The sequence below is a fragment of the Bradyrhizobium sp. Kon37 genome (assembly GCF_055807535.1).
Window position 1 is genome coordinate 57,672 of sequence record NZ_JBVVOY010000021.1, and the last position, 57,671, is coordinate 115,342.

The window sequence follows — 57,671 nt, forward strand, 5'->3', positions numbered from 1 at the left end:
CGCAGTAGACCGGAATAGCCCCAGCGCTGTGCCATGCCAACCAAGGCCAATGTTAAACCAGATCTCGGCGGTTTTGATATTAACCGACTCAGCTGAGGCCTACTCAGCCGAGTGACTCGAGTGGGGTCCCCTACATCTCCAACTGCATGGAAATTGTGCAAGGCCGCAACGTTTGTGTGCACCGCAACATTTATGATTGACAGGGAGTTATCGGCCAGTGATACCAAGCTTGGTAAATTGCAAGGGGCGAATCAAATGTCATCTTTAAAGCTTCTTCTCGCGGCCATCGTGGGATTTGTCGTGTCTGTGGGGGCGGCACAAGCGTCAGTGATCATCAATATCTCGCCCGAGCCGGTTCATGCCGGAACGCCGGAAACTATTACAGCTACAATCAGCGGGACGTTTTTCGGAGGTGGTTGGTCGTTTACGGATGGTGTGCATTCCACCGGCGGAGCGTACTCTCTCAACGTACCGGTCACGAATCCCGTGATTCAAATCGGGACCTTCACATACGCGAATGGTGTCTATAACTATTCCTTCACATACAATGGCCTCACTACCGCGGGGCAATTTGACGGCGGCACGATCACCGGCGTCATCACCGCCGTTCCGGAGCCGGCCACCTGGGCCATGATGACACTTGGCTTCTTTGGTCTCGGTTTCATCGCTTACCGTCGTCGGACTGGCGCATCGCTTCGGCTTGCCTAATAACCGGTTGAGCTGCGCAAAATCGAGAAAGCCGCCGGATGGCGGCTTTTTTTTCTGACTCATCTCGTCGGATGTCTTGGGGGAGGTGCTCGCAGAGCTGGCCAGTCGCCGCTCTTGTCGGCCCAGGTTGCACGTTCACTTTGGTGGAGAACACCGCGAGGCACTTATCGAACCAGCGTCTGCTTCGAATCCCGACGAGAGTCGGCCGTGCCTCTGGAAACTGTCAACCCGGGCAGCCTGACGCGGCAGTCAATTATCGCTCGCAAGATGCGGGATTGAATCCTGCCAGCCAGCTTCTGCAGAGTTCTTCCTTCCGGCTGTCGACTGAGTACTTGCCGCTGCTGCAGAAATGTCACGGTGTGGCAAGATATTCCTTAAGCAAGCGCTTGCTGCTTCAAGACTCAGAGCACTCGATGTAAGTGGGCATGCCGGCTCTGTAGAGGTTCCGAAAGAGATGTCGAACCAGATGCCCGATTCGATCACGCGAGTCTTGCTTGCGGCGCTTAATGCGGCCGACGATATGGTCGAGCGTAGCTCGAATTTGTCTGGGCCAACCGAAGTTGTTTGCGTAGCCCAAGCTTTGGCAGAGCTAACTAAACTCGAGTTCCTGGATAGCGCCGACAGGCGTCAAAATCGTTTTGCGGCAACGATATCCCTAAGCATGGATAAGTTCAGGTCGGCATCCTGACGACACGGGGGGATAGTGAGAAGCCGAATTGTGGCTCCAAAAAGAAATTTGGCGAGCGCGCAAGGAAGTGCGTTCCGCTATAATAAACGTTCCGAATCAGTAGCGTTCGCGTCAGTAGCCCAACAGTTCAGACCCGACGTGCACGAGAGATATCTCGTGTCGATTACGCATGCATTGCGTGCTCGCGATCAAGCGAAGCTCTAAAATTCGGATGGGGAAAACAACAATGAGGATTACCAGGCTCTTTGGGGCTGCGATTGTAGGCGCTTCGCTGATCGTCATGCCGGCTAGGGCGAGCACCTATTTGACGGAAAGCTTCACCTTTAGCACTTCGGGCCACAGCGTTGCGGGCAAATTTACTTACGATCAGTCGAATGGTCAGCTGCAGTCGATAACGGGGAACGTTGTAACAGGTGCTGTAACGGAAGGGATTAACGGTCTCGTGCCGGCCGACTACACTTTAGGTACGAACTACTTTTATCCCGCGCCCGGGGATCCATACAGATACTTCTCCTACGACAATCTGTTCCTCGCGGGGGCGTTCACGTTCGATGGCGTTCTGTTTTCATTCGGCACAGGTGGTAATTATGGCGGCCTGTATTTCAATCCTGGAGCGTTCTTCGTAACGTGGCTGCCCGACGGCCCGAATACACCGGCTTCTGACGCTGGGCTGGAGTGTCCTCAAAACCTATATTGTCCAGGCGTCGCGGGGACCTTGAATTTCTCAGCTGTAAGTCCTGTACCCGAGCTTTCAAGCTGGGCCATGATGCTGATTGGCTTCCTCGGGGTTGGCATCTTGGGGCAGGCCGTTCGTCGGTCGTCCCGAGCCTAGTCAGAAGCGTCTCGCTAGGCTCCGCTGAGCCGAGACATTGGATGAGCGCGAGTTGGATTGTTTAAATTCAGCTCGCCGCAATTAAATTACCTTTTGACAGCCTTTTGTCTGCTTCTCTATTGATGGTCAATAATTTGATAATAGGAGACGTCGCGTGAAGCGCCTTTTGCCCGGTTTGGTTGTTATTTCCGCGCTCGCCTGTTCGCAGGCTTCTCAAGCAGCGATTCTGGTCTTTCAAGACGACTTTAATGCCGCAACCACGCAATCGCTCAACCAAACGTTGTTTACGAACTGGACGGTCACGTCAGGGTCAGTCGACGTGATTGGCGACGGCGGACCTTACGCTTTCCTGCCTACCGGCAATGGCAATTATGTTCGACCGGCCAGCCAGGTCAGCTGACGACTAAGATGAATTTTGGTTCCGGGACTTATCTGGTCAGTTTCCAGCTCGCGGGCAGCCAAGGTGGTGCGGGCAACGTCGATCCCGACCAGCACACGACGCAGATCCTGTTCTCGCTCGGTGGGACGTCGGAGTCGATCACGCTCGATCTTACCGACGCTCTCGCAACTTATTCGTTCTATTTTACCACGGCGGGCGGAAAGCTGAGTTTTACCGATCTCGCTGGCGGCAATCCGAACGTCGGCAACCTTCTTGACAATGTTTCGGTGTCGGCCGTTCCCGAGCCGTCCACTTGGGCAATGATGATTTTCGGCTTCCTCGGAGTAGGCGCTCTGGCTTATCGGCGCCGGTCGCAGACTCTCGCGGTCTGAATTCCCAGCGAGTCGACAATGAAGGGGGCGCTCCGTGGGGCGCCTCTTCTAGTGTCAAACTCGCGCCATTACCAAATACCGAGATTTCGGCCTGATTGCGAAGGGCCCAGCCAGCACTAGGATGCTGCTTATTATTAAATCAATTAATTTTATTTTTAAAGTTCCCTTTAATTTTGCTTGACGCGGAGCTGCATCGCTCTTAGTGAATATTTGGTTACGTAAAACTACCTGAATTGTGTTTCTCCATGGAGGCTTTGAGATGACTAAATTGCTCCCCGCGCTCGCATTTGCTGTCGGCATGGCCGTGGCAGGCAGCGCAAACGCCGCTGTCGTGACGTTGGGTGGTGTCGCTGCTGGAGACGGCTCTGGCACGACTTCGGCCTTCGGAACGACCTACGATTTCAATTCAAGCTCCCCGTTTGCTGCTGGCGGCAATGTCGTGAATGGCTCATCTAGCGGGCAGTATGCTGCCCCGTCCGGTGATACTACCAACTATTTCACGGTCGGCTCGTTTATCTCTCCGCAGACTGCTTCGCTTACGCTGTCCGGTGGTTCAAGCTACGTTGGACTGCTTTGGGGGTCCATTGATAAATATAATTCGATCACGCTAAACTATGTCGGCGGCACTTCTGAAGTAATCGATGCCGCTCACTTCGCCATACTCGACCCGGCCAACGGCAATCAGGGGCCGGGTGGAACTTCGTACGTTAACATCTTTGGTTCGAAGAACATCGCGAGCCTCGATTTTACGTCGGGTCAGGCCGCATTCGAATTTGACAACCTGACTGTTGCCGCGGTTCCCGAGCCGGCTACCTGGGCCATGATGCTCCTCGGATTCTTGGGCCTTGGCTTCCTCGGCTATCGCAAGAGCAGCAAGACGGGCGGCGCTTCGTTCCGTCTCGCGTAAATGCAAAGATACGTTGACTAACGAAGGGCCGCCATTTTTGGCGGCCTTTCTCGTTTCGGGGTGGTGTTTCGGCTTTAAAGCGGTGGGCGGGCGCCTGTGCCTAACAAGGATAAGCGCGATGGACGTTATTGGTACTTGCATCAATTGCTTTCCGGCATCCGGCAGCTTTCTCCTCACGTGTGGAGTCGCGACGGCCGCCCTCGGATTGGCGATCTATCGGTCGATGGCGGGGCAAGCGACCGGCACAAGCTGGGGAGCTTGATTGAACGGAAAAAGACAACGCCGCGCCGTAGCTTTCGCGAAGCGGCTCTCGTCCGGCTTGGCTGGGGCGGAGTCGATGTCCGACCTTCTTCGGAGGCGCGGCCTTGTCGTCTATTTGTCGCGTACATCCTGAGCAGGTTTCATCCGTGGCCAATTCAAATGCGCGGCCGTCCTATTTAATCGTCGGCCTCGCGATGCTTCTCCTGGATTGGGTCGGGTGTGCCGCGGCGGAAGCGACGCGCATCAAGCGGCCCGCGCCGAGCGCGGAAGAAGCCCAGAACATCGCTGTCGACATCGCCAAGAACGACGGGCTTCTTCGTGAGGGCGATATCATCGTGACCCCGCGGGGATTTCTGGTGTTCAAGGGTGTTGCCTCGGATGGCTACACCTATGAATTCGAGCCCGTGCCAAATCCTTTGAACCAGAATCGTGGTCGGAAGAACTAAGGCCGCAGAGCCGGTGGGCATCAGAGCCTTAACGTTACAGTTGGTATTTAAAAAAAAGCTGTCCGGTTGCCGCCAAATTAACGACATGGGGTCGGGAACAGGCTAAACAACGGGTTAAAGGGTCCGCGTTCGGGCACTGCTGGAGATTTGGAATGCTGTCTCGCTCGTTTTCGTTCGCTGCGTTTCTGGCCGCTGGTCTGGCGTCGTCGTCCGCGCTTGCGGGCGTTGTGACGGTGACCAGCTATGACATGGTCAATGGAAATGGCGCCAACCAATACACGACGCCAACCGGCGGTCAGAATTATTTCGACTTCTCCTACACCAAGACCGGCAAGCCGACCCCCGATCCCATGGCGGGAGTGAATGGATCGTCCAGCTCCATTCCAAACAATTCGAATGCGACCAACGTTCTAACCGGCGGCAAGGGGATGCTGGCGGATGGGGTTATCGCAACCGACAACTATTCGCTCGTTAGCGGCTCTAACGGCACGATCTCAAATGGTTGGACGACGGCGGCGTCACCCTACTACGGCTCACTCAACGGCCAGCCGAGCCAGTATGTCGGTTGGAAATATCAAGACCCGACGATTGCTTTCCATCTGGCGAGCGGATCTTTGGTCAGCCAGATCAACCTTTATGTCGCTGCCAATAATTCTCTGGGATTGGTTGGAGCTCCCGGCAACGTGGCCGTGACGATCGGTTCGACCGTCCTCGACCCGTCCCAGTACACCGAAACCCTTTCGCCCTATAAGGGCAGCAATCCTTTCGGCTCGTACACGGACGTCATTACGATCAGCTTGAACCAGGCGATCTCTTCGAGCGACCTTTTTACGCTTCAACTCTTCCGAGGCATGCTTGAAAAGGATGGATACGATTATGAGAACACATATTGGAATGCGAGCACCAAGACATTCAACGATCCGCTAAGTGGCTTCCAGGAGAATGCATGGGATCCGAAGCTTGAGCCATGGATCATGTTGAGCGAGGTTCAGTTTCTCGCCGCCGTCCCTGAGCCCTCCACCTGGATCATGATGATCGCGGGCTTCTTCGGAGTGGGGTTCATCTCTTATCGGCGCCGTAGCAACAACATCCAATTGGTTCTCCAGTGACGTTCATCGGCGCCTGCCTCGACTGATTTCACCTTCCGACAGCTTTCTCTTCAACAGCGCTTTCGGTCTTGCAGCATTTGAGTTTGCCTAGCCTGCCCACTTAACGGGCCTCACGTCACCGCTGTGTGCGGCAACGCCACCCGTCAGCGATTACTCTGTCCTGCCTTCTGGAGGAGCGGGGACCGTCCTCATCAGCTCGGACTGGCCAACAGGTGGACATCTGCCGAAGTTTTGCAAGACTCGAAAGGCATGACTCTCACGATACACACGGTCAGCGCACAACGTCGGCGCAAGCCGTAGCGCGTGGGTGAGGAACGGATTGTCTCGGCGATGGTCGGTTCCTGCGTGCACTATTGCACAAGCGCGAAATTTTTGACTCTTTCACCCGTGAGTGTAGTCTTCAGAGATAGCCGGTATCACTGATTACTTTTTTTGGTTGGATAGGTCAGGAGATTTCGATGCGCTTTGGATCTGCCTTTTCAATTGCGTCACTTACCGCATGCTTGGCTGCTTCTAGTTTCGCCACGGTTGCCCAGGCAAACACCCTAGTGTTTTCGGACGGTTTCGAGACACAGGTGGTGAACCACTCCGGGCCGAGCGGAAGCTCGGGAGGATACGACAACTACGGTACCGGCGCCGCGATCGGGCCGTGGACTGTCGTTGCTCCCCCAAACAGGCCTGATGCCGTTTCTGTCGTAACAACAAACTTTACGCAGAACGGAATTCACTTTCCTGCTCAGTCGGGCAACCAATGGGCAGACTTGGCAGGCCAAGATGCCAACGGCAACGAAGGCGTCAAGGTAACGGTTTCTGGCCTCTTAGGGAAAACGTATCTCGTTTCCTTTTGGGTTGGAAACGTTATTGATCCTGAAGGGGTGTTCGGATCGACGACCACTGTCAATCTGCTCGTCGATAACGTGCAGAAGTTCTCCGCTGTCAACTCTGACAGCTCAGTCACGAACGGCAGCATCACGCAAGTCTGGAATAATTACGTCTACCAGGGTTTTGGTGTCTCTGATTCCGCTACTTTCACCTTCCTGAGTGGCGATCCACGTGAGGATTTCAGTTCTGCATTCGACAACGTCACTGTTACCACGGTGAGCGCGGTGCCAGAACCTTCCACCTGGGCAATGATGATCCTTGGCTTCTGCGGTGTTGGTTTCATGACTTATCGTCGCCGCGACCAGACCGCACTCACCAGGGTCTGATAACCGGGCTTTCAGAACATCAGGAAGACCGCCTGGGGGCGGTCTTTTTGTTTCTCATCCTTCGGCTTGCCATGCGATGCTGATGGGAAGTCCGTGCATTTGAACTCCGGTGATCCAGCCCGGCGCATGGTAAGCCGAGGGCCACGAATTACTTGGCTCGAGAGCTAGGGGTGCTCGACTTGCCAAAGAAAAGAGCCGCCCAAAAGGGCGGCTCTTCCGATTAATAGTTGTGCGCCTCGGCTGTTAGGCGCGTGCCGCGACTGTCGAAGCCTGCTTGCGCCGGTAGGCCATAAAGCCGAGGCCAGCGAAGCCAAGGACCATCATGGCCCACGTGGAGGGCTCGGGGACAGCAGAGATGGTCGCCGAGAAGAAAGCTTCGCCCGTGTTGCTTGCCGAAGTATTCGCCCAGACCCACTCAGCGCTTGTGCTAATGCCCGGGATCGGTCCGCCGTAAGCGCCGGTCCAAATGTTGGACCCTCCGTTGTTATTACCCGATGCATATTGATTCGCGGGTGCTCCGGAGGGAGCAGTCCATGATGCGCCCGCAGCTACTTCCTGCGCCCGCCAGACCGGATCCGTCGAAGTGAGCAGGGTTGTTGAACCATTTCCAAACAAGCCTCCTGTCAGCCCAAACTGCCCAAGGATCGCGTTCGGGTTTCCGCCCGGGTTGGCCGGGGTGGTGGTATGATCGGCGTCGGAAGCGAAATTCTCCGCAACGATGTGGAGATACCAGGTGCCAGCCCCAAGATTCACATTAAACGACTGCGGGCTACGCCAGTCCGAACCGGTCCCACCAGGCGTAATCAAGTTCCCCAGTGTTGAGTCGCTGTTGCTGATATAAGCCTGAAATGCATTGTCTGACGTCAGTGTCCCTGTAAGGGTCGCAGCGCCCGCGGGTGACACGGCCCAGATCGCGCCAGCCAAGGCTCCCAACATCAATCGACGAAACATAGCGTCCTCGCTTTAAAATTAGATTAGATTTTACTTGTTATCTGAAACCGCACTGCCGTCAAACAAAAATAACGGATTCTTAGCATTCGGGCGGTGTTGGTTAAGCCAAGAGGACCGACGGGGAGCCTGCTTGTCATAGCGGCGCAGAGGACAAGCCTTTTGCTCCAATCATGTTTGCGAGGGAACGCTGGTGATCAGTACCCAGTAACCCCTTCTTCAAACAAAAACCCCAGCACCGGGTTGAGACGGGGCTGGGGTCTAAGCTTACCAAAAGGCCTGTCCGGGATTGGGCCGGGCAGATTGAGATCCTAGTCGCTGAAGGGTTAACTTTAGGTTGCCTAACCCGACTTCTATTTCTTTTCCGCCAAAGCGGCATCGGCGCACGATCGTCAGCTAATGGCGCTTGCCGCTGCAGGCCGGATGTGTTCATATTAACTAATTTTTAAATAAAATTTTTGGAGGTTCCATGACGCGTTCGAGTGCCTTGGTTCTTGCGCTGGCTCTTTCAGCCGCTCTGTTATTTCCGAAGGTGGCAACTGCCGCAATTCTTTTCCAGGATGGGTTCGAGCTTCCAACAGTTGTTCATACGGGACCGGCCCGACTGAGCGGCGATTCCGGTGGATACGACAATTATGCGACCAATGCGAAGATTGGTCCTTGGACAGTAGTTGGATCTTCTCCCCGATCGGACGCAATTTCAGTTGTCACTACGGACTTCAGTCAGCGGGGCTTTAATTTCATTGCTCAGGGCGGCTCCGCACAGTGGGCGGATCTTGCCGGTCAAGATACAAACGGTGCCAATGGTGTTGAAGTGACAGTGACGGGTCTCCTCAACAAGGGCTACGCCGTCTCGTTCTGGGTAGGAACAGTGTTTGATCCCCCCATTTTCGGGACTTCGACGACTGTCAATCTGCTCGTCAATGGCGACCAAGCCTTCCAAGCGACGACGATCGGGGTGCCCGATGAGGCAACCCAGAAGTGGGAGCAGTTTACATACAACGGCTTCTCATTGAAGGATTCCTTGACCTTCAGGTTCATTAGTGGAGATCCGGGGAGTGACTTCAATTCCGCCTTTGACAGCGTTGTTATCAGCACGGTGGATGCCGTTCCCGAGCCCTCGACCTGGGCGATGATGATCCTGGGCTTCGCTGGTCTGGGCTTCATGGGCTATCGACAGAAGAACAAGCCTTCGTTCCGCCGAGTCTGAACTCAGCCTCAAAGCGACAACCAAAGCCGCCTCAGTTGGGCGGCTTTTTCTTGAGCTCGACATGGACGGGGTGGCGGCCGGTGGTTCAAGGAAGGTTAGCAATATCCTCGAAGACAACCGGTTATTTTCGATCCGCACGATCGCGAGCGATCAGCAACCCGACCTCACAGCGCTCCCGATCGTCTCTCAGAAGGCGCGCGGTATCGAATGCCAGACGGCGCCTAGATGAGAGGCGAGGTGCTGATCTACAAACAGGCCGAATGACGGCCACTGAATGAGAGCTGCCCCAAACAGGAGGATGGCGGTAGAGCCGGCCAACATCTCTTTAACTTCGCGGTGCATGCCCGAAAACGTAGCAGCATAGCGATCCATTGTCGACTTGCAGCTTGCAGAGGGACACCCGGCCGCTCCTCCCCAGTCAGGAGCGCGCCTCGACGCGCTTTGGTCCTGCTCTCCGCTGGAGCACTTCGTCAACGAATAGGCAGCGCAACAAAAAGACCGCCAGAAGGCGGTCTTCGTGCAAGTCCGAACAGGATTGCTTATGCCGCAAGGCGAGCAGAGCTTTGATTGCGACGACGGTGCGCCATGAAGCCGAGGCCGGCAAAGCCCAGGACCATCATGGCCCAGGTTGATGGCTCGGGAACGGCCGAATTGATCGCGAACGTTCCGTTCAGGTGATCGATGTCGGTCCGATAGCGGATGGTCGTGCCGAGCAGAACGTCATCAAGGGTCAGCGTGTACTGGTTACCACCGAAATTCAGGCTCTGAGGCTGAAAGTCGATATAGACCAGGCCGCCGAGAACTGTGATGAGGCCGGTGACGCTTGCGGGGAAGTTCAGCCCCGTCGTCACAGGAGAGGTGAGCGAGACAGTCAGATTGAATGCATCCCCGAGAAACGCGTAAGGGTTAAAAAGCCCGGTGTTCTTCAGCGTGAAAGAGCCAAGATCGACCGTGGCGCCAGCGGCCACGTTCGTGAAGGTCGTCCCCTGGAACGAAAGGGTATGATCCGTGGCGGTGCAGGACGAGCCGAAGCACCCCGTGGTCGAACCTGTGAATGTGGATGCGCTTGCGCTCGTCGCGCTCAATCCAAGCGCAAGAACCGCAGCAAATCCCAAATCCCGAAACAGTCTCATAGAGGCCTCCGGCCCGCAAACGATGGAAATTCTGGCGTAGTCACCAGACTATGCGAATAAATCAGGAATCGGGCTCGAGTCAATATATATCAATTAAATCTGCGAAATTTAAATGTTAATAACTAACCGGGTTGGCGCTGACCTGCGAAAGACCGCCCTCACGGGCGGTCTTTCGGCTCGCGAGAGCTGGACGATACTCAAGCCGCAGTCACCGGAGCCCCACCCTGCTTCCGACGACAGGCAATGAAGCCGATGCCCGCGAAGCCCAAGATGAACATCGCCCAGGTCGAGGGCTCGGGGACTGCGCTCGTGAATGTCGCCGAGAATGTGAGGTCTGAAAAATTGTTGATCGCCGAATTCCATGCCGTCTGGGTCAGATTGGGTGTGGGAAGGGGCACGGTGTCGGAATAGATCGTGCTCCATACCAACGTGCCGAGATTGGAAACGGAGTTGGCGGTGCAGCCCCCGAAGTTCAAGCAGGATCCAACAGTCGCCGAGCCGCTATTGTTGGCAATTCCGTAGGTGCTGAGGAACGCCACATAGCTCTGGCCGAGCGTTACGTTGGCACCCACCGGCGAGAAGTCGAGAATGCCGGCACTCCCGGCCACCACCGGGCTCTGCCAAAGCAAGGCGGTCGGCTTGGAGCCGTCCCAAGCGTAGACGGCAGCGTACAGTGAGGTAAGGCTCGAGCTATTGAGCGTGAACTTGAAGTCCGTGAGCGAGCCGGTCACCGGAGCGGTGAACGTCTCCCCAACGAATTGCGTTTGCTGGCCGCCGGTCAACGAGCCCGATAACGAGCCGAAGCTATAAGTGTTGGTCGGATTGCTGATCACATCAGCTGAAGCGGGTACTGCATGGGCCAGAACTGCTGCGACGGACAGCGCAGCTACTTTACGAAACATCAGAAACAACTCCCTTGCTTTGTGGTGCAGGGAGAAGTCGCACACCGGTTCCGACGTCCTGATGACAGTGAGGCGACAGTGTCCGGGCAATTTGCCGCAGTAAACCCGCTAGTCCTGGAACGCGCGCTTTATGCCAGAGCCGACATCTCGGCTTCAACTTTGGTAGCAGTCCAGCTGGGTCCTCGCGCCTTCTTGTGAACCCGCACAGGGTAGGCGGGTTCACGTTTCCGAACGGGCCATGAGGGCCGTTCATCTGGAACTGCTCACGCTCCCGGCGTAATCAAAATTGACGAAAACCGAGCTCCGGCGGTAGGCTACGACCATTCTTGTGACAGACCGCGCTCGTGCGGATTTTCTCGCCGTACGACTGCCAGCGGAATGGCGCGCTGGCTTATTCAGCTCCGTCGGGATTGCGGTCATCACGGGACCTTGATTGAACGAGCTCGCGCACAGGCGCGACCAAACTTCGCTCCGGTGGGGCATGTCGGCTTTGTTGGTATGTCGGCTTTGTTGGTATGTGTTTTGCTTTTCGTTGGTTTTGGAGATTGCCATGAAGGACGCATTGCACAAGGGGCGCAAACCTCGCGAGCTGAAGAAGGTCCAGCGGATGTCGAAGAGGGCTGCCGCCCCCGAGACTATCGCGAGCCGCTACCTGGAAGTATTGCGGCTAAGACAGCGTGTGCTCGAGGCTGATTCTTCCCGCGCTGTACGCCACTAGGGATAGTTAAATGCTCTCGATTTACGTGACGTCGCTGGTAGTCGGGACGGTGGCCTGGCTTTGGGCCTTGACCACGGGTATCGCCTGGATGTTCGGGGCATAACGATCGTCCGCTGAAAGGCGACTGGATCGCCTGCCTTTCGCACGACGGAAGGCTTTACAGCACGGGCTGCCCAGCTGCTTCGGCGTGATGGAGCACCTTCTAGCCGCTACTGTTTGGACGCCCTGTAGCTCATGTTTATGCAGGGAATGCTATCAAGGGCGGCGGGATGATGCAGGTCTCACCCGATTTCTGCCTTTTGATTACGTCCGTCTTAACTTTTCTGCGCTTGCCTTGAGCATTCAAAGGGAGTGCCTGATGGCTAAGGAGAGGAAGTCGATCCGAGAACTCTCGGAGATGATCAGCGGAGTGGTCGGGGTGCCAGGGCTCAGCCTCACCATCCGGCCTGACCACGCTTACGGCTGGCAACCGGTAGTGTTGTCAGCGCCGGGCAATCCCATCGGCTTTCAGAGGAGGGTGGAGGAGATCGCCCATCGCATGCGAATGCAATACGATCTGGCTATCTAGTCTGCCAGCGTCTACGCGATGGTTGCTCGACTTGTTTGTTGAGCCGTGGCGGGGCCTGATCCGGGAATTCGTACCCTTCCCCGTTGAGAAGCCGCTGCATTTTGGTCAGCAGGGCGAGCCGCTTCTCGGCTTCGATGATTGATTTTTGATTATCATTTCCGAACAAAATCTGAGACGACTTCTTCATCCCCGGGTCCTCCAAAAAGAAGCAAAATGCCGATAGTCTCCGGGGCTGTCTGTAACCTAAATTACTAAGTCTCTCTTTTTGTGTTCATTCAAACCGGCCTGGCTGGAACTCTGCGCGCGGAGTTCCGGCGCGCCTCCACGGGATGGAGCTAGTGTTGGTCGCCAAGCAGTTTAGCCCGGGGCAAGGCCGTAAGGCAGCCGACTTCATGATGTCGCCATAAAGCCGGTTCGCACTGACGTCACCTCTCACCCGGTCTCCTGGCGCGGGGATACGCCTACTGCCCTTAGCAACATGTGCGGTGCTCGCTCGCGATAGCCCTCACAGCCTTGTGGCACCGCTTTGCAGATATGGTGACACGGGCCGGCAGTGGGTGAACAGAAGCAGCCCGTCACCATCAGCGTATCCATTCGGCGTAGGCCGCAGGATTAGCGCCTGAGCAGTCCAAGGTTCTCTTTGTAGAACCTGATCAGCTCGATGAGGTTTTCGATTCCGAAGTCTGTGAACGCCTGGATGCCGTCTTCTCCGAGGCCATAGACCCAGATGTAGCCGTCCTCGATCTCCATTTCGTTGGCGATGTCCCACAGCCAATCTTCGTCTTTTCGCCGACGTCTTTCGCGACCTGGATGATGGTGGTGACGTGATGGATCTTGACGTGCGTGATCATGCCCTCGAGCAGAGACTGATGACGTCGGCGTCTAATTCAAGGGCAGAAGTTCGTCCAGCCGATGAGCCGGATGGGCGGGATGCGGGCGAGGATATTGGTGAGCCAGGCCTGTGGGTCGATGCCGTTCATTTCGCTGTGGCGATGAGGCTGTACATTGCTGCGGCGCGCCGCCCTCCGCGATCAGATCCGCAGAACAGCCAGGACTTCCGTTCAAGAGCGATGCCTCGCAAGCCCGTTCGGCGGTATTGTTGGAGAGGCGCGTCCATCTTCCAGGAACAGCGTGAAGCTCGGCCGTCGCTTCAGGATGTGGTTGAACGCCTTGGCCGGGTTTTGGCGGCGGGACAATTTGGCGAGCTGTTCGCGCATTTTGGACCCGTAGTTCTTCGACCATGGGCCGGCTCAGCATCCGTCGCACCTGAAGGCGCTCCTCGGCGCTCGTGCCGTTGAGGAACCGTTCGATCTCGAACAACGCATCGATCCTTCGCACGACCTCGATCGCGACCGGAGAGAGTGGGATTTCCTTTTTGCCGGCGGCCTTGCGCCGGGCATTCTCTTCGATGTCAGCCATGGCAAAGAATGGGTGCCTTGCATGCGACCAGCAGGCAGCTTCCCGGATCGGTCCGGGCTGGCGCCCGGCCAGACAGAGCTGGTCGTACCCGTCATAGGCGTCGGCCTGCAGGATGCCGGCATACCGGGCCAAATGCCCCGCGGATGCTCACCCTTGCGGTCGCGGGAGCAGTAGAACACCGCTGCTGGTGGGTCCGCGCCCGCAAACGGCCGGCTTGCTTATCGCAGCTTCTTCAATGCGTTAGCGGGAGAGCCTCAGCTAATCGGTCCACCTTGGACTGAAATGCGGGGATCATCACGGCGGTTGCTGAACTTCAGGGGGCGGCACCGTGACTCCGTCGTCGAGCGTCGTCGCGATAGAAGCTCTGAGCCCAGGCTTCCTTGAGCCTGCTTCTCGCTGGAGCCGCCATTTGTACGCCTTTCGACCTTGGGAAATTTCCCAGGTGTCCGGCGGGTAGGTCGCCGCTAAACAGCTCTTGGAACGTAGGGGAGTAGAAGAGCGAGAATGGAAGAGCTTATTGCTCAACTTGATAAGTTTCGACCGGAGGCAGGCTATTGTGCTCGGTTGGCGAGAACTGCACCCGATAGGCAGACGCGAGCGCTGTTCGAACGGCTTGCAGAACGGGTACGAGAGATGGTTCAGGAAATCGAGACGACGATCGCCGCGCGAACGAAACCGAGTGGTCGGTGGCAATGATCGTCCAGTGGCCAATTCCACAGCCTTACGAGCATGTGGCGCGTCCCACTGGAGGCGTGCCTTCGGCAAAGCGGCATCGTAAGTACATCACAAAGCATGCATTCTAGGTAAGTCCGGCCGCGCTCCCGCCACTAGCTCACGCGGGTGAGGAAACGCAGTGGACATTGAGACATTCACGGTCGAGCCTGCCTGCCGGTTCTGCTGGCGATCTTGGTGATCTGCAAGGCCGGCGCTGACGTATCAAAAGTGTGGATCGCGGTGCACGCAGGGGTAAATTCGGAGTGTCGTATCGGGAATGGGCGAAACAATAGTGGCGTCCATCCTCATCACGCTTGCCCTTGATGCTTTGGGCTAGCGATCTTGTGGTACTTGATGAAGTAACGCCGCTTCAGGGGGCTGCGTCGCAGCTCGCCGTGCTCAGTGCAGCGTCACCTGAGCGGGCGCGCTCGGTAGACGTAGCTGAGCATAACATGCGTCGATCTCGGACGGACGGGGCGAGGGAAGCTCATTGATCCTGTCCAGCGCTTGGACCAAATCCGATAGCCAAGGAGCGCTGCTCGCGGGGGCGCTTGATTGTGCCGCTCCCTGGCTCTTCATGCCGGGAATGGAGGCCGAAATGACGCCGCCGTAAATCGCGTCCAGAAGCACGTTCAACATGACCGCCATCCCCTTGTTGATTGGCAACGACGCTAGACACCAATTGTTTCGGGGGTACTTCGCGGCCCAGCGGAATGGCTTCATCGGCCAACAAGCATCATTATTTGACCCGCGACCGGCTCAAGGGCTCAAGGACGGTCAGTCGCTTGAGGATTTGAGGATGCACCACGGGCTTCTAGCCGTGCACCTGAACGTGCAGAACGGACTTCGCGATCGCTCAGATCGAGTTGCGGCGAAAGAGAACGAGCTTGAGGGCTTGTCGGGAAGGTGGCCGGTCGACGAACGCTCCAAACGCTCAGGCGCCGGGTGAGCCTTCTGTATCAAGCCCAGCCGGGCAGGGATGCCTCACCCCCCCATTTCGCTCGGCGTACCCATTCGGCTAGTCAATGTTCTCATGTGGCTTTGCGGGCCCACAGCTACCCTACCACAGAAGTCGCGTGGAGCCCGGCCAACTACTGCTGGGGGACAGACACGTCTCGTCCACGAGAGCGTTCTACATAACCTCGAATCGCGCCCGGTTGGGATTTGAGTGGCCGATTTGGGGCAGATCAGCTCGAGGAGATACAAGCTAGCTGCTGGCGGGTCCTAATGCGGGTCCAGCATTTTCGCGTTCCGAACGAAAAGCGAGGAGTTGCAGCCCCTTGAATTATGCGGGCACCGGTTTGCACATCCGCTAGCCTGTGGTCGCGGACCAACACTAGATAGACGCCGGCTGGCCCCGCAATGGATGGCGCTAGCAGACTTCAACGTTATTGACCGGTATTGGAGTTGATCTCGCCGGCGGGGGACCACTCGAAAATCCGCGAAAACGCGCGTCGGTGCTGAGTCCATTAGCAGCGGATTGGAAATCGGGACCGAGCTGCTGCGGAGCGAGTGTGGACAAGCGAAAAAAAAGTGCGCCCCCTGAATAATTTCCGTGGATATAGGACTATTTGGGGGTAGCTCCCGACGCAGAGCAAACCAGCCTCGATAATATAAGGACTTTACGCAATATATTTGATCCAGCCCGGCGATCCTCATGACGCTCAGGCAGCTGCCGCACGAAGATGTTGAACGTGGTGACCCATGAAGAAACCAGTTTGACATAGACCAACAAGCGCCTTAGTGGCCGCGATCATCAATTGTTGTTTGCATCGCCCGGTGATTGATCTCACGCGAAGGGTCGAACGAAGTCAGACGTGCGGCACTCGCCAGTATCGAGGCGAAGACCCATATAGCCCAACACGTGATCAGCATTGGTGATCTCAGACTTGCCATGGGGGCTCATGGCCGCTCGCAAGTGTTGCAATCTTTGTTGCTGAGCTCAATTGCGAACTGATGGTAATCTAACTTCTCAACCTTAACGCGGGCGACTGGCAGGCAATGCTGCACTCGAATTCGCACCACCTTGGCTGATCCTCCATTCGACGGCGCGTAAAACAAACCCAGCAGGTTAGCCGCCACATTCCGCGAAGCTGTCTGCCGGGCGGCGCGAGCTTCGGGAGACGACCGGCAGCCAGAGCGATGTTCAGTAGTTGATGGATGTCTGCGCGAAAATGCCCTCGGCACGTTTGTCGCCTGCCAGCCTGAAACGGTATTGCAGCGTCAATTCCCAATATGAGGGGGGCGCAACATATCTGGTCTCACCGAACCAGTACCGGATCGAGCCGCCGACGCCGGCCGAGTAGGCGTCATGAACCGCGAACGAATCATCATAGCTGGCCGCGATCACAGCGTGCGGAAAGAGCACGAGATTCCTGCTGACAGGATCCAGCCGGAAGCTGTGACCAAACCGCCCTTCGAACAGTCCGACCAGCTGCGTCTTCTCAAAGAAGCGGTCGATTTCCGTGTAGATGTACCAGGTCGGCCAGTGCGTATCGATCGCCCGCAAGTCAGTGCCGACCGTATAGGAATAGGCTCCCCTGAGGAGCGTATCGTTGCGCGCCGCGTCGCCCAGCCTGAACAGCTTGTCGACCTCGAGGACAAGATTGTGCTCCGAGAACGGCTTCCACCGCGCGCCGGCCATGCCTTGTGTGGTGGGCAGTCCGGTCGGCCCGCCCGCCTGATCATAAAGCGTCTCGAACACGCGGCCGAAGACTTCGAACAGGGCGCCGTTGCGGTTTCCGAACGCTTCGGGACGGTAGTAGAGCTCGGATCCGAATTGCGATGTATAGCTGCTTCCCGGCGAGTTAATCGTCAGGAAGGGATTGGGAGCCGATCCAACCTTGCCGTAGGAGATTGAGCTGTTGATACCCCACGTCCGTGTGAGATCGGCGACCGTTCGCCGGGTCTCGAACAGCTTCTGGTCATCGATGTTGACGCGCCCATCAGCTTTCGCATCGATGCCTTCCTTGAGATACGCGATAGCTTTCGGATTTTGAAACCGCCGCATGGCCGTGTAGCCGGCATCGATGGTCGCACGAGGCGGAAGTGCGCCGCTGGCTTTCGCGCGATCGAACAGCTCGAGAGCCACTTCGTCATTGCCGACGGCCACCCCGATGTAGGCCAGGTCCGGTTCCCTGATCGAGCCAAGTTGGCCGCGAGCAATTGCCGCATCAAAGATCGCGCCTGCTTCGGGCTTCCGGCCCAGCTCCAGGAGAGTATTGATCTCGGCCTGGATGGCACCATCTCGCTGGGCGTTGCTGGTCGATAACCGCTCCGCAGACTTGAAGTCGCGCAAGGCTTCTTCCTTGTGTCCCAGGCTTTGGTTCGCGTAAGCGCGCCTGATCGTGAATTCATAGTCGAGGCCGGTGCGCGGAATAGCCCGGATCGCCCGTTGGGGTTCCCTGGCCTTGAGCGCGGTGTCGACCAGCGCGAGACGGACATTCCGGACTTGCTCGACTGGAAGCCCTCGCGCCAGCGAGGTTTCCCAATCTGCCATCGCACCCCTGTCCTTGCCAATGCGGACACGCGCGAACCCCCGTTGGGCATAGATCTCGGCGGTCGCCAAACCTTCCGCGATCGCACGGCTCGCGGTGGCTTCCGCCTCAGCCGACCGACCAGCACTGAGCTGCAGGTTGATCAGTAGCAAGCGCGTGCTGGCGATCTCGGGCATGCCCGCAACCGCTTTCCTGGCTTCCTCGATGGCTACCCCGTAATTCCTTGCCCGGCTGGCCTCATAGGCTCGTCCTGCCGCCTCGATGCCTTCGGCCTTCCTGTCGATCGGAGTGGCGATACTCTGAACGTAGGGCGCTTGCAGACTGCATACGGAGCCGTACGGCGTGTCGCGGCAATCCTGCACTGGCATGGGTAAGAGTTTGCCGTCGCCTTTCAGCGTCGCCTTGCCTTCGGCAACCGCATCAGCGTCGCCGATCCGTGCAACAACCAGCGGATCCGTTTTTGGATACGGCTGAAGCAGGGTTTGAACTGCGCGGTAGTCACCGGACGCAAGTGCTGCATCGGCCGCAATCAGCCGAATCTGCTTTTTCTCAGCGTCGGTGAGGTCGGGAAGGGCGAGTGCCGCGTTCAGGTCGGCCAGGGCGAGGGTCCGGTTCCCAAGCCTCTGGTAGATGTAGGCCCGCCAGACGACCGGCACATAATTGCCTGGATCGAGCCTGATCGCCTCCGCTGCGGTTTCGGCAGCCGCCGAAAGGCTGTTGTCAGCGAGCTGGGCTGCGAGCAATAGCAGGCGGTAGGACATCACGTCCGGCCCGTACTCCACGGCCCGGCGGGCGGCGCGAATGGCGGCTTTGGTATCGCCGCGTTCCAGCGCCTTGTAGCCCTCCCCAGCCGGTTGCTGCGCGAGGCGCTGGCGAATGCTGGACTGCCGGGACTGCAGTTCCTGGTTGGCGGAAAAGGTTGAAAGCGCCGCCGCTGTCGCCTGCTCGGCTGCTGCGAGATTTCCTGCGGCGATAGTTGAGTCAATCAGCAGCAATCGCAGGCGAAGGATATCGGGACGCAAGTTCACCGATGTTGCAGCCTGGTTTGCTGCCGCTTGATAGTTGCCCTGTTCAAACGCCTTATAGGCCGCTTCAGCAGAGGTGTAGGCTTCCCCTTCGAGCGGGCGATCCGGATCAGCCGTTTGGGCAGCTACCGGGCAGACCAGGACAAGCGAAAGCACCAGGCCGCCGATGACAGCCTGCAGCTTACGTCGTCCTGGACGTTCTGCGCGCCAGATAATCATAGCCCCCACAGGCATGTGAAACCGAGGAGACCAGCCTAGCTGAGCTACGGATTTGGCGGAACCGGAATCCGGCGAACGATTAGAGCAACGTCTTCAAAATTCATGCTTTTTCCGGGCGTGTTGCTGAATTGCTGCTGTATTTCTTCAGCAATTTCAGGCACAAAATTATACGTCAGACAAAATTAAGCTTTTCATCGATTTGACAAGGCATCACTAACCCTGGCGCGCCAGTCATTGGGGCTGGAAATACTTTGCGGTGCCCATTCGCCAAGGGCGTCAGGTCCGTTCTGTATCTGTGCTTCGTTGAGCTGCCAGACCAGATATCTGATTGGCGCGGCCGTGAATTCAGGGGACCGGAGATATTGCAGGAGCGTAGCCCAGGGCCCGACGTCTCCGGGATTCCACTTCAGCGCGACCGGGCGGTCAATCCTGTTGGACAGTCGCTGCGGAAAGCCGAAGTAAGGCTGCACGAAACTGTTGCCGACCACGGCGACCGGAGATGGGTCCGGGTCGAGCAGTCCGGCGGCCGGCGCAGCGGTCGCCCGTATGACATAGACATCCGGCCCGATGGCCCGCTTCCGGTCCGGAGGCAGGAAGTTGGCCGCGAGGTCGCCAAGATGCCGATCGCTCATCCATTCGCCCAACCGGGTTCCGCCGCCGGGCTTCCCCGGCAAAGGCGCCCCGGCGGCGATTACACCAGCGACAAGATCCGCTGTCGCTTCGGCAGCGAACGTCGTCCAATGAAAATCGGTGCGGTAAAATACTTCCTTGCCATCGGCCGTGACTGTCTTGAAGGCATCCCGGAGGTCGGGCGCATTGACTCCAGCAGCACGGAGTCCGGTGAGCTCCCGGTCATAGCGCCCGCGAACAGCGTCGGACATCGCTGATCCGTCGGGTAGCAAGCTCTCATAGAATCGGGGCTTGAGCGGGACAATTGCCACAATCAATTTGACGTTTTTCTGAGCGAGCAGGCGTTCGACGTCTGAAATAAGCTGGATGGACGTGCGCTCTGCCTCAGGGCGGGTCACGGTGAGGCTCTCCCAACCGGCAAAGAGCCAGTTGGACTTCCCCTCGATGACAGCGTCGTGTGCCACTGCAGACGACGCGAGTGCAAGCCACGCGGTTGCAACAGCCACCATTAATCTTGTCGGGCGAGGGTTCACTGAATCACCTGATCTACCGCATGAACATCTTCTCGCCCTCACTAAGAGGGACGACGAGGGATCGCATAGGCCACTCCCATATCACCACCTTGTTCTTGTCCAGGCTCCCAGCTCTTTTCTCGAGGGTTTCAAGCAGCGCGCCGGCGAAGCCGCCGCCGGGCTGGCTGACCTGGGCCACTTCTCTGGTGAGAGCAGCCTGAAGATACTCGAAGAATCCCGAGTTCAAAGAAAACGAAGATCCAGCCAGAATGATTGACGGTTCGGCTGCGTCGTCGAGCAGTCCGCGCGCGTGCGAAATCTCGGCTTTGACCTCCTGCTCCTGCTCGGGAGCCGGGGCCAGCGCACGTGGCGCATGGGTCAGCCCGGATTGTCTTAACAAATCACCGGTACGCTCGCGTAGTGGCCCCTCGATCAGTTTGATTGCGTCTTGTCCGGGAGCGAGCGTGCCAGAAACGGCCTGCCTGATCCGCTCGACGGCAAAGCGTGCGCCAGCCTGATCCCAATGCGTATCGGTCCTCCAATAGCCAGGTCTGGGCCAGGTGTCGCGGAGATCGACGACAAACGCGCCGTCGACGCGTGCCAGTTCACTCCAGAATCGGTCTCGCAAGCGTGATTGTACAGCCGTGATGCCGCAGAGCTTGTCTTCCACCTGGTCTGCCTTGTCCGGTACAGGGACAATAACGAGGCGCGCGCCCGATTGTTTGATTGCCCGGACCAGCCGTTGCAGCATCTCCGCGCGGAGAGCCATCCTTTCGCGATCATTGCGTTCGGCCCGCACTTCTTCGATGCTGTAGAGCCAATCACCGCACCCGGCGCGGACCTGTGGCCCGGCGTCGCCCAGTAACCGATACTCCAGCCCTGTCACCAGGCCGTCCAGCGTGACGCTTCGCGGCACCGCTCCAAAGATTGCTTTGTCGATTTTCTGCGCGAAGCCGCCGTAGGCTAAATCGTTTACTGTCGTCGTTTTCAACACCTGGCCGAGTGCTTCGTGACCTCTGGTCAGCACGGCGACGAGGCCCGAGAAGATAACTGCGAGTACGAGCAAAGGCCGGATCATCCCGCGTCCCTCAGAACTGGAAATACAGGAAGGGAATCACGGTACGGCTTTGCATCGTCCATAACGCGCAGAGCCATAGCAAGAGCGCCAGTTCAAACCGTGGACGATCGATGTAACGTCGCAGCGGGTATTCAGGCAGTGCCGGGGCGTACACTACGAAGAGGCTCACCCCGAGCGTGAGCAGTTCGACAGGTCTTGCCGCCGCGGTCATTGGTGATGAAAGGGACAGCCCGTTAAGCCCCAGCAGTGCCGTCATCATTGTCTGGACAACATGCCAGTCCTGGGCCCGAAATAGCAGCCAACCGATCATCACAAAAATCAAGGTCAGAAAGTGGGCGGCTACTGAAGGGATCGCCGGTCCGCCAGCTGCATGCCACAGCCGTGCAACCATCAATCCAACTCCATGCCAAATGCCCCAGACCAGAAATGTCCAGCTCGCTCCGTGCCAGAGCCCGCCGAGCGCCATGGTCAGCAAGAGGTTGAAATAGGAGCGAGCCTTGCCAGCGCGGTTTCCGCCAAGGGGTATGTAAATGTAGTCGCGGAGCCAGCTTGACAGGCTGATATGCCAGCGGCGCCAGAACTCGGTGATGGATCTGCTCAGATAGGGATTGTCGAAATTTTCCGGGAATTTCAGGCCGACCATCAGTCCCAGCCCGATGGCCATGCTACTGTAACCGGCAAAATCAAAATACAGGTGCAGCGTGTAGGCTGCGGCCGTCAAGGCCACATCGGCCGTGCTCGGGTTTGGCAGCGCATACCCGGCGTCGACAAGTGGTGCGAGCGTATCCCCGAGCAGCACCTTTTGTGCAAAGCCGAGCATGAAACGGCGCCAGCCTTCCGTGAATTCCGCGAGGTCGAAGGAGCGTGACGACAGCCGTTCCGCGACGGACTGATAGCGGACCACAGGACCTGCGACCAGGTGGCCAAACATGGCCTGGTAGGTTGCGTAATTCACGAAGCTGGTCTCGGCGGCGACCGTCTTCCTGAAGACGTCAACTGAGTAGGATATCGCGCCAAACACGAAGAATGAGAGGCCGATTGGCAAAGGAATCGCGGTCCAATGTCCCGCTGAAGCACCAAGGGCCAGCGCGCTTTCAGCGAGAAGGTTGGCGTATTTGAACCAGATCAGACTCGCAATAGGCGCAAGGATAGCAGCGAGCAGGGCAAATTGGCGCTCGCCGCCATCGCTTCGGACGATCCAAAGGCCCGTCGCCCACGACCAGCAGGCAATCGCAACGAGGAGAGGCAGAAAATCGAATCGCCACCAGCCGTAAAAGATCAAGCTGAACACGAGGATCGTGAAGTTACGGAATCTTGCAGGGGCGATCGCATAGGCGAGCAAAAACAGAGGCAAAAAAACAAAAATGAAGGAATCGCTGACAAACACCATCGATGCGTGGCCTAGCGCTCTCGATAGGCTTCGATCTCATCCAATTGTCCGGTGAGACGAAGCCGCCCGGAGCCCTTGCGAAGGAATAGGCTGTAGTAATCGCCGGTGCGGAGTTGGGGAAGCGTCAGGAGCGCGTTGTCTTCGCCGCAGGACCCTTCGAGTTTGGCGATCACAGGGTTGATCGTTCTGGACTGGACGGAGGCGAACGAAGTTTGTTCAAAGATCGTTGGGCCGCCCGCAATTTTCAGCATCGCTGTGCACCCGGGTACGAGATTGAAAAAGCGCAGCCTGGCTTTCAGGCCGTCGCTGGAGCTTTGCGCCTCGTCAATCGACTGCAGGGTCCAGTCCGAGTTGGTCTTCGAGATCACGAGGGTGAGATACCTCTCGGCGCCTGGCACTATATCTTTCGAAGAGCCGTCGATGGAGAGGTTTAGCGGCTGATTGCCTGGAACGGCGCGGTAGGAGCTCGCCCCCGTAGCCTCGCTCATCGGCAAATCCAGGAAGTTGACCTGAATCCGAGGGACATGTCCGTCGGACGCCATGACAATTCTTACGAAGGCATATCCCGGCGGGGGTCTCGTCGCATACAACCGACCGATCTCCTGCCCAAGACTTTGACCGGGCCGGACGATCGAGAGTGCCAGGAGCAGCACGGCAAAGCCGAACAGCCTCCGAGGAAGGCGATCACAGGGAAGAAGAGGTGCCATCTTTGGATTCAGGGCCTGGTTGAACAACGCGCCGGCTGCTTAACAGCCAGCCATGAGAACGGCATCCGGCCAATACCTCTGGTCGCATGGGAAACAGATTTCCGACGGTCCCGGCGAAGACGGCCAGCACTCGGTTGCGATCCTGCCATCCTGACCAGCCGGGCCGAATGTGGCAGATACATCGCAGCGAGGATGCCGCGGACAGCAAATCCTCTGGAGATGGCTCTGTAGCCTTGTCCTGTGAATGAGAGGCCATTAAGACTATTCATCCCTGTTAACATGAATCGGACGGGTCAGAGGGGCCATACAATGCTGAAACTGGCTGGAGCGGTCACCGGTCTCTCGATGATGCTGGCGGGAGGCGTATCGGCCTCGCCGCTTGTTGTCCAGGCCAGCGCAGCTCAGGCCGACGGTGCGCTTGAGCAGGTGAAGGTGATCTGTGACGAAAGCGGCCGCTGTCACCGTCCGCCGGTCCGCCGGCCTGTGGCGCGCTGGGTCTATGGCGATGGCAATTTTTACGGTCCTTACGACGGACCGGGCCATTATGGCAATCCGAGGCTTCGCTACCGGGTGTTTCCTTACTTCTGGTGGTAACACGCCGGATGGTCGTACGACGACATAAACACTGCTCTGGTGGTCCGTTTTCGGGAGTTTACCCGTAGGCTTGCCGGGACTGACTGTCTTTCCTCAGTCAACGGGTAGCGTGTGCGCGATCGGATCGGCGCTTCTTGCCCGCAACTGCGCTTACGTCCCCGGCCTGCAACAAAAGTGCTCCTTCGCCGCGGCTGCCGGACGTACGCAGCCTGCTCGGCCACGCGACCACCAGCAAGGCATTTTTCAACATGCGCGCGAGCCGCGAACTGTGCTCTCTACCCGAAATCGGCAGCTCGGAAGGGCGAGGTTACCTGGTCGGAACCGCATGATCACGGCCGGTGGCCGCACCATTGATAAGACGTGAAGCTCAACGTCAGAAACAGGTAATCACCTCGTTGTCACCGTGTCTTCAGGCCATTCGATAAGGGGACAGTACAGTCCCCGACTTTCGATCTCACGACGCAATTCCTCTGCACGCTCTTTCGCCGGGCCGCGGAGCAGCCGAATGCCTGACCGGGCATCCGCGCGCACCTCGTCGCGGATGCTCTCGTACATGCGGAAGATGAAATGGTCCGAGAGATTTTCGAAGGGCATCTGCGCACCAATTCTGCAAAAGTGGGTGGGTAGCCAGACTGGGGCGAAAAGTCTGGCGGCCCTGCCAGACTACCAATCCGTGGTCTTTGGCATCAACTCAGACCCACTCTGTCCACCGCGGCCAAGCGTTAGAGAAGCGCGCGCCCGGTCTCAAGGCGAACTTCGGATTAACCTCACTTCTCAAGGTTAAAATGTCTGCCTGGAATGTGCTTCTCAGCCCTGGTCGCGATTTCACAGCCTGCTGCGGCTCAACCAGATCCGGCGCATTCGCGGCGGTTGCAGGCTGTCGATATGAAAGCGTCCATCAAGGGGCTGAAGGAGCTGGCTGGCTTTGCCGGCCGGCTCACCGACGGGGGAGAACGCGACGATCTCGCGGTCAAGGGGCAGCGCCGGGATTTGCCGCGCTGACCGACAGCACGCCGCGCGGAGGCGGATGTCACCCGCCTGCGCCGAGTGAGCGTGTCATCGGTTGGATGGCCGCGAGCAGTGCCGGCCCAAACGGTGATCGACCCGGGAGAGCGGCTCCTTCTGGTCGGGCAGGGCTTTCGAGGAGGCCACCTGGAGGCCGCCGGCCCCGGGGGCGAAACTTGGGGTTTGCGCGGGGCCGGCGGTCTTTTGGGCGGGACTGGGGGTCACGCCCCGGAAGCCTAGCCGACCCTTGCGGGCCTTTAAAGTGCGACCTTGGATGCAGGACATGACCTCTGGGCCGAGGCCCTGGATGGACTGTCAGCGGCAACAGCGGCGGGCATGTGCTCGTCCGCGGCCATGCTGGCAGGGGCGTCGCGTGGCTGTCGGCGGCGAGCCGGGTCTCGCCAACTTGAGGCCGCGCAGAACAAGATCATCATCAGCCAGTGGTCTGCTCGCCTTGAAGGCGGTGTTGCTGGCCGCACATCGCGTCGTCAGATCGCCAGACACTTCGCGAGCGAGCCACGTCGGCTCAAAATCTGCCCTTGGCCGCGTTGGGTGTTGGAGTGGCGCCCGCCCGCAAGGCTATGGGCCGCCGCCTTAGAGGCAGAGCCAAGGGAGCCGGTTCGAATGATCGTGCGTGACGCTTACGTTTTCACCAAATAGGTGACCGCCTCGCCTGCATCCCGTTCGCTGAGGGTGATGTGGTGCAGTCGCCCGGAAAAGAGCCGAAGGATTGGCGAACGGAGTTCACCGGCGCCAGGCTGCCCGCACCGAATATGCTCATCGAGAGGCTCCCCACGGAAGATGGACCAGACAAACCAGAAATCTGACCGGCCTTTCTTTCCAATCTTTACAGTTTCTCTGTCCACGAATATCCTGAAGCAATTATTTGATTTTTCAGGTGATGTTATGAAAGCTGTTGCCGCCGCTCTCCTGCCCGTGACTTATTACGCACAAGCGCAGACCTGAGCTCGTCAGCTACCACAAAGAACGCTCAGCAGCCGCTGACCAAACGTGCACCAAGTTGCACACGTGCCATGCAGATGTCAGGCAAACCCTGGCAGGGTGGCTATCATCAAATATGAGATCCTCGCCGATAAGTCTGGTGAGGTTTTCTCTTTCTCGTGGCACGCAACTTCGGTCTGCGGGCCCTTTTGCAGGTCCTGATAGAAACAGCCATTGTGGATGCATACAGATGCAGGTGCCGTGCCCAAAATGCAGAGTGATCGTCGCCATTGGCGCCACCAAATGGTTCTTTGACGGAGGCGAATGCAGGGAGCTTCGCGGGACCGCTGCGGGCCGGGCTGAACAGTATGAAAAGTGTCCCGCCCTGATCGAAGCGGTGTCGAAGGCAGGGAAGAATGCTAGTAGCTAGCCGAAAGCCATTGATCATCTCACCGAAAAGCAGAACAGGTTCAAGCGGCCTCTGGCACCATTTGGAGGGCGCGATGAATCTGATTGTACTCGAGCCTGGTCGGCTATAGGGGCCCACGATGAAGGCGCGATATCATGTGAGCTCGGCGCGGATGTTGTAGTGGCGGATCGACGAGCTCCGTCTCCAACGTATGGCAGAAGAAACCGGGCGGGCTGGATCCAGGAGGAAATCGATCAGCAACGCAAACTGAATTGAGGTCTCCGCCACAATCCACCGGAGGATCAATGCTGGTTGCTCGATCGGGTCAGACAATCGCAAGCTGGGCTGAATCCAGCACGCGCATCAGCACCTCTTCAACCAAAAGACCGGCCCGAGGCGGTCTCGAGGTCAGCGGTGAGGAGGCTGGAGATCAGACTGCACGCAAGCCGACGTTGATACGCCTGTGGCCAAGCCAGTGGCTGCTGAAAGATCAATTAAAGAGCTTCTTTGATTGCTATTGACGGCCACCAAAAAATGCGAATAATCTATTATATATTTAACTTTGGGGTATTTATTGGTTCGCTGCGAGTAACCAGTTGGAGCTATCTAATGGGCCGGGCAGGACTGCAAATGTCTCATTTGCGACGCCTCCAGGCGGCGCTCGAGAAGATTGCGGCTGATCTTGACGAGATCGAGGGACGTTCCCACGCGCGGCTGCGTTACATCGCCCAGGATCTGAGCGAACCAGGTTCGGCTCGCAGCCTCGAATCGTTCGTTTCCAACTTCGAAATTGCGGTAAGGGGCCGATTGCTCAATTGAGCAATTGAATACAGGAATTATGCGGCGAGGCGGTACGTCGCTCGCGCTTCGGCATGCCGCGCAAGACAGTACTTTTCAGGCAGGCGAGGGTGCCTCCTGTTTTGGTTGATCCAAGCGAGGCGAAAGCGGCGCGGAAGGTCTGGGCGTCTCAGTGGACGCTCGCGCCTGTCACGCAGTCGTTCTTGAGCCATAAAAGAATCAGCGGTCTGCGGCCGCATGTCATTCCAGGTCATTCTAATGGACCTACCCGATCTCAAAAGTCGGCTTGGTCTTTTGGACTCGGATCAGGAAAGGTTGTCTGGGTGCTCAGTCAATGGGCAAGGATCTCGACGCTCGCGGTACGCGCAATGTCGCCACGCCAACTAGGCGGGCTTGGTCACAAAAACCGGCGCGGTCGCTGAATCGCAAGCAGCGTCCCAGGCTCCATCAAGAAAGAATGCCCGCGCTTGCGAATCGGAAAGGCCAGGATCGCAAGCCCAGACTTGCAGTAGCAAGAGATCTCATCTGCTCCACTGTTTGCTTTCAAATGGCATGTGCCAGCAGGACGGCAACGTTGGGGTCAACACCGGAGCAGTTCAACCTTAGTGGCGTTTATCGCAGCGACCTGCATCGTATAGCCTCGTGCGCAATTGACATGCATGATTACTCTCATAAGTTGGCCCGATGCCAAGCTATTCGACTGCCGCAGCACTTGTCTTCCTGTTTTCCTTCGCGCCATGTTTTGCTCAATCCCGTCAGGAGGAGGGGATTTTGAGCTCCTCATCCGACGACGGACCGATGCCTTTTATCGACCTGCTGGCGTCGATGTCAGGGCATTGCAAGACGTTGACGGTCGCCGGCCGCAGCTTCAACTGCAAGACCATTGCTTACGCCCATGGGGACAAGGGCCGGGTGAATTTTGCAGTCGCTGTCGACGATCCCGACGATGAGAATCACGTGGTGTCGTTCTCCGGCGAGAACGGCAAGCGGGCCGACGACAATTCCTATGAGCTGCCGATCGACCGCATGCTGCTCAATTCCAGGGACCGCCCTAAGATCGATGGCCTGCCTGTACCCAGTAAACAGGCCTCAACGGGCGTCTGCCGCCAAACCGGCAATTTCGCGGCAAGGAAGGTGAACGACGTCACCTGCTTTGCCATCGACAGCGAGGGCCGCCGCTACGAACTGCTGTTCGTTTCTGACGGCACGCCCGTAAGCGTGCGTCGTATCAGGCAGTCGGCGCCGTCAATCCAGGATCCGTTCAAGTGAGAGCTGCGAATGTGGACACAGGAATCACAACGCAGATAAAAAGATCGCCTGTTCAGCCTTGCGGTGTAGGGTCCTCAAACCACGTCTGGCGCGCCCAGATGGCCGCCGGGCGGGAGAAAGCCTGGGTAACCTAGCGCGTCGCAGCGGCTGGACTTTCCTGAACAGCCGTCTCCCGGCATCGCTCTCGTTGATCAGAACGGGTCGGTTCGGCCTGAGGGTAATGCTGATCACGCAATTCCGGCTCTCGGCTGCACGGCTTGCCGTCCGAAAATCTCTTCATCCACCATCGAGCGGGGCGACAGCCTCGACACTATCTGTCCAGGCCAAGGTGCTTCCGTTCTTCCTTTTGATCCCGGCTTCGCCGTTCAGGGCTCTTGAGAGTGGCCGGCACCGCTCCGGCAGCTCGGCGGCAGCTTTAACCTTGGACCAAGTTCCATATTCCTTTCCCGGAGTAACGGCCGCATAGTTTACTGGTTTTCAGCTCGAGATTTTCCGATGAGGTCTCTGCCATGTCCCAAGGCGTCGAAGATCTGCAGATGTTGCGTCTCATCAGGGCTTTTCAAAAGATCACTGATCAGGACTCTCGGCGCATGGTTGTGATGTTCGTCGAGGAGCAGCTTGACAAGCAAGTGGCGCGAACCCGACAAAAGCTTGGGCGGACCGAGCACTAGCGCGAGATCAAACCATTTTCCTCGTGCGGCGTGATGGCGCTACGGGCTGAAGATCGCCGGTCGGACGCAGTCCGATCAGATCGGGCCGGCGCACCTGCCGAGAGGGCGCTCGCCGAGACTGCCGCGCAAGATGTTTCACATCGGCAACCCGCCGCTCACGAGGCTGCACGACCAGTCCGGGCTCGATTATCTCGGCGTGTTTAATACAGTGCTCCAGCTCAACGACCGCAGGCCTGTCTTGCAAGGGCGCAGTCGAGGACGAGCGTTGGCGCGGCATCCGAGGGGGGCTCCATGAATCAGGAGACCACCAGACCCAATCGCGGGGATGCGGGACCGACGCCCAAAGGAAACTGTAAGGCAGTGATTCGCGGCGAGCCGCATGGAAGTACTGCGGGCAACGTTCTCCAATACGCGCATCTGCCGTGGCTTGACGATCAGTGAGCGTCCGGTTGCGCAAAGCGCGGGGCCTGGAAGGCTCGCTCCCCCGTCATCAGTTGAGCGGGAGACTCGCGGATGGCGAGTGAAAGGACCGACACACCAACCTTCAGAGAATTCCGTCGCTCAGAACAATCGCGTCCCAATGACAGCTGGCCGGAACTTGCTCACCAGAGGGAGACCATCACGGCCCCGGCAACTGGATATCGCACGCAGGCCATCGCCGGAATGAAACCTGCATCATCGAGGTGTTAGATAGAAGGCATTTTGATGCTTATACCGCGAGCAAGCGGGTGCCTTGGATGCTCATGAGCGTGAGATTTCCAGTTGCATACGCCCCTGTATCGATGTTGGCCCGGTTGGCACGTAGCTCGGCGCTGCGCACCGGAGTATGACCGTGCACGATATACTTGCTGAAGTGCTCGTCGCTCTTCAAGAACTCGTCGCGAATCGACAGCAAGTCGTCTTCGTGCTGTTCGGACAGGGGCAGACCGGGTCGAATGCCGGCGTGTACGAAGAAGAAGTCTCCGCAGGTAAAGGACAGTCTCAAATTGCGCAAGAACTCGACGTGACTACGCGGAATAGCTCGGGCAAGCTCCCGCAGCAGGTTGGTCGGGTCTCCCCTCAAATCCGCCGATGAAACTCCATAAGAGGCGAGCGTCTGTGCTCCGCCAATCCGAAGCCAATTGTTCAGAAGATGGGGCTCACGCAGGACCCTGACCAGGAATGACTCGTGGTTCCCCTTCAAAAAAACGGTGTTATTTCGCCGGCTGCGTTCAATTAAGATATCCAGGGTCGATCGTGTGTCGGGGCCACGATCGATATAGTCGCCCATGAACACCTCAATCGCGTGTGAAGGCCGACTATGAGCCAGATCGGCATCGATCACGCGCAGCATCGGCATCAACAAATGCGCACAGCCGTGGATATCGGACATTGCATAAACCCGAACCCCCTCCGGCAGCTGGGGTTTCGGCTTTGAAAGGCGTGATCGGAAGAAAGGAAGCATTCTGAAGCTGGCGCTTGAAACCTGTTGGTCGAGCAAGGTAGTTCGTGAGACATCGTTGGAAGTTACCAGGTACAAAGTCAAACGGGGCTTTCGTGCTGAAGAACCGAGCTGACGAATACGACAGCTTTGTGTGCGGAATTGACGAGACATCAGAACGCGTCGATCTGGTCATGACCATATTTATTCGTACGTTTAACGAGCGCAGCGGGGTATCTGCGGCTGATAGAGAAATCCGGACCTGGAAGGCCGGACTCAACGCGCCTCATTCCAAAACAGAGCAACCCTGCTGGTTGAGCGATTTCGTTCTTCTCGTGCTGATTTGAAAAGGGATGAGGACTCTGCCTTGGCTCATATAACCAGGGTGTGACGCCGTCATGTTGTCAATGCCACGAGCAGATTAAAATACACGCATCGCGGGAACACTATCCAAATTCAGAGCCCAGCTCTGCGATGCAAGAAAAACGCGTGCGGTGCCACATTGTCGCTGCGATCTGTTAACACCCTGTGTCGCGAACACCGCAAATCATCTGCGTTGCGATGAGTGCACGAGCGCTCGGCACTTAGGGGTATCGAATGGTTGTTGCAACTTACGGCTCTGATGACGGTCATTCGCTTTCTGCCGCGCGCGGGACCGCACTTCAAAGACCATTCCAGGTTTTCGTCATCGCCGCTGATCTCTTGCTGATCTTGATCTGCTACGCAGCGGCATCCCGGTTTTACAGCGCAGCGACGGCCTCAGTCCCGGAAGGCACCTCGGTTGGCGCGGGCCTTATTGTTGGCGTGCTGTTTATTTCAATCGCCTACTTTCAGGGCGTGTACGACACACATCGCTTGCTGAAGCTCGCCTGGCAGTTGCGCAAAGCCATCGTCATCTGGGCGGCATCCTTGATGATACTGGCCGTTTCGGCGTTCCTGCTGAAGTCGACGGACAATCTGTCGCGAGGCACGGTCATCATTTTCGCCGGTGCCGGCGGCGTCGGACTGATGAGCCTTCGGTTCGTCTGGCAAGTGGCCCTGGGATCGAGCTTTGCAAAAGGACGTCTGGTCGATCGCAAGGTCGTTCTGCTCAGTCTGAAGCCGCTCGACTTCACTTCGAACCGCTTCAAGGATTTGAGGAAGAACGGATTTGATGTCGTTCGTCATTTTGTCATCGGTGCGGATGGCGAAGAGGGGTGGGAAAGACTGATCCGCGACGTCATTCGGCAGTCGCGGGCGGCTGACGTTGATGAGTATCTGCTGGCGATTGACTGGAACGAACTGCCGCTGTTGCAAAAGATTGGACAGCATCTGCGGGCGGTCTCGCAGCCAGTTCGGCTGTTACCGGACAACTCGATTGCTGATCTGGTCTCGCGTCCGTTCCTTCCGGTCAGCGGGACCGTGGCAATCGAGCTCCAGCGCCCTCCACTGACCATATTCGAGCGGTTGCAAAAACGCAGCCTCGATGTGGGCCTGGCGTCGTTCGGCCTGATTGCATTGGCGCCGTTGTTGATGACGATCTCGGTTCTGATCAAGCTTGACTCGAGCGGAAACGTGCTCTTCCGGCAAATGCGCCGCGGATGTAACGGCAAGCCGTTCCAGATTTTGAAGTTCCGGACCATGACGGTTGCCGAGAACGGCGATACGGTTGCGCAGGCGACGAAGGGCGATACGCGCGTAACCAGGTTGGGGCGGTTCCTTCGCATGACAAGTATGGACGAGTTGCCCCAGCTCTGGAATGTACTGCGGGGTGACATGTCGCTCGTCGGCCCACGCCCGCACGCGTTGGCGCACGACAACTACTATGACGAGCTGATCCGCAACTACATCTATCGCCATCACATGAAACCTGGCTTGACGGGCTGGGCCCAGGTCAATGGTTTCCGTGGCGAGACGCCGACGATCGACCTGATGGAGAAGCGGGTGGATTACGACGTCTGGTACGTCAGCAATTGGAGTATCTGGCTCGATCTGAAGATCATGGCGCGCACCGCCGCCGCCGTCATGTTCCAGGAAGCCTATTGAGGGGGAGCGCATGTCCGGACCAACGCGCAGCTGACTCTTTTTCCGGCTCTGGACTCAGCGGCCCCGCCGTCGTCCGAAGAGCCGCACGAGCTCGTTGCGGAGGGCTATGAGCGGGGGGACCAGCATGAAAAATGCGCCCATCGCGATCGAGATCACTACGTGACGGAGTGAGAGCGGCTCGTCATGATCAAGTTGGGCAGTGCTCTTCTCGATCTGGGCGGGCAACAAGGCTGTCCCGGAGGGGGGCCCCAGTTTGCGCGGCGGAACCATGATCAACACAAAGAGAATATTGATCAGTAACCACATGCTCAAAAGAACGAGGGCGGTCAACATCGAAGTCACCGAAAAAACAGCCTATACAACGCCACGCAAGCTCCAGGCAACCCCGAAGAAAAGAGTGCCTGAAATTTGTGCGACCAGGTTGAGCAGATCAGTTTGGCCTAAACTCAGCGTTTCCTGTCAGAGAGGCCGCTACAACAGAAATTTGCCAACGCTGCGAGCGCGTACCGCCAACAGCTAGGTACGGCAATCAAGGTCGTTTGTGGATTCCGGACGAATACGGAAGATCCACCCGGCCGCTATGGTAAATGCGCTTTGGTAAAGAGAGAGCGTGCAATGGACACGCTGGGCCCGGTTCCCATTCCCGATTGAGGCGAAATCGTTCTTTCCCGACGCTGATGATCGGTTCCGCTGCGCACCCGGTTGTGGAGGCTCGTGCAAAGGCTTCGGACCCTCAAGCAGGCTCGACGTAGTAACTGTCGCGGTGCTTGCCTTTGTACGCTTCGATGCGCTTGAGCATCTTGGGGTCTGCCCGATTGAGCACGGTTCCCAGGAGTTTCTTTTGCAGGACTTCCGAACCGGAAATCGACTCCTGAAGTGCGCTCCGCGTCGTCTTTCCCCACTCGATCACATAGACCATGGCATCCATGAGGAAGCTGACCGCCTTGGAGTCCGCGACCGGCATGACCGGTGCGAGATCGATAACGATATATTCGTAATGGTTGCGCAACGCCGCGAGGAGATCCGCCATCGCTTTAGACGCAACGATGTCGGCGGAGTTGACCATGCGTGATGCAAAAATAGCAGGCAGAAAATCGAGACCCGTTTCCTTGCTCCGCTGCACCTGGTACTCGAATGAACCTGGATCGCTAAGCGCCTCTACCAGCCCCGACCTGGCATCGGGAGCGAGCTCACGCGTCAAGGAGCGCGTGTGAAGGTCTCCGTCGATCAGCAGCGTGCGGTGCCCTGTTAGCGCGATCAGATGAGCAAAATTCGCCGCAACCGTCGTCTTCCCTTCCTTTGGCAATGACGAGACGATACCGATGACCTTAACGTCTCGGGTCAATCGCGCGACATCCACCGATACCTTGATGTTGCGTAAAGTTTCTGCGAAGCGCGAGAATGGATGATCGAGGACGTATCGGGAAACCGGAGGCGGCCCGATCGCCCCGGTCGATGCGGGGACCTTCCGTGCAGCGCGGATTTCCGGAAGAATACCGAGGCACTTTACGCCAAGCTCGTCTTCAACTTCGCCTGGAGTGCGGAGAACGTCATTGAGAAGTTCGCGCGCAAATGCGGCGCCAAAACCAAGGCAAAGTCCTCCGACCAGACCTCCAACAAGCGCCAGAACCGTTTTCGGAGAGCTCTTCTTGTTGGGCTTTGCGGCAGTACTGATCAGGCGTGCCTCGCTAATCGGAAAGCTTTGATTTTGCGTGGCGCTCTGAAGCTTCTCGAGGAAGTTGTTATAGAGATTACGGTAGGTGTCGGCAGCACTCTCCAGGTCGCGAAGCTTCACCCCTGCCTGGCCAGTATGGCCGGCTTGTGCGACGAGGTCCTTCATGTTGCGCTCAAGCGACGCTTCCCGGCTCTTGGCAATCTCGTAATCACTGCGATAGGCGTCGCCGATACGACGAACTTCGTCTGAAATGGCCTTGCGCACCTCGTCCATCTTGTTCCCGAGGTTGACCGTAGCCTGGTGGGTTTTCCCGTAGCGCCGCGACCAATCTGCATATTGACTCTGCAGATCAAGATATTGTGCTCGAAGGCGTGTGATGACGGTGTTGTTGAGCGCATCGCTCACTGTAGATTGCGCGAGGTCCTGGTCTGAGATCGTGTCTATTCGATCGAGGCGAGCCTTGGCCTCCGCAGTTGCTGCTCGGGCCTGGACAAGTTGCGTATTCAGATCCGAGAGCTGCTGCTCGGACATCAAGCCGCGGCTCGTTCCGACGATGTTGTTTTCCGCCTTGAACGACTGAACCGCCCGGTCGCTGGCGGAGGCTTGCTGGCTCAGCTCGGCGCTGCGCTGTTGCAACCACTCGGTCGCGCGCTTGGTCGATTGATATTTCGCCTCCAGAGCCCCCACGATGTAGGTGTCCGCGATTGCATTGGCGATTCTGACGGCCTGGTCCGGGCTTTCCGACCGGTAGCTGAGCGAAAGGACATAAGTCGTCAGCACTCGCTCGACCCGGAGATTTTTTTGGATCAGCTCGACTGCGGCGTGTTCGATGCGTTCCTGCGACGGAGGCTCGCTGGAGTCAAACATCGACATAATTCTGCCGACAGCGGTGCCGAGGAGGCCTGGCTTGGAGCCCCTGAACTCAGGATCATCTGTCAGATGAAGACGGCGAACCACGGACAGGATGAGGTCGTCCGAGTTGATTACCTCGACCTGGCTGTCAACGTAGCCCGTGTCAATCAGAGCGGTGCTGTTTCCGCTGTCCTTGTCGAGCACCTGGGTCTGGCGGGTGTCCATCAGGATCCGCGCATTCGCCGTGTACATCGGCTTTGCCATCACCAGATATATCAGCACGAGCAGGAGGGAAAGTCCGACGGTTCCGGCGATCAACGGCCACTGCCGGCGCAGGACATCGGCCACGCGGTCGAAGCTGAGGACGGCCCCGCCAAATTCGATTCCGAACCGGTGCCCGGAATGGAATTGCTCTCTCGGTTGATACATAGGTAAATTCACTGCCTTGCTGCTGACGATTATCGCGGTATCGGAAGGGGCTTGAATGGATCGGCTAATTTCGTCTTCCACTCTCCCTCCAGCAAGCCAGCGCCACGGCTGGGCTGCTTGCCGTCCCGACGTTGTGCGGGAGACTGCACCGCAGCTTCGTCCTCTCCGGCGGCCGAGTATCCGGCGATCACGGTGAGGTCTGCGACCCGCTGCACAAATTCCCTGATCTTGCGCGCGGCATCACGTTTGGTCGACGTGCATCTCGCTTCGGCCAGGCGAAGCGCCGCGCCTATCGCCGTCCGATCGGACGAGGTCGCCTCCGTAATCAGCGTCTCCACGGAGGGCAGAACGGCCGGATCCGTAGCAACGTAGGACGCGAGCAGAAACTTCAGCTTTTCCTTGTTGTTGCGAAGCCGCTCGAGCAGGGAGGAGGGGGCTTTGGTGAATGCATCGAGGTCAGCGCGAGGCGCGCGGTCGGAGGATTCGACGCATTGGGCATGGACTGGGCAGACGGTGGTTCCAGTCAGCGCCACGCCTGTCAAGATCACTGCTAATGCTTTCCAATCCGCGCCGGATCTGGTGCGGAGCTTCCCAGAGTTCACGCTCATCCACGTCTTTCGTCTGCTGGCCAGAACGACGAACTTCGCAGACAACTGTGTCATTTTTTGTGCGCTGCAAGATTCACACGTATGTGCAGTAATGTTCCCGCGCAGGTTGTTCAACCAGAAGAATGTGGGCGGCGTGCCTTCGGGATGTGCAAGCTCGCGCTCCGATGTTCATGAACCGGTCACACGTTGCCTGCTGCCTTTGCAAATGGCGCTGAGGGTCTGCGCAACGTGTCGCGTATCATCGGGCACCGTTCCAAACTCAGTGTGGCCATACAAGCGACAAAATATCTCCACGCCGGCTCCGTATCGCAACGACGCCGCCATTTCGCAAAGCTTCGCCAGGTATCGCGAACGTTTGCTGATGTGGGTCACCACAAGAGTTGTGAGCGATGACATTACTGCAAGCGGTCATGCATCGGCGAGCAACTGGCTTCGCTGCGATTGAACGCGTGCGCGAAGTGGTTCACGCTGCTGCAGTACAGGATGAATGGGAATGTCGACGTGATGCAGTCAGGTCATCGAGAGAAGCCGCATGTCCTGCCACTCGACAGTATCCGGGGTATCGCCGCCACCTCCGTCGTGATCCATCATCTTCTTTTGATGCCGACCTTTCTCGCGGCGTTCCCGCATAATGCATGGATAAACTGGTCGTTCTTCAGAAGCGCCTGGCTGCTGGTCGATCTGTTTTTCGTTCTGAGCGGAATCGTGATGTCGCTAAGCTATGTCGACGGAGACTTCGGCCGTTTCTCACTTCGGGATTTCTTGGTGAGGCGTCTCGCGCGCGTGTACCCGCTTCATATCGTCATGTTGCTGGCGAATCTTCTCTTCCGGCTGCTGCGCATCGGGCTGGTCACGGCAGGTGTCGTTGCGGCAACGCCGGCGGCATTTGAGGTGAACAACACCTATTCGTTCATTCTGAATCTCTTTCTCCTTCACTCCATGGGATTCATCGATTACCTCAGCTGGAATGCGCCAAGCTGGAGCATCAGCGTTGAATTTTACACCTACGTGATTTTTGGACTGGTGCTGCTGCTCGCGCAGCGTTTCGGTTCGTCAATCTCTTTTTATGTGACATCGGCGCTGATCGCCGCCAGCAGCTTGGTTTTCATCATTTTTGTGCTCGACAAGCCAAGTCTTGGGCTTCAGACCGACTTCGGCATTCTGCGCTGCTTTACAAGCTTCTTTCTTGGAGCTCTTGCCGTAAGAATCGTCAAGGACGTGCCGCGCACGGTGTCTCCGTTTCTTCAGGGGGCATTCCAGCTCGCCGCCATGACCGCAAGCATCGTGCTGGTGTCGATGGTGGAAGCGTATCCCGCAGCGAGCTTCCTGGCGCCGATCGTGTTTGCATTCTTCCTTGGTAGCCTGCTGGCGTTTCCGAATGCGAAGCTGATTCCTCGAATGCTGGTGGCCGGGCCGCTGGTATGGATGGGGCGTCGGTCCTATTCGATTTACATGGTGCATGCGCTGATCGTACTTCTCGCAGAATATTTCGTACGGGCGCTCGGGCATCGCAATATTGCTGCGCTTGATTCGATCCTGCCTGGGCTGCCCGCCACGGCGAATCTCGTCGTGTCTCTGGCCGCGGTGCTGGTTGTGTCGCACTTTACGTATCTCTACGTCGAGATCGGTGGCGGAAAGCTATTGCGGAGCGTGTTTGGAGGCCAGGGGCGGTTCACAACATCACCAGAGCCCTCGGCTCGTCCATCAAATTGAGCGCAAACATGCTTGCCATAGTGCGCCCTCGACTGACGATCATCAGCCTGAATATCGAAGCGCTCGCGCTCGGCGTTTATCTTGTTCGTGACGCGTTTGGCGGCGTGATGCGCTACTACACCAGCATTCTCCATCTGGATGCGCTCTGGTATGTCCCGGACGCGATTGCGATGCTGTGCCTGGTACAGTTCATCGCCTATTGCATCATCCGCAATCGCAGCATCATGGCGACGCTGGTGCTGGTGCAGATCATGCTGTCCCTGGTGCTAGGCTATATCATGCTCGGCACGGCCAACGCCGCCCTGTCTGCGTTCAAGATGATGTTGCCGGTTTTCGTCGGATTTTGCTTTTGCGATACGAATCTTGGCTCTTACCGGAAACTGCTGTCGGTCATCGCTGCGACCTTCTACCTCTCGATCGTTGGCGTTTTGCTAACGAAGTTTTACGTGATGCCGTGGGTCGGGTTCAAATATGAATCGTTCGGCGCGGTCCGGGAGGCGGGACGGCTATGGTGGGCTTACGGCGGGGATGATCAGCGGCTGATGGGTTTTGCCGCCGACAACACAATGGCGGCATTCTTTATTCTGGCATCATTCGCGATTACGTCGATCCGCAAGAGTACGCGCTGGTGCCTCGCTTTTGGCGCGCTTGCCATCTATGTCACCCGGCTGACCACGAGCAAGACGACACTGATCGTTCTTGTGCTCTATCTCCTGCTGCTCTTGATCGTGCGAATGCTGCCGGAAAAGTCGCGTTTCGTGGCCATTCGCAGCATCGCGCTGTGGTCGTTCGCTGCTATTCCGCTGCCGTTCTTCATGATCTGGGCTGCGTCGGGGACCGTGCCTATCCCGCATTCGACGATGTTCAGCATTCTCGACCGGATTAACAACAGTTGGCAACTTCCGTTCGTCTATCTCGGCCAGCTGATGCCAATCGGTGTGATCACCGGGTGTGGCGCCGGCTGCTTCAATTATCCACAGAAGCTGTTTTCGCCGCTCGCCGCGTATTGGGTGCCGGTCGATAATTTCTACATCGGGACGTACCTGATGTTTGGCCTTCCCTTCGCTGTGTTCATGGTCATGGTGTTCCGTGCAACCTTCGCGGTGACCGATATCTACAAGCTGACGCTCCTCTTTGTCGTCAACATGTTCACCATCACAGTTCTGAACTACGGCCCTGCATCCGGCCTACTTCTGATCTCTCTGAGTTTCAGCGGAGTTTTCACCCGAAAAGCGGCGGTACAACCGCTGATCGTTCCAACGAGCCCGCCAGAGGAGGTTCTCGGACTGGGATCGGGTGGATTGGGTGGTTATCGCGGGACCAGTCTGAAACCGGCTTAGCGTGGCCGACGGGTGAGACAACGAGATGCATAAACGACTTGCGTTCATCGATACGTTGCGTGGCATAGCCGTACTCGCTGTGCTGCTGCAGCATGCGCTCGAGGTGATCGTCCAGCATCACCCGACCGGCGACTACTACTGGGCGTTTCACAACGTTCTCGGTTACTACATGAACTTCGGCCGGTTTGGCGTCGTGCTGTTCTTCCTTGTCAGCGGCTTCGTCATCCCCTTCAGCTTCCCGAACAGTGCAGCGCCAGTGCGGGATTTTGCGGTAAGCCGGGTTTTCCGTCTCTATCCCGCCTATTGGACCTCGATCCTGATCGGGCTGGTGACACTTCTGGCACTGGATGGAAAAACCTATGCGCTGCCGCAGTTTCTGGCCAATCTCACGATGCTGCAGACATTCGTGAACGTGCCGAATCTCTGGATCTTTTACTGGACGCTCGCCATAGAACTGTTGTTCTACATCGGGTGTACCATCCTCTTTGCGATGGGGTTGCTGAACCGGAGCTATACGGCCGTTTCGATCGTTATTGGCGCGGCGCTGGTCGGCACCATCGTGCCGATGTTGATCGACAGCCGGACGGTCTCATCGTTGTTGGAGGTCGCCCTGAACCTGTCGGCGATGTTTCTTGGCAAGATCATCCGCGACACGGTGATCGAAGAACGACTGCGATGGCGGCATGTTGCCGCATGCACGCTGCTTTACGCGATCTTTGCGGTGACGCTGGCGGAGAGGAGGTTCGGCGGCGTGTACCACGAGAATTTCTTCTACAGCTATTCGATCGGCTCGGCTTACGTGCTTGCCGCTCTCGTCTTCATCGTGTTTGCCACGTTCGGCGAGCGGATGGCATTGCGGTCCCTGGCGTTCGTCGGCGTCATCAGTTACTCGTTGTACCTGATGTCGCCCTTCGTGATCGTCTGGATTCATCGTCTTGTCGGCGTCGGTGACGGACCGCTTGGGTGGTCGCTTTTCGTTACCGCGATCGTCGCATTGTCGCTCGTCGTGAGCTGGCTGACTTACACGTTTACGGAAAAGCCATCGATCGCATTCGGGCACAGGTTCCGGTCGGACAGGCGGAAGCGAGTCGTTCTCGAGCCTGCTCTCAGCAGCCAGGGAGCCGCCGAGTGAGGGGCGGAGCACGCGATGCACCGGCCGGCTACGATGGATCGTTTGTGCCGTCTGTGCAGGGACTTCGTGGCATTGCCGCTCTCAGCGTGCTGATGGACCACTTTTACGACATGCCGAAGGGGGGCATGTACGACATTCTCGATCCCGGGTTCCTCCCGCCGCTGTGGCCGTGGTTGCAGTCGGTCATCAATGTCGGCGGACACGGGGTCGAACTGTTCTTCATGATCAGCGGATTCCTGATCCCGGCAAGCCTGGTCCGGCACGGGTCGTTGGCGAAATTCTTCTTTGACCGCATCTTGCGCATCATGCCAGTCTTTATCATCCTGCATCTTCTGCTGTTTTCGGTCGGCCCTTTGGTCGGTTACAAGTTCTTCCGTGGCATCGACGCTGGCAGCTATACAGGTATATTCGTTGCCAACCTTTTCTTTCTCCAGGATGCGCTAGGGCTTCCGATAGCGCAGCAAAATGCCTGGACGCTGACCTATGAGTGGGCATTCTATATCTGGTTTGCGCTGACGTTCAGCGCGCTGCGGATCGGCGGCCGGCTGCTGGCGGCTCCACTCGTTCTGCTTGGGCTCGCTTGCCTGATGCACTGGCCGATCACTGCGTTCTTCTGTATTGGAATGCTCTTTAGCGCCATCGGCATTCGCTTTTCCGTGCCGGGACGCCTCGGCGTTGCCGCTGGCCTGATCTGCGCGGTCGCGATGTATGCGAGCCTGGTGCTGTTCCATCCCTTCATCGGTCTCGTGCCCGGTACTCTGTTGTTCGGGATGGTGCTGGCGCGCGGCTCGGGGATCGGCAATCTGCTCAACGCGCCGGCGCTGCAATATGTGGGGAAGATCAGCTACAGTCTCTATCTGGTGCACCCTTTCGTTCTGTTTCCTTTGCAAGTGGCCGGTCTCAAGCTCGTCGCGACCGGCATCGACCGATGGATATTGTGGGTGGCCTTCATTGGACTGGGACTGGTGCTGTCATTGATCGCCAGCGCGATCAGCTACGAGCTGATCGAGGTGAGGCTCAGGCGCCTGATCGACGGTAGCCTGCGGGGCCTGTTCTTCCGTCCGATCGCAGGCACCGAGCATCCGGTTTCGCCATAACGGAATTGCCGCGCCCACCTAAGCGGCAACGCGGCGATAGCTTGTAAACAGATTGTCGGCGATGTGATCCCAGTTCAGCGATCCTTGCGCTGTTTCCCTTGCGCCGTCGGTCAGGCTTGTCGCCAGTGATCTCGAGGTGAGGACGCGCTCGAGCGCGTCGGCCAGCGCAGTCGCGTCTCCTGGCGGAACCAGCAAGCCATTGATTCCGTCGGTGACAACATCAGGAATGCCTCCTGTTGCGCTGGCGACAACGGGGCGGTGATTGCCAAACGCGGATGCCAGCACGCCGCTCTGCGTCGCATCCTTGTAGGGAAGCGCGACGACCTCTGCAGACTGAAAGAGGGTACTGGTGTCGGCGGCCGAGATATAGGCGTCGATGGTCTCGATGGTCGGCATAGCGGCCATGCGTGTGGTCAGTCTCACCATTTCAGGCCCGCGACCGGCAACAACTGCGTGGTGGCGAACGCGCCGTTTTGCGAGCAAGTCGATGGCGTCGAGAAAAACGTCAAGCCCCTTGTAGGCCCACATTCTGCCGAAGAAGAGAATTCGCCCCTTGATCGATTGCACGGCTGCAGTATCGGTTCGCGGCACCATCAGCACGCCGTGCATGGACGAGGTGATTTCGCCCACATAGCCTGGTGAAGCTTTGCGGAAGTCGGAGATGCAGCTTTGACCATGCACCGTGATGTGCGTTGCCGCTGCACGCATGCGGTTGCGCAATCTTTCTTCGGTCGAGTTGGTACCCGATCCCCCCTCGGAATGGGGAATTGCATCATGCACTGTCAAAACGCGTGGCAGGCTGGTCAGTCGCAGCAACTCCATCAGGCCCGCCGTGAAATATTCCGGACATTCGTGGCAATGGACGATGTCGGGGCGAAATGCGAGTACGTCGAGGAACGAGCTCGGAAGCCCGATTGCTCCGAAGCGACGAATGCTGAGGTCGCGCACACGGGTATCGAACGGTTCGGAAGACGGAATCCAGGAAAGGTCCCACTGCTGGTTGGCGTCCTTGCGATTGAGCACGAGACGGACTTCGCAGCGCCGTGCCAGCCCCGCGGCAAGCCTGTAGGAATATTCGGCGAAATGCGGCGCGTAGATTGCGACGCGGAGGCGCTTAGCCATCTCAGTTCTCTCCGCTCCAAAGGTCGATCGGGAATGCACCCATCAGGGCACGATGATCAAAGTTGAGGCGCGCAGCTCCACCCATCTCGCGCCCTTCGTCGATGCTTGAGGCAAACTCGACGCCAAACCGGCCAGTGCCTTCGTAATAGTCACGGTACTTGAACTCAGATTCCCCGCTGCTTAGCCGCACGTAGCGCGCCGGTATTCCGAATGCCTCGGCGACGATGATGCCATGGAGCGAGCTGGCCAGAACCAGTTCGGCTTCCAGAATGGCGTCAATACGTCGATTCCAGGATCCAAGGGGTGAGACCACTGTATTGGCAGTGTGGTCGATCAGATTCAAATCGTGCAGGTTCGGCACGAACACCCATTGCTTCGTGGCAGTTGGATGAAAGCGATTGGGAAACAGCCGGGGAATTAGCAGCGCAGGGTCACCAAACACCTCGGGCACAGTAATGCCCCGGCGTCGCAGGATCTCCAGTGTGCGCGGGCCGCGCACCGCGCGTACATCCAGGGTCTGCACGCGTCGATTGAGGTCGCCCTGGCCCGGGCGTCCATTCACCCCGCTGCCCCAGACGACGTCACCATTTCGCGCATAGTGGAGCACCGAGCCGATCGCGAACATGCGCTTTTGCAATGGCACCTCGTCCGCGAGCGTGTAGCCGAAATGTCGCAGGAGATGGTCGACCACGACCACCGACAGATAGTCACCGAAATTGATGGTTCCGTCGTCTGGTCGCCAGAAGAACAACTCCACGTGCGGATATGGCAGCGGATGAATGAAGTCGCAGCCGACTTCGTTGATCAGTCGTCGCAGATTGCCCCGGAAATTCATACTGCCTCGAATTGTAGCTGCTTTCTCGCCGTAGTGTCCTCCTAAACAAGGCGACTATTGGACCATTGCAACTGATGGCTCAATGACGAGCGTTCGGCTAACCCGAGATGTGACAGGCTTCCATTTGCGCCACGAAATTATCAAGTCGCGCTCGATCATTTCGGGCGTCATCTGGTCAGCGCTCGATTCGGCGGTCGGCCAGTCGCTCACGCTTGTCATCTACATGATGATGGCGAGGTTGCTATCACCGCAGATCCTTGGCGTCGTGGCAACCGGCGCCCTGGCGCTCGATTTCTGCCGATCCGTTCTGATCGAGAGTGTTGCGATCGCCGTCCAGGCGCGTGCCGAGCCGAAGGACGAGGATTACACTGCCTCTTTTTGGCTCATCGCCGGTCTCTCTTTGCTTGCGGCGCTCGCGCTTTTCGTTTCTAGCGATGCGATCGAACGTTTTTCCGGCCTTTCGGACATGGCTCTCGTTCTCAAGGGGTTTTGCATCGTGGTTGCGGTGCAGGGCTTGTCGCGGACGCACGAGGCCTGGTTGACCCGCAATCAGCTGTTTCGATCCCTTGCAATCCGCTCGCTGTTGTCCATTTCGGCGGGCGGGGCTGTTGGCATTGCGCTGGCAAGCCAGGGCTACGGAGTCCTTGCGCTGGTCGGGCAGCTCGTCACAACGTCGCTGATTTCGCTGATCAGCCTGTGGACCCTCACGCCCTGGACACCCGGTTTCCGCTTCAGCCGAAGGGCCGCCACTGAGCTTCTGAGGTACGCGCGCTACGTGGCGTTGACGGGAATCACGAACTTCGCCAACGCCAATTCCGATCTGATCTTCGTCACATGGTATACCGGCGCCGCCGGCGCGGGCTTCTACAGCCTGGCCAAGCGGCTGGTCAATGCCGTAAGCATCGTGATCGGAAATGCGTTGAACCGCGTCTTCTTTGCGACGATCGCCGGCCTCCAGCATGATCAAGGGGCTTCGCGGGCGACGCTTGTCGATTTCGTCATGTACACGTCGCTGCTGACGGCTCCGATTTTCGCTGGAATTGCGGCGCTGGCGCCGGATCTGATCGTCGACTTCTTCGGATTGAAGTGGATTGAAGCGGCCCCGCTACTCTCCATCATGTCGGTCACGGGATTCCTGACGACGATTGGCCTCTACAATCACTCTGTTATTCTGGCCTTCGGAAAGCCCCATTGGCAGACCTGGCTGACGCTGATCTATGCAGTTTCGAACATCACGATCTTCGTTGTTGCCGCGCCGTTCGGCCTGATTGCGATTGCGTCCGGCTATGTCGTGCGAGCCCTGGCGCTGTATCCGCTATCTGCGGGAGCCTCGATGCGCATCCTGTCGCTGGGGATCAGGCCTTATATCCTGGCGCTGATGCCCGCATCTGTAGGCTCCGCGGTGATGACAGTCGCGGTCGTGGGTGCATCCGTCGCCCTGCCGGCGATGCCATCGTGGCTGCGTCTTGCTGCGCTCGTGCTGTTCGGCTCCGCCGTCTATCTGGTCGTCGTGTTCGCGATGGCCCGTCCCGCCGCGATGCGGATATGCCAGGCAGCACTGAGACACGTCAGGCGATCGTCCAGCACCTAGCCTTCAAGACCTAGCTTGCGTTCGCGGCCTGTCTGGTTTCGGTGAGATCGAGTGGGGCGGCGGTCGAAGCGCGGGTCAATTTCGGGTCCCCCGGCGCAAGCCGGTTGAGCAATTTTCGTGCGGGGTTTTCAACGTAGTTATATGTGACGTCGGCAACGACCGTCAGGATGATGCAACAGACCAGGGCGAAAAGCGGAAAGAAGCCCGGTTGCAGTCCGAAATAATGCCAGGCCGGCTTGAACAGCAGGATAAGCACCAGCTCGTGCACCATGTAGATCGCGTATGAGGTGTTGCCGAGCCGGCCGAGCCAGTTCGAACCTGGAAATCGGTCAAAGGCGCTTTCGCCGACGGCGGTGCAAAGGATTGCCAGAGAGAACAGGATAATCGCGAGATCCGGCTTGGCATATACGTTCAGGACCAGGACCGAAACCCCGAACAGTGCGATGCCGGCGATCGCAACCGGCTTCCTTCGGTAGTCCTGGGACAGCCTGAAGAGGACCGTCAGCAGGATTCCGTTCAAGAAGCTCGGCAGCGCGCGCAGCATGCCAAAATCGAAATTCGCTCCGTACATCTGGGATGGCTCTTGCCAAATCGGCAGATGGCCATGAGCCAGGATCGCGTAGGAGCTCGCCACGATAAGCGCCAGCACGAGAGGCGGCACGCTGGCCGCGGCGAGTATGAGAACCGGAAATAGCAGGTAACAGAACAATTCCGCGCTGATCGACCACGAGGGCGAGTTGAAACTTAGATGATCGGTAACGCCCCAGGCCTGCACCAGAAAGAGGTTGTAGACGAAATCCAGCGGCCCCGTATGCGAGGTGGGGCCCGCTATTCCGATCCAGGCGAGGATCACGAATGCGAACAGCGTCAGTAAGTGTAACGGGTAAATTCGCGCGACGCGCCGGACCAGGAAGCGACCGTAGGAGCGGATCCCCGTCGATTTCGCTGGGTAGGAATAGGAAATCACGAAACCGGAAAGGATGAAGAACATATCCACAAACAGGCCATAGGAACCGTTCCAGGCCGGGGAGATGCCCTTGTCTATGTTCTTGAGATGGAAGATGAAGACGCCGAGTGCGGCGACGAAACGGTAGAAATCGAGAACGACGAAGCGTCCTGGTCCACGAGAGTCCATGTCGGCGCAGAATTCCTTCGAGAACGTTGCCTCCTTCTAGGGATCAATTGTGACGCAACTTCGCAGAATGCCGGGCGGCGCTCCGCAAATCGCGACGGTCCGCTCTGCGTTCCCGGCGGGCTCTTGCAACGTCAGCGAAATTGCAAAGGTGCCCAAGGGGGCGGCAGGCGCCCCCAATGATTGCTCGGGCGATTGGATCGGCGTCCAACCCCCGAGCGATGCTGATGCACGTTTGCGACAAGCTCCCGCCTTCAAACGAAGAGGAAATTGTGGCTTGTCAGACTGGCGACGCTGACGTTCTTGATAAGGATCGAATCGCTCTCCGCGAGGGAAACCACGGCGTCCGCGCCCGATTGCGTGATTTGCAGGTGGCCGTAGTCAGCCGCCAGCAGTTTCGAGATCTCGATAACGTCGTGGTTGCCGGCATTGCCGGCATGGAAGTTGGCGATCTGATCGAGCCCATGGTCGTAAGCGATGGTCGTCGAGCCGGGCGCCGTCGAAAACACGTCGTTGCCGTTTCCGCCCGCGATCGTTACGCCAGCAGCGACCGCTGTGACGTTGTGCGCACCCGCCGCATTTGTGGTATCAAAGTATTGAAGCGCATTGGCGGCATTGTAGTGCTCATGCTGCACCGTGCCCTGCTGCCCCTTGAAGTTGAACAGGAGAACGTCCCGGGACCCGTCTACATTGTTGGCGACCTCCTGGGTCTTGGAGCCCGCGCTGTCATAGATGTCGGTCAGCTTGCTGCCATCATCGTGGACGACTTGAGTATAGTCCGGGGTGCCGTCCGCGTGCGTCCTCGTGATCGAATCTATGTTGCCGGAAGCGTCGAGGTGCTGATGCTGAGTGGTGTAGCTCTGGCCGCCCACGTTGTAGCTCCAATTGTCCGAGCTGTGATCGGCGTTCGTAATGTAGGCGGCGGTCTTGATGCCGTTGTTATAGACTGTGGTAGAGCTGTAGCCATCGCTCTTTGTCGTTACCTCGCTCGTTAGAATACCCTTGGCGTCATACCAGTCCGACGTCTTGGTGCCGTCGGTGCTCTGCTTCAGCGTGAAGGCCAGGCTGTTGTCGGCGTGCGTCCGCACGATGTCGCTGAGGAAGCCCGTCTTGTCATAGACGTCGTGCTCGGTGGTGTAATTCTGACCGACGACGTTCAGCAGAAAGACGTCTCGCGAGCCATCAGCGTGGAAATCGGTCTCCGTCATTTTGACGCCGGAAGCGTTGTAGTTGCTGACGACGCTGCTTCCGTCTCCATGGACCAGCTGGCTGTAGTCAAGCGTGCCGTCTGCGTGGGTCCGCGTCATCTCCGTTAGCTTGCCGGAAGCATCGAGATGCTGGTGCTGGGTCGTGTAGCTCTGTCCCTTGATGTTATAGCTGTAATTGTCGTGGCTGAGGTCCGCATTGGTGATGTAAGCTGCGGTCTTCACGCCGTTGCTGTACACCGTCGTGGAATCGTAGCCGTCGGTCTTTTGCACAACCTCGCTGGTGAGACCGCCCGTGGTGTCGTACCATTCAGTAGTCTTCGTGCCGTCGCTGCTCTGCGCCAGCTTGAAAGCCAGGCTGCCATCGGCGTGCCGGCGCACCAGCGTTGTCAAGAATCCTGTCGCGTCGTAGATGTCGTGCTCGGTCGTATAATTCTGGCCGGTAACATTATAGAGCCAGACATCCTTGCTGCCATTGGTGTGATAATCCGTCTCCTTGGTCCTGCTGCCAGCTGCATCGTAGTTGGTCACGACGCTGCTGCCGTCGCTGTTGATGATCTGGGTATAGTCCAGGGTTCCATCGGCGTGCTTGCGGGTTACGCTCGTCACTTTGCCGGAAGGATCGACATGCTGGATCAGCGTGACGTAGCTCTGGCCGGTGACGCCGTAGCTGTAATTGTCCTGGCTGCCGTCGGCATTGTGCACGTAGGCCTTGGTCTTCAGACCATTGCTGTAGAGCGTAGTCGAGTTGAAGCCGCCGGCCTTCTGCACGACCTCGCTGGTCAGGTTGCCTGCGGCATCGTACCAGTCGGTGGTCTTGGTCCCGTCCTTGCTCTGGACCAACTTGAAGGCGAGGCTGCTGTCGGCGTGCCGGCGGACCAGCGTGGTGAGGAACCCGGTGGAGTCGTAGATGTCGTGCTCAGTCGTGTAGGTCTGGCCGGTGATGTTGTACGTCCATACGTCCTTGCTGTGATCGGCGTGATAGTCGGTCTCAACCAGCTTGAGGCCCGAGGCGCTATAATTGGTGATGACGCTGCCGCCGTCGCTGGTGAAGACCTGGGTCGAGTCCAGCGTGCCGTCGGCATGGGTGCGAGTCACGGAGGTGAGCTTGCCGGTCGTATCGAGGTGCTGGACCTGAGTAGTATAGGTAAGTCCCTTGATGTTGTAGGTGTAGTTGTCCTGGCTGTGATCGGCGTTCAGGACGTACGAGGCAGTCTTCAAGCCATTGGTATAGATCGCTGTCGAATAGTAGCCAGTGGGCTTCTGCACGACCTCGGTGAGAAGAGTTCCGGCCGTGTTGTACGTGTCGGTGGTTCTGGTTCCATCAGTCGCTAGATGGATGAAGGAAGACTTTATGCCTGCGGTATAGCCGATCGCATCCTTGGAGCCGTCCGAATTGACAATTGTGGTGGAGACTGGAAGTCCGCTGCTGTTGAGCCCGGTATCCGCCGTTGAGACGAGCTTTCCAGTGGCGTCATAGGTCTTCGTGTTGATCCAGCTCGCTGCCGAGTTCGTCACTGAGAACGAATATCCACCCTGTATTTTGGACAGGGCGCTGCCGTAGTGGGCGATGATGTAGTCCATCGTCGCCTTCGACGCGACCGGCAGGATGTGCGTGTCGGTTAGCGCGATAGTTTTCAGCGCAGCCGATGAGCTCAAGTCGGACAACTGCGGCACAATCTCCGCCGCCGTACCGCTCACACTTGCTTGCGTGCTCGGAGGCGTCGACGTGGTCGCAGGCGCGTCGATCTCGATAATGAGCGGGTGATCGCTAACAGGGATGGTGATCGTGCTGACATCGGTGTAGCTGGCGATCGCCGACGTTCCCGTCAATGTGTCGTAGACCTTTACGGAATGATGCACGCCGCCCAGATTAACGGTGACGTTCTGGCTCGGGTTGGATATCTCGGCGTCGGCCGCATCGTTCCAGAGCTTCGGCTCCGCCCACACAACAAGCTCGTAGGCCCCATTGCTCTTGCCCAGCACCATGCTGTTGCCCGAGGCCGGCATGTTGCTCAGCGTATAGTTCAGTGGATCAGTCGGCTGGTGGCCGCCCTTGCCGTCATCTGCGAGAATGCTCGTCAGATTGTGAATCGCCGTCGCGGCGAGCTTGGGTGTCCCGTCCGAGTGGAACAGACCGAACTTGGCTTCCGGGTTGGTATTGCCTGTCGAAGAGTCCCGGTCGAACATCTCGTAGAGATAGGTCGCGCTTACACCCCCCTTGTAGGCATCGACCAGGGTGTTGAGGATGGACTTGGCCTGCACGGTCTCGTCCACGCCGAGATATTGGGTGTTGGCCTGAGTCGTGTAGCCCGTCTCGGTGATAACGACGGGCTTTCCTGGTGCCGCGGCCGCCACGGCGCTTAGTGTTGCAGCCAGTGAGCTGTTCGGCGTGGCGCCGGTGCTGACATAGGCGTGGGCGTTGACGAAGTCGACCGAGCCCGACATGTTGCCGAGCTGGCTGTAGCCCTGCGGGTCATTATAGGCGAGCGACAAGTTGTAGACGGGAATGCCGGCCAGCGCCGCGTCGCCCTTCACCGCATGATACAGCGCGCTCTGATACTGAGCTGCGGCCCCAAGCGTCGAGCTGCCATTGTAGCTGAACGGCTGGTGATTGGCTTCGTTCAGCCCCTCGATTGCGCTGATGCTGCCGGGGTGGCTCATCGCGAATTTTTCGAGCGATACGATGTAGTTGGCCAGTCCCGCGCTACCCTGGCCAGGCAGAGCGGACGATACGATGAAGTCGAACTTGTAACCGGCAGCCGCCAGCCCTTCAACGACCGGCTGTGCCGCCGGGTTGGTCGCCATCGCGTCGCGCAGGTGGTTGACGCCGAGATACTTCAGGTCATCGACCATCAGCGCGAGGTTATTGTAGTCGGTCCACCCGAAGCCGGCATGCGTGTTGACGCCGATGGAGTTGATGAAGCCGCTGGCGGAGAGGACGGTTTGATCTGACGACATTTCACACTCGAATTTCTACGCGAACGAAATTGCTCGCCGGGATTTGCGTTCAACCTTCTCGATCGAGTGTGAATTTCAGATAAAAATCGGAGCTACAAATCGACAGCGATCAGCAGTTCCTCGCAGGAACAGGTCGACTCTGATTCAAGAGAATAGCGATGTCGTGCCGACGCAGCATGACCTGAAGATGGCGCTTCCAAGAATTCGCAAGATTTCACTGCTGAATATATGCGCATGTGGCGCTTCGATGATGCATGTGAGTTGGGCGCGGATGCGGTTTGGGCTTGTCAGGCTGACGAGACATGCTGGCACAACTTGACGGTCAGCCCAAATCTTTTGGTCCTGCTCAGAAGAAGATCGACTGATCACCGATAGCTTGGGCCGATGTCATGTTTTGGCGCGAGTAAATCACTCGGTATTCTCGTAGGGGTTGTCAGTCACTTTGCCGCGTCTTGGACCGAAGCAGAGAGTTCCATCGCGGGAACTTCGCGACCGTGAGCGGAATGTCAGTGGCCCTCAGTTCCAGAGAGGAATCGCGAGGGGATCCGTCGACAGATCAGCTCGGGCGGGCCAGGAGGAGAAAGTTTCCGCGCCAGCCGACCGCTGCCGTGGCGATTGCGGCGATGACGATTTTTCCAGCAAGCCACGCCGCCGGCTCGCTCGGCGCGTGACTGAGGAATCCGATCAGGATGGCGGCTGCGAGCGCCTGAAGCACCAGGGGCCAGCGCGGGACCGCCTCGAATCTGAGGGTAGGGCCAAGCCCGGCCACGATCGCTGCGAGCGTGGCGATCGAGGCGCAGGTGACTGCTGCTTGTGGCGAGAGGCCGGCCCGGACGGCAACCAGGGAGAACGCCGCAACCATTGCAAGCTGCCCGGCAGCAATGAGGACGAGCCTGGTCGCGAGCTTTTCCAGGTGGGGAACGACCGCGATCGTCGCCTGCAAATGGGTATGGAGGAAGTAGAAAGCAGCGACCGCCGGCCCTGTCGCCAGGAAGCCCTGGACGCTCTCCCGCGGAACCAGGATGCGGGCCGCGTCCGGAATGAAGGCGACAAGCCCGCCCAGCAGGACCAGGGTCGTGCAGATCATGAACTCGAACATGTGCCGCGTCGATTGTCTCGATGTCGTGGCGCTCCCGTGCTCGAAATCATTGACCACGTCAGGATAACTCACGGTGTGGATCGCCGCGTTGAGGACCCAGAAGGGACGTTGCAGCAGGTCGAGCGCAATGGAAAATCCTGCACCGGCTCCCGTGGCGCCCAGTCGCCCGACGACAATGATACGGAGCAGAACCGGCACGGACAAATGGATCACGGATGCGCCGGCCGCAAGCATGCCGTAACGCGAGAAGTTTTTCCAGTCAGCCAGCATTGTTCGCAGCGACACGCGATCCAGCGGCGTGCGATATGCGACGAGACCGGCAAGGAGCCCAAGCAGGTGACCCGATGCGATGCCGAGCAGCGTCGCTTCGGCTGTGCCTGAGATCATTCCGCCCGAGACAGCCCCGCCCAAAAGAGCTGTCGCACGCAAGGCAAGAAGGCAGGAGGCGATCCCCAGCCGGTTCGACAGACGCACCGACAAGAAATACAAATCGGTCGAGCCCTGAAGAACGGCCACGCTCAGGCCGAGGACGACCAGCCGTGGCGTGAGGCCGCTGATCAGGGAGGCGCTGCTCCCGACCGCAACGAGCGCAGCGGCGCTCATGAGTGCCGCTGCAAAGAGCGACGATCTCAGTCGAGCAGCCTCGCTCTCCTTGGCGGCCGCGAGAAAGCGCAGCCCCGCGAGCTGCAGCCACTCGAACATGAGGACGCAGAGCAACTGGCTCGAGGCCATCGCGAGAGAATAATTGGTGTAGTCGGCGGCCGGCAACAGGTGACTGATCACAAAGATCAGGATGATCGCTGCTGCGCTTTGGTAAACGTAGCCGGCGATCGCGAAGAGACGTGTCATCTCGGAATGAAGCTACTCTTTGCCACCGTATGCGCATGCGGCGCCCCGGCTATTGCTGGACGCACCGACGACATCCGTTGCTGACGCAGTTGTTCATACAGGTTCTTGTACGACGACAATACGTCGGAAAAAATCCACTTGTTCGTGTCGGCGATAAGCCGACGGCTGATCTCGTCGATCATGTGTGGATCCGCGGCGATTTCCCGCATGCTCCTGGCCAGAGATTGTGGATCCGCTTCGGTCAACCACCCCGTCATGCCATGCTCGATCGCCTCCGGCATGCCGCCAAAGTGCGTACCGAGCAGCGGCCTGCCCGCCGCCTTGGCATCCGCGACGACGAGCGGGCCGGGATCGTGCCAGATGGATGGCGCGACCACGACATCGACTTGCCTGTAGAATTCATCGGGAGATACGAATCCCATGAATTCGACCCGTGCATGCGGCGCGAGTGCTCTCAGGCGCTGTTGCTCCTGATCGCTCAAGCGGCCGGCAATCATCATCCGGATCCGATCAGGCGGCAGCATGGCAAGCGCCCGCATGAGATTGTCGATGCCCTTCTCCTCGGTGATCCGTCCGATGAAGCCGAACGTCACTTCCGTCGTGCAGACAGGCCGCGGGTAGGGTGAGCGCGGCGGCTCGGTCGAGGCATTGCGGATGACGGTGCGGATCGGCGTCTCGGCAAACATGCCCATATCGGTGTGAATGGAAAGGACGCGCTCGCTGACGCCGACCACGGCATCGAGCCAATGCGTCGCCCGCTTGCGGTGGTACGTCAGGATCCCACAGCTCGTACAGGTGCGTTCGCAGGAGTGGCCCTTGTCGAAGCGGGAGCAGCGCGGGCACGTCAGATAGTAATCATGAAGCGTGTGCAGGACTGGAACTCCGAGCTTGGCGGCTACCCGCCAGAGCGCCGTGGTCAGGCCCGATAAATTATTGGAATGCAGAACGTCCGGCTTGAAGGCGCGAATGCGCTCCGCGATCATCGGGGCCTGGATCTGCCAATCGTCGATCGCATGCCAGACGCTTCGTTTCACGACGTTCTTTTGCTCCGTGAACGGCGCATAGACGTTTTGCACCGGTGCGGAATAGACGTTGATACCGTTGCATAATTCACGCCCCCGCTCGGGTGCGGATGCGGCGCGCACCACCTCGACCTCGTCGCCGCGCTGAGCCAGGCCCTCGGCAAATCTCCGCGCGAAGATCTCTGCTCCGCCGACGATCTTTGGTGCCTGCGGGGTCGGATAAAGTGTGGATGTCAAAAGGATCTTCATCGCGTCAACCTCTTTGTGCCGATCCGATTACCGTGCCGGCCGTATATCCAGTGCGGGAATGGCGTCATTATTGGCGGCGATCAGGACCGGCGTGCTCGAAACCGGCAGCCAGATCCCGGAGGCAGGCCTTGCGGCTGCATCGCAGGGCGCCGCGAAAGTCGCACCCGGCAGATCGCCTCTGATCCGGACCTCGTAGCGTCGATCCGGATCTTCGGACCAGACCGCGACTTTGCCGCCGGTGGTCGAGGATGCTCCGATCGACATCACCCCGGTGGCAAGGCTTCTTCGTTCCGCGGTTAGGGTGGAGCGGATGAATGCCCAGGCGCCACGCGCCGCGCAAGCTACGGGTTTGGGCGAATTGTCGAAACCGTAGATTCCAAAATTGTCCTCCAGCTCGGCTGGATTCTGGCCACTGTTTTTGAGCTCATAGATCCACATCCCCTTGAGCCAGCGCGCCGCTGTCGAGGCCCACAGGATGAGCTGTGCCGTGTTGTCGGCCTGGGCCTGCTCGCTGACACCACATTTGTTCGCAGCCGTGGTCCAGCCAGTCTCGGTCACGTAAATGGGGAAGTCGGGATTGCCGCTCGCTTGGCCGACCAGCCGATGGAACGCCGTGAGCCGGTCGATAATCTCGGCCGAAGTGCGCTTCGACGGCGCCATGCAGAAATTGTAAAGATGAATGGAGGCGCCATCGGCGTATTGAAGGATGCCGGTTTGCAGCATCTTCTCCGTCCACGTCCAGCCGGGATCGTCGCCGATCGCGCCGACGACGAAAGGCGCATTCGGCACCGCCTGCTTGACCGCCGGCCGTGCTGCCTTGGCGAGGGCCAGGTAATTCTCGGCTGAGAATGCAGCGTCTTTCTTCGCTGCCAGATTCCACTCGTTCCAGAGTTCGAAGATCGGGCGCTGCGGCGCGACCGATCGCGCTGCCGCTGCCGCATAGTCCGCGAACCGCTGCCGGGCCTCGTCCGTCGTCGGGGGCGACGAGTTCGGCACGAGGTGATGACCGAATGCAAGGATGAGGAGCGGCCGGGCGATGCCGGACTGAACCTGCGCGTCGAGCCTGCCCAATCGCGGCGTGAAGCCCATCCGACGTCCCGGCAATTCGAAATCAGACCAGGGAAAATCGTCGCGGAAGGCGTTAAAGCCCAGTTGCTTGATCTGACCGACGTTCACGGAGGGCACGTAGCCTCGCGAACTGACCGGCCCTCCCAGTCCCTGATGGGTGCCGATACCCAACAGGAATCTGTTTTCAAGCGTCTGAGCCTGTTGAGCGCCTGCCGGGACCGACAGAGAAACAGACGCGATGAGGCTCGCGATCCAGAACAACCCGTTGCGACCCAAGGTGCGGTGGCCTGCCATCGCCTGGATCATACTCGTCATCATGTCTCGCCTGCCGCAACTCACCTCAAAAAGGCTTCGAGAGGTCCGACTGCAGTGCCACGTTCTGCTCGACTCCGCTCTTGTTGTCGTCGAGGAGTTCGACATAGACCTGATGCAACTGGCGGTGTGTCTTCTGGACGTCATAAAACTGCTTGAAGCGATCGTAGCCGCGTTGTCCCAAGACCTTGAGATCCAGATCGAGCATCCGTCGGAAGCCGTCGATGAGAGGTTGAACCGCGACAGGTTCGCAAAGCACGCCGGTGACGCCGTCAACGACGATTTCAGGCAACGCTCCGCTGTGGAAGGCCAGGATGGGCTTGGCCGCACGCATCGCTTCCAGAGCGACGAGGCCGAAGGCCTCCCATCGTGACGGAATGACGACGAGGTCGGCCGCCTCCAGCTGACTCTCGATTTGCTGACGATCCAGCCAGCCCAGCAGCGAGACGTTGGCGGGAACCGCAGTTCCGTCGAACTTGTTGACGACGGAGGCGCCGACAATGCGAACATCCAGAACATCTTCGAGGGATCGTGCGGCCTCGATCAGGAGATCGAAACCCTTTTGTCGATCAAGGCGGCCGATGAAAAGGACCTTGGCCTTCTTTGAAGTCCAATCTGTCGCAACACCATGCGGCAGCGGGCGGCTCTTGGAGATGCCATTGTGCACCAGGGTCAGACGGTCAGTCGGAATTCCCGCCCGGACCGCTTCATTGAATTCATCGCCGGAAATGCAGATGATACGATCCGACGTGCGGGCCAAAAGAGTCTCTGCAGCCTTTGCCGCCAGATGGCTCATGCGGCCGGTCTCGCGCGAGAATGCCCAGCCATGCGGGCAATAGACGACGCGCGGACCTTCAGAACGAGCGGCCAACGCGGGCCTGAGAACGAGTCCGGCAAACGACGAATGGAGATGCATGACGTCAGGCTTGAAGGCGTCGAGCGCCTGCATGCTCGCCCGCAGCATCTGAAATAGCCCGGCGATGCTGCGGCCCGATCTGTCGAAGGTTGTGATCTGGCTGTCATCTATTCCAACGAGGTCGTGGCGATGATCCGATGGCACAACATAGTGCACGTTTTCCGCGCCGAAGCTCGCTTGCTGTTGCGGATGCAATTCGTTCAGGTAGCTCGCTATCCCACCCCGGATGGTTTCCGCGACATGCAGCACCTTCACCGCCTGCCTTGCGGAGGATTGAGTTGGGAAGATCGACATGGCGCATCCTTAATTGAGCATCAACGGATGCGATCACAATCCATCCAATCCATAGCGAGATTTAGGCAGCGGTGTGGTGTTGTTGCGCCGCGATGTTGAAGCTCGCTGCCTTCGAGTCGAACGTGCGCATGGAACTCGTTGGATGCCGAACCGCTGTCGGCGTCGTGCTCGAGACAACTGCGCGCAAAATTTGAGCGCTTCCGCCAAATCGGCGGCACCTCGCTATGCTCGCGATGCGAGAAAATCCAACAGTGCTCGCGCCGAGTCTTGCCAGGAGTATAATGCAAGACGATCTTGTTGCTTTCTGCGCTCCTGATCAGAGATTGCGCCAACTGCCAACCTTTCGAGCATAAGCTGTTGCAGCGCTCGAGCATCGTTGGCGGAAAAATAAGCAGCCGCTTCGCCGCACGTTTCCATCACCGCGTCAGCCGTGGAGGCTATGACCGGGCAGCCGAAGATCATGGCTTCCAGTGGCGGGACACCAAAGCCCTCGTATAGAGACGGAAAGACAAACGCCAGGGCGTGTGCATACAGAGCTGCAATCTCCCCGTCCGCCAGGCGTCCTGCCAGAAGCAGGCCCGATTCGCTCTCGCCCAGATTGTCTTGAAATACCTTGCTGTTGTCTCCGCCGACAATGACGAGCGGAACGTCTTTTCGTTCGAGCAGCCGCGCGGCCTCGATTGCAACGGCAAGATTCTTGTTCTTGGTCCTGGAGCCGACAAAGAGAAAATATTTTCCCGGCTGAAGCCCTAGTCGGTCGAGAATACCGGGATCAGGCGTTGTGGACGCGAAATGCTCCGCGCTGTTGGGGAATATCGGAATGTCCGTTTTCGAAAGGCCAAGCATTGCAGCCAGTTCATTGCGAGAAAAGGCCGATACGGTCGCGATCGTGGCCCGGCGTGCAAGCAGGCGCCCCATCGTGCGGTGGACGGCCAGATAGCGCCAATTGAAGAAATCGGGTCGGCGGAAGACCTGTGCGTCGTGGATGACGACGATATGATCACGATGAAACACAGGTCCGGCATTGGCCAGACTGATCAGGCGACCTCCAGCGGCGGCGCGCGCAAGTTCAATCTGATCCCAGGCATGTCCGCTCAGCCGTCCTATCTTGCGCATCTTGATGCGCGTGAGATTGATCGCTTCGCTGGTCTCGCTCGGCACGAGCAATTGCCACTCGGCTCCTCTGAGGGCAGCGGGCGATTGGTCGGACGCAAGAAAGGCATCGATCGCTTTGACCAGTTCGGCGGCATAGCGCTGAACGCCGGTCAGCTTTTGCGAGAGAAAGCGGCCGTTGATGAAGAGTTTCAAGTCGTTACCGTGGCTTATCGAGTCCGTTTACGTTGTTGTGCTGCATGGATCAGGCCAGCAGTCGAATCCATAGAACCAATTGTTGGGAACGAAAATATGACGGGCAAGAACGTCGTCGCACCCATCGAT

At 58.3% G+C, this 57,671-nt stretch carries 44 protein-coding genes and 4 pseudogenes (1 of these 48 only partly in view); 23 read left to right on the forward strand and 25 right to left on the reverse strand.

All coding sequences use genetic code 11. The features are described from left to right. The 9 genes and pseudogenes from AC0L3J_RS29235 to AC0L3J_RS29275 all read left to right on the forward strand — a co-directional run. Window positions 1–18, forward strand: the 3' portion of a protein-coding gene (locus tag AC0L3J_RS29235) for a glycosyltransferase family 2 protein (protein ID WP_473349310.1). 1,083 nt of this gene lie to the left of the window's left edge; 18 of the gene's 1,101 nt are visible here — the last part of the coding sequence; the start codon falls outside the window, past its left edge; the stop codon is at window positions 16–18. Window positions 19–600: 582 nt separating this feature from the next. Next, a pseudogene (locus AC0L3J_RS29240) lies at window positions 601–708 on the forward strand (PEP-CTERM sorting domain-containing protein); the annotation flags it as partial. Window positions 709–1,622: 914 nt separating this feature from the next. Further along, window positions 1,623–2,228: a hypothetical protein gene (locus AC0L3J_RS29245; protein WP_473349311.1), complete on the forward strand. Its 606-nt coding sequence runs from the start codon at window positions 1,623–1,625 to the stop codon at window positions 2,226–2,228. 154 nt (window positions 2,229–2,382) lie between these two features. Next, window positions 2,383–2,628, forward strand: a complete 246-nt coding sequence (locus AC0L3J_RS29250; protein WP_473349312.1) for a hypothetical protein — start codon at window positions 2,383–2,385, stop codon at window positions 2,626–2,628. Window positions 2,629–2,897: 269 nt separating this feature from the next. Continuing rightward, window positions 2,898–2,999 (forward strand): annotated as a pseudogene (locus tag AC0L3J_RS29255) (PEPxxWA-CTERM sorting domain-containing protein); the annotation flags it as partial. Window positions 3,000–3,258: 259 nt separating this feature from the next. Continuing rightward, complete coding sequence (locus tag AC0L3J_RS29260; RefSeq protein ID WP_473349313.1) at window positions 3,259–3,906, forward strand: Npun_F0296 family exosortase-dependent surface protein; 648 nt, start codon at window positions 3,259–3,261, stop codon at window positions 3,904–3,906. Between the two features lie 407 nt (window positions 3,907–4,313). Then, window positions 4,314–4,613, forward strand: coding sequence for a hypothetical protein (locus tag AC0L3J_RS29265; protein ID WP_473349314.1), 300 nt, complete (start codon window positions 4,314–4,316; stop codon window positions 4,611–4,613). A 152-nt stretch (window positions 4,614–4,765) separates the two neighbouring features. Next, window positions 4,766–5,722 (forward strand): PEP-CTERM sorting domain-containing protein, encoded by a 957-nt coding sequence (locus AC0L3J_RS29270; RefSeq protein WP_473349315.1) that lies wholly within the window; start codon window positions 4,766–4,768, stop codon window positions 5,720–5,722. 458 nt (window positions 5,723–6,180) lie between these two features. Continuing rightward, window positions 6,181–6,930, forward strand: a complete 750-nt coding sequence (locus tag AC0L3J_RS29275) for a PEPxxWA-CTERM sorting domain-containing protein (protein ID WP_473349316.1) — start codon at window positions 6,181–6,183, stop codon at window positions 6,928–6,930. Window positions 6,931–7,173: 243 nt separating this feature from the next. On the opposite strand, the gene AC0L3J_RS29280 is transcribed toward AC0L3J_RS29275, so the two are convergent. Continuing rightward, complete coding sequence (locus AC0L3J_RS29280) at window positions 7,174–7,881, reverse strand: PEP-CTERM sorting domain-containing protein (protein ID WP_473349317.1); 708 nt, start codon at window positions 7,879–7,881, stop codon at window positions 7,174–7,176. A 466-nt stretch (window positions 7,882–8,347) separates the two neighbouring features. On the opposite strand from AC0L3J_RS29280, the gene AC0L3J_RS29285 reads away from it, so the two are divergent. Then, on the forward strand, window positions 8,348–9,088 hold the full coding sequence (locus tag AC0L3J_RS29285) for a PEP-CTERM sorting domain-containing protein (protein ID WP_473349318.1): 741 nt from the start codon (window positions 8,348–8,350) through the stop codon (window positions 9,086–9,088). 539 nt (window positions 9,089–9,627) lie between these two features. Here AC0L3J_RS29285 and AC0L3J_RS29290 read toward each other — a convergent pair. Together AC0L3J_RS29290 and AC0L3J_RS29295 are read right to left on the reverse strand one after the other, a co-directional pair. After that, window positions 9,628–9,735 (reverse strand): annotated as a pseudogene (locus AC0L3J_RS29290) (PEPxxWA-CTERM sorting domain-containing protein); the annotation flags it as partial. A gap of 683 nt (window positions 9,736–10,418) precedes the next feature. Beyond that, a complete protein-coding gene (locus tag AC0L3J_RS29295) occupies window positions 10,419–11,123 on the reverse strand; it encodes a PEPxxWA-CTERM sorting domain-containing protein (RefSeq protein WP_473349319.1) in 705 nt (234 codons plus the stop codon). 550 nt (window positions 11,124–11,673) lie between these two features. Here AC0L3J_RS29295 and AC0L3J_RS29300 point away from each other — a divergent pair. After that, window positions 11,674–11,841 (forward strand): hypothetical protein, encoded by a 168-nt coding sequence (locus tag AC0L3J_RS29300; protein ID WP_156948738.1) that lies wholly within the window; start codon window positions 11,674–11,676, stop codon window positions 11,839–11,841. Window positions 11,842–12,401: 560 nt separating this feature from the next. Here AC0L3J_RS29300 and AC0L3J_RS29305 read toward each other — a convergent pair. The 4 genes and pseudogenes from AC0L3J_RS29305 to AC0L3J_RS29320 all read right to left on the reverse strand — a co-directional run bounded on the left by AC0L3J_RS29305 (window position 12,402) and on the right by AC0L3J_RS29320 (window position 15,181). After that, window positions 12,402–12,596: a hypothetical protein gene (locus AC0L3J_RS29305; protein ID WP_473349320.1), complete on the reverse strand. Its 195-nt coding sequence runs from the start codon at window positions 12,594–12,596 to the stop codon at window positions 12,402–12,404. Window positions 12,597–13,021: 425 nt separating this feature from the next. Next, window positions 13,022–13,260 (reverse strand): annotated as a pseudogene (locus AC0L3J_RS29310) (hypothetical protein). Window positions 13,261–13,291: 31 nt separating this feature from the next. After that, on the reverse strand, window positions 13,292–13,960 hold the full coding sequence (locus tag AC0L3J_RS29315; RefSeq protein ID WP_473349321.1) for an IS66 family transposase: 669 nt from the start codon (window positions 13,958–13,960) through the stop codon (window positions 13,292–13,294). 981 nt (window positions 13,961–14,941) lie between these two features. Further along, window positions 14,942–15,181 (reverse strand): hypothetical protein, encoded by a 240-nt coding sequence (locus AC0L3J_RS29320; RefSeq protein WP_473349322.1) that lies wholly within the window; start codon window positions 15,179–15,181, stop codon window positions 14,942–14,944. Between AC0L3J_RS29320 and AC0L3J_RS29325 the strand changes: the two genes are divergently transcribed. Then, window positions 15,180–15,491: a hypothetical protein gene (locus tag AC0L3J_RS29325; RefSeq protein WP_473349323.1), complete on the forward strand. Its 312-nt coding sequence runs from the start codon at window positions 15,180–15,182 to the stop codon at window positions 15,489–15,491. The genes AC0L3J_RS29320 and AC0L3J_RS29325 overlap by 2 nt on opposite strands. Before the next feature lie 1,197 nt (window positions 15,492–16,688). Here the strand turns inward: AC0L3J_RS29325 and AC0L3J_RS29330 are convergent. The 5 genes from AC0L3J_RS29330 to AC0L3J_RS29350 all read right to left on the reverse strand — a co-directional run bounded on the left by AC0L3J_RS29330 (window position 16,689) and on the right by AC0L3J_RS29350 (window position 23,435). After that, the gene (locus tag AC0L3J_RS29330) at window positions 16,689–19,283 is read right to left on the reverse strand and encodes an NfrA family protein (RefSeq protein WP_473349324.1); all 2,595 of its coding nucleotides are present in this window, start codon (window positions 19,281–19,283) and stop codon (window positions 16,689–16,691) included. A 191-nt stretch (window positions 19,284–19,474) separates the two neighbouring features. Beyond that, complete coding sequence (locus AC0L3J_RS29335) at window positions 19,475–20,422, reverse strand: alginate O-acetyltransferase AlgX-related protein (protein WP_473349325.1); 948 nt, start codon at window positions 20,420–20,422, stop codon at window positions 19,475–19,477. 37 nt (window positions 20,423–20,459) lie between these two features. Continuing rightward, complete coding sequence (locus tag AC0L3J_RS29340; protein WP_473349326.1) at window positions 20,460–21,503, reverse strand: alginate O-acetyltransferase AlgX-related protein; 1,044 nt, start codon at window positions 21,501–21,503, stop codon at window positions 20,460–20,462. Between the two features lie 10 nt (window positions 21,504–21,513). Further along, entirely contained in the window at window positions 21,514–22,893 is a 1,380-nt protein-coding gene (locus AC0L3J_RS29345; RefSeq protein ID WP_473349327.1) for an MBOAT family O-acyltransferase, read from the reverse strand. Window positions 22,894–22,904: 11 nt separating this feature from the next. Then, a complete protein-coding gene (locus tag AC0L3J_RS29350; protein ID WP_473349328.1) occupies window positions 22,905–23,435 on the reverse strand; it encodes a hypothetical protein in 531 nt (176 codons plus the stop codon). Between the two features lie 474 nt (window positions 23,436–23,909). On the opposite strand from AC0L3J_RS29350, the gene AC0L3J_RS29355 reads away from it, so the two are divergent. The 4 genes from AC0L3J_RS29355 to AC0L3J_RS29370 all read left to right on the forward strand — a co-directional run bounded on the left by AC0L3J_RS29355 (window position 23,910) and on the right by AC0L3J_RS29370 (window position 29,288). Continuing rightward, window positions 23,910–24,194 carry a hypothetical protein gene (locus AC0L3J_RS29355; protein WP_063993579.1) on the forward strand — a complete coding sequence of 95 codons (285 nt, stop codon included), beginning with the start codon at window positions 23,910–23,912 and terminating at the stop codon, window positions 24,192–24,194. 2,965 nt (window positions 24,195–27,159) lie between these two features. Then, entirely contained in the window at window positions 27,160–27,369 is a 210-nt protein-coding gene (locus AC0L3J_RS29360) for a hypothetical protein (protein WP_027516262.1), read from the forward strand. A 663-nt stretch (window positions 27,370–28,032) separates the two neighbouring features. After that, the gene (locus tag AC0L3J_RS29365) at window positions 28,033–28,617 is read left to right on the forward strand and encodes a hypothetical protein (protein WP_473349329.1); all 585 of its coding nucleotides are present in this window, start codon (window positions 28,033–28,035) and stop codon (window positions 28,615–28,617) included. 509 nt (window positions 28,618–29,126) lie between these two features. Beyond that, window positions 29,127–29,288, forward strand: a complete 162-nt coding sequence (locus tag AC0L3J_RS29370) for a hypothetical protein (RefSeq protein ID WP_198034835.1) — start codon at window positions 29,127–29,129, stop codon at window positions 29,286–29,288. Between the two features lie 709 nt (window positions 29,289–29,997). On the opposite strand, the gene AC0L3J_RS29375 is transcribed toward AC0L3J_RS29370, so the two are convergent. Beyond that, the gene (locus tag AC0L3J_RS29375) at window positions 29,998–30,732 is read right to left on the reverse strand and encodes a metallophosphoesterase (RefSeq protein WP_473349347.1); all 735 of its coding nucleotides are present in this window, start codon (window positions 30,730–30,732) and stop codon (window positions 29,998–30,000) included. A 92-nt stretch (window positions 30,733–30,824) separates the two neighbouring features. Between AC0L3J_RS29375 and AC0L3J_RS29380 the strand changes: the two genes are divergently transcribed. Beyond that, window positions 30,825–31,055 carry a hypothetical protein gene (locus AC0L3J_RS29380; RefSeq protein WP_156948755.1) on the forward strand — a complete coding sequence of 77 codons (231 nt, stop codon included), beginning with the start codon at window positions 30,825–30,827 and terminating at the stop codon, window positions 31,053–31,055. A gap of 250 nt (window positions 31,056–31,305) precedes the next feature. Beyond that, window positions 31,306–32,733: an undecaprenyl-phosphate glucose phosphotransferase gene (locus tag AC0L3J_RS29385; RefSeq protein WP_027516285.1), complete on the forward strand. Its 1,428-nt coding sequence runs from the start codon at window positions 31,306–31,308 to the stop codon at window positions 32,731–32,733. A gap of 54 nt (window positions 32,734–32,787) precedes the next feature. Here the strand turns inward: AC0L3J_RS29385 and AC0L3J_RS29390 are convergent, their stop codons facing one another. From AC0L3J_RS29390 to AC0L3J_RS29400, 3 genes are all read right to left on the reverse strand, one after another. Continuing rightward, on the reverse strand, window positions 32,788–33,066 hold the full coding sequence (locus AC0L3J_RS29390) for a hypothetical protein (protein WP_473349330.1): 279 nt from the start codon (window positions 33,064–33,066) through the stop codon (window positions 32,788–32,790). A 400-nt stretch (window positions 33,067–33,466) separates the two neighbouring features. Beyond that, window positions 33,467–35,689 (reverse strand): GNVR domain-containing protein, encoded by a 2,223-nt coding sequence (locus tag AC0L3J_RS29395; RefSeq protein ID WP_473349348.1) that lies wholly within the window; start codon window positions 35,687–35,689, stop codon window positions 33,467–33,469. Window positions 35,690–35,718: 29 nt separating this feature from the next. Next, window positions 35,719–36,297, reverse strand: coding sequence for a hypothetical protein (locus AC0L3J_RS29400; protein ID WP_473349331.1), 579 nt, complete (start codon window positions 36,295–36,297; stop codon window positions 35,719–35,721). Between the two features lie 483 nt (window positions 36,298–36,780). On the opposite strand from AC0L3J_RS29400, the gene AC0L3J_RS29405 reads away from it, so the two are divergent. Genes AC0L3J_RS29405 through AC0L3J_RS29420 form a run of 4 tightly spaced genes read left to right on the forward strand, consistent with a single transcriptional unit; the run spans window position 36,781 to window position 41,579 of the window. Then, complete coding sequence (locus AC0L3J_RS29405; protein ID WP_473349332.1) at window positions 36,781–38,010, forward strand: acyltransferase family protein; 1,230 nt, start codon at window positions 36,781–36,783, stop codon at window positions 38,008–38,010. 8 nt (window positions 38,011–38,018) lie between these two features. Then, complete coding sequence (locus AC0L3J_RS29410; protein ID WP_473349333.1) at window positions 38,019–39,350, forward strand: hypothetical protein; 1,332 nt, start codon at window positions 38,019–38,021, stop codon at window positions 39,348–39,350. A gap of 25 nt (window positions 39,351–39,375) precedes the next feature. Further along, a complete protein-coding gene (locus AC0L3J_RS29415; RefSeq protein ID WP_473349334.1) occupies window positions 39,376–40,482 on the forward strand; it encodes an acyltransferase family protein in 1,107 nt (368 codons plus the stop codon). Next, complete coding sequence (locus AC0L3J_RS29420) at window positions 40,479–41,579, forward strand: acyltransferase family protein (RefSeq protein ID WP_473349349.1); 1,101 nt, start codon at window positions 40,479–40,481, stop codon at window positions 41,577–41,579. The genes AC0L3J_RS29415 and AC0L3J_RS29420 overlap by 4 nt, the downstream gene beginning before the upstream one ends. Window positions 41,580–41,597: 18 nt before the next feature. Here the strand turns inward: AC0L3J_RS29420 and AC0L3J_RS29425 are convergent, their stop codons facing one another. After that, complete coding sequence (locus AC0L3J_RS29425) at window positions 41,598–42,701, reverse strand: glycosyltransferase family 4 protein (protein WP_473349350.1); 1,104 nt, start codon at window positions 42,699–42,701, stop codon at window positions 41,598–41,600. Between the two features lies 1 nt (window position 42,702). Then, a complete protein-coding gene (locus AC0L3J_RS29430) occupies window positions 42,703–43,536 on the reverse strand; it encodes a polysaccharide pyruvyl transferase family protein (protein ID WP_473349335.1) in 834 nt (277 codons plus the stop codon). 82 nt (window positions 43,537–43,618) lie between these two features. On the opposite strand from AC0L3J_RS29430, the gene AC0L3J_RS29435 reads away from it, so the two are divergent. Then, a complete protein-coding gene (locus AC0L3J_RS29435; protein ID WP_473349336.1) occupies window positions 43,619–45,127 on the forward strand; it encodes a lipopolysaccharide biosynthesis protein in 1,509 nt (502 codons plus the stop codon). Window positions 45,128–45,137: 10 nt separating this feature from the next. On the opposite strand, the gene AC0L3J_RS29440 is transcribed toward AC0L3J_RS29435, so the two are convergent. From AC0L3J_RS29440 to AC0L3J_RS29470, 7 genes are all read right to left on the reverse strand, one after another. Continuing rightward, window positions 45,138–46,262, reverse strand: a complete 1,125-nt coding sequence (locus tag AC0L3J_RS29440; protein ID WP_473349337.1) for an acyltransferase family protein — start codon at window positions 46,260–46,262, stop codon at window positions 45,138–45,140. 251 nt (window positions 46,263–46,513) lie between these two features. Next, window positions 46,514–50,425 carry an RHS repeat protein gene (locus AC0L3J_RS29445; protein ID WP_473349338.1) on the reverse strand — a complete coding sequence of 1,304 codons (3,912 nt, stop codon included), beginning with the start codon at window positions 50,423–50,425 and terminating at the stop codon, window positions 46,514–46,516. Window positions 50,426–50,981: 556 nt separating this feature from the next. After that, window positions 50,982–52,373 (reverse strand): hypothetical protein, encoded by a 1,392-nt coding sequence (locus AC0L3J_RS29450; protein ID WP_473349339.1) that lies wholly within the window; start codon window positions 52,371–52,373, stop codon window positions 50,982–50,984. After that, a complete protein-coding gene (locus AC0L3J_RS29455; protein WP_473349340.1) occupies window positions 52,370–53,644 on the reverse strand; it encodes a glycosyltransferase family 4 protein in 1,275 nt (424 codons plus the stop codon). Before AC0L3J_RS29455 ends, AC0L3J_RS29450 begins: the two co-directional genes overlap by 4 nt. 27 nt (window positions 53,645–53,671) lie before the next feature. Then, on the reverse strand, window positions 53,672–55,018 hold the full coding sequence (locus AC0L3J_RS29460; RefSeq protein ID WP_473349341.1) for a cellulase family glycosylhydrolase: 1,347 nt from the start codon (window positions 55,016–55,018) through the stop codon (window positions 53,672–53,674). 34 nt (window positions 55,019–55,052) lie between these two features. Next, window positions 55,053–56,234 carry a glycosyltransferase gene (locus AC0L3J_RS29465; RefSeq protein WP_473349342.1) on the reverse strand — a complete coding sequence of 394 codons (1,182 nt, stop codon included), beginning with the start codon at window positions 56,232–56,234 and terminating at the stop codon, window positions 55,053–55,055. A 222-nt stretch (window positions 56,235–56,456) separates the two neighbouring features. After that, on the reverse strand, window positions 56,457–57,542 hold the full coding sequence (locus AC0L3J_RS29470; protein WP_473349343.1) for a glycosyltransferase family 4 protein: 1,086 nt from the start codon (window positions 57,540–57,542) through the stop codon (window positions 56,457–56,459). Between the last annotated feature and the right edge of the window lie 129 nt (window positions 57,543–57,671).

Excerpts from the sequence above, each read along its gene's own strand:
- AC0L3J_RS29245 (WP_473349311.1), top strand. The coding sequence starts at position 1,623 with ATGAGGATTACCAGGCTCTTTGGGGCTGCGATTGTAGGCGCTTCGCTG.
- AC0L3J_RS29260 (WP_473349313.1), top strand. The coding sequence starts at position 3,259 with ATGACTAAATTGCTCCCCGCGCTCGCATTTGCTGTCGGCATGGCCGTG.
- AC0L3J_RS29270 (WP_473349315.1), top strand. The coding sequence starts at position 4,766 with ATGCTGTCTCGCTCGTTTTCGTTCGCTGCGTTTCTGGCCGCTGGTCTG.
- AC0L3J_RS29275 (WP_473349316.1), top strand. The coding sequence starts at position 6,181 with ATGCGCTTTGGATCTGCCTTTTCAATTGCGTCACTTACCGCATGCTTG.
- AC0L3J_RS29280 (WP_473349317.1), bottom strand. The coding sequence starts at position 7,881 with ATGTTTCGTCGATTGATGTTGGGAGCCTTGGCTGGCGCGATCTGGGCC.
- AC0L3J_RS29285 (WP_473349318.1), top strand. The coding sequence starts at position 8,348 with ATGACGCGTTCGAGTGCCTTGGTTCTTGCGCTGGCTCTTTCAGCCGCT.
- AC0L3J_RS29295 (WP_473349319.1), bottom strand. The coding sequence starts at position 11,123 with ATGTTTCGTAAAGTAGCTGCGCTGTCCGTCGCAGCAGTTCTGGCCCAT.
- AC0L3J_RS29300 (WP_156948738.1), top strand. The coding sequence starts at position 11,674 with ATGAAGGACGCATTGCACAAGGGGCGCAAACCTCGCGAGCTGAAGAAG.
- AC0L3J_RS29305 (WP_473349320.1), bottom strand. The coding sequence starts at position 12,596 with ATGAAGAAGTCGTCTCAGATTTTGTTCGGAAATGATAATCAAAAATCA.
- AC0L3J_RS29325 (WP_473349323.1), top strand. The coding sequence starts at position 15,180 with ATGACCGCCATCCCCTTGTTGATTGGCAACGACGCTAGACACCAATTG.
- AC0L3J_RS29320 (WP_473349322.1), bottom strand. The coding sequence starts at position 15,181 with ATGTTGAACGTGCTTCTGGACGCGATTTACGGCGGCGTCATTTCGGCC.
- AC0L3J_RS29330 (WP_473349324.1), bottom strand. The coding sequence starts at position 19,283 with ATGATTATCTGGCGCGCAGAACGTCCAGGACGACGTAAGCTGCAGGCT.
- AC0L3J_RS29335 (WP_473349325.1), bottom strand. The coding sequence starts at position 20,422 with ATGGTGGCTGTTGCAACCGCGTGGCTTGCACTCGCGTCGTCTGCAGTG.
- AC0L3J_RS29340 (WP_473349326.1), bottom strand. The coding sequence starts at position 21,503 with ATGATCCGGCCTTTGCTCGTACTCGCAGTTATCTTCTCGGGCCTCGTC.
- AC0L3J_RS29345 (WP_473349327.1), bottom strand. The coding sequence starts at position 22,893 with ATGGTGTTTGTCAGCGATTCCTTCATTTTTGTTTTTTTGCCTCTGTTT.
- AC0L3J_RS29350 (WP_473349328.1), bottom strand. The coding sequence starts at position 23,435 with ATGGCGTCCGACGGACATGTCCCTCGGATTCAGGTCAACTTCCTGGAT.
- AC0L3J_RS29355 (WP_063993579.1), top strand. The coding sequence starts at position 23,910 with ATGCTGAAACTGGCTGGAGCGGTCACCGGTCTCTCGATGATGCTGGCG.
- AC0L3J_RS29360 (WP_027516262.1), top strand. The coding sequence starts at position 27,160 with ATGGGCCGGGCAGGACTGCAAATGTCTCATTTGCGACGCCTCCAGGCG.
- AC0L3J_RS29365 (WP_473349329.1), top strand. The coding sequence starts at position 28,033 with ATGCCAAGCTATTCGACTGCCGCAGCACTTGTCTTCCTGTTTTCCTTC.
- AC0L3J_RS29370 (WP_198034835.1), top strand. The coding sequence starts at position 29,127 with ATGTCCCAAGGCGTCGAAGATCTGCAGATGTTGCGTCTCATCAGGGCT.
- AC0L3J_RS29375 (WP_473349347.1), bottom strand. The coding sequence starts at position 30,732 with ATGCTTCCTTTCTTCCGATCACGCCTTTCAAAGCCGAAACCCCAGCTG.
- AC0L3J_RS29385 (WP_027516285.1), top strand. The coding sequence starts at position 31,306 with ATGGTTGTTGCAACTTACGGCTCTGATGACGGTCATTCGCTTTCTGCC.
- AC0L3J_RS29390 (WP_473349330.1), bottom strand. The coding sequence starts at position 33,066 with ATGTTGACCGCCCTCGTTCTTTTGAGCATGTGGTTACTGATCAATATT.
- AC0L3J_RS29395 (WP_473349348.1), bottom strand. The coding sequence starts at position 35,689 with ATGTATCAACCGAGAGAGCAATTCCATTCCGGGCACCGGTTCGGAATC.
- AC0L3J_RS29400 (WP_473349331.1), bottom strand. The coding sequence starts at position 36,297 with ATGAGCGTGAACTCTGGGAAGCTCCGCACCAGATCCGGCGCGGATTGG.
- AC0L3J_RS29405 (WP_473349332.1), top strand. The coding sequence starts at position 36,781 with ATGAATGGGAATGTCGACGTGATGCAGTCAGGTCATCGAGAGAAGCCG.
- AC0L3J_RS29410 (WP_473349333.1), top strand. The coding sequence starts at position 38,019 with ATGCTTGCCATAGTGCGCCCTCGACTGACGATCATCAGCCTGAATATC.
- AC0L3J_RS29415 (WP_473349334.1), top strand. The coding sequence starts at position 39,376 with ATGCATAAACGACTTGCGTTCATCGATACGTTGCGTGGCATAGCCGTA.
- AC0L3J_RS29425 (WP_473349350.1), bottom strand. The coding sequence starts at position 42,701 with ATGGCTAAGCGCCTCCGCGTCGCAATCTACGCGCCGCATTTCGCCGAA.
- AC0L3J_RS29430 (WP_473349335.1), bottom strand. The coding sequence starts at position 43,536 with ATGAATTTCCGGGGCAATCTGCGACGACTGATCAACGAAGTCGGCTGC.
- AC0L3J_RS29435 (WP_473349336.1), top strand. The coding sequence starts at position 43,619 with ATGACGAGCGTTCGGCTAACCCGAGATGTGACAGGCTTCCATTTGCGC.
- AC0L3J_RS29440 (WP_473349337.1), bottom strand. The coding sequence starts at position 46,262 with ATGGACTCTCGTGGACCAGGACGCTTCGTCGTTCTCGATTTCTACCGT.
- AC0L3J_RS29445 (WP_473349338.1), bottom strand. The coding sequence starts at position 50,425 with ATGTCGTCAGATCAAACCGTCCTCTCCGCCAGCGGCTTCATCAACTCC.
- AC0L3J_RS29450 (WP_473349339.1), bottom strand. The coding sequence starts at position 52,373 with ATGACACGTCTCTTCGCGATCGCCGGCTACGTTTACCAAAGCGCAGCA.
- AC0L3J_RS29455 (WP_473349340.1), bottom strand. The coding sequence starts at position 53,644 with ATGAAGATCCTTTTGACATCCACACTTTATCCGACCCCGCAGGCACCA.
- AC0L3J_RS29460 (WP_473349341.1), bottom strand. The coding sequence starts at position 55,018 with ATGATCCAGGCGATGGCAGGCCACCGCACCTTGGGTCGCAACGGGTTG.
- AC0L3J_RS29465 (WP_473349342.1), bottom strand. The coding sequence starts at position 56,234 with ATGTCGATCTTCCCAACTCAATCCTCCGCAAGGCAGGCGGTGAAGGTG.